At 68.3% G+C, this 55,400-nt stretch carries 58 protein-coding genes and 2 pseudogenes; 37 read left to right on the top strand and 23 right to left on the bottom strand.

Annotated elements, in window-relative coordinates; translation table 11 throughout:
* Window positions 1-40: 40 nt before the first annotated feature.
* Both ACFVVM_RS16050 and ACFVVM_RS16045 read left to right on the top strand, forming a co-directional pair.
* Entirely contained in the window at window positions 41-670 is a 630-nt protein-coding gene (locus tag ACFVVM_RS16050; RefSeq protein WP_387619240.1) for a DJ-1/PfpI family protein, read from the top strand.
* A complete protein-coding gene (locus ACFVVM_RS16045) occupies window positions 667-1,122 on the top strand; it encodes a MarR family winged helix-turn-helix transcriptional regulator (RefSeq protein WP_387618134.1) in 456 nt (151 codons plus the stop codon). The genes ACFVVM_RS16050 and ACFVVM_RS16045 overlap by 4 nt, the downstream gene beginning before the upstream one ends.
* 93 nt (window positions 1,123-1,215) lie before the next feature.
* Here ACFVVM_RS16045 and ACFVVM_RS16040 read toward each other — a convergent pair whose 3' ends face one another.
* A complete protein-coding gene (locus tag ACFVVM_RS16040; RefSeq protein WP_387619238.1) occupies window positions 1,216-1,974 on the bottom strand; it encodes an HAD-IIA family hydrolase in 759 nt (252 codons plus the stop codon).
* A gap of 183 nt (window positions 1,975-2,157) precedes the next feature.
* On the opposite strand from ACFVVM_RS16040, the gene fgd reads away from it, so the two are divergent.
* A complete protein-coding gene (fgd, locus tag ACFVVM_RS16035) occupies window positions 2,158-3,168 on the top strand; it encodes a glucose-6-phosphate dehydrogenase (coenzyme-F420) (RefSeq protein WP_387618132.1) in 1,011 nt (336 codons plus the stop codon).
* A gap of 290 nt (window positions 3,169-3,458) precedes the next feature.
* Here fgd and ACFVVM_RS16030 read toward each other — a convergent pair whose 3' ends face one another.
* The 7 genes from ACFVVM_RS16030 to ACFVVM_RS16000 all read right to left on the bottom strand — a co-directional run bounded on the left by ACFVVM_RS16030 (window position 3,459) and on the right by ACFVVM_RS16000 (window position 6,830).
* A complete protein-coding gene (locus ACFVVM_RS16030; protein WP_387618129.1) occupies window positions 3,459-3,926 on the bottom strand; it encodes a hypothetical protein in 468 nt (155 codons plus the stop codon).
* Between the two features lie 82 nt (window positions 3,927-4,008).
* The gene (locus ACFVVM_RS16025) at window positions 4,009-4,797 is read right to left on the bottom strand and encodes a hypothetical protein (RefSeq protein WP_387618126.1); all 789 of its coding nucleotides are present in this window, start codon (window positions 4,795-4,797) and stop codon (window positions 4,009-4,011) included.
* Between the two features lie 8 nt (window positions 4,798-4,805).
* Window positions 4,806-5,138, bottom strand: a complete 333-nt coding sequence (locus ACFVVM_RS16020; RefSeq protein WP_387618124.1) for a hypothetical protein — start codon at window positions 5,136-5,138, stop codon at window positions 4,806-4,808.
* Window positions 5,138-5,896, bottom strand: coding sequence for a hypothetical protein (locus ACFVVM_RS16015; protein WP_387618121.1), 759 nt, complete (start codon window positions 5,894-5,896; stop codon window positions 5,138-5,140). The genes ACFVVM_RS16020 and ACFVVM_RS16015 overlap by 1 nt, the downstream gene beginning before the upstream one ends.
* An 85-nt stretch (window positions 5,897-5,981) precedes the next feature.
* Window positions 5,982-6,221 carry a hypothetical protein gene (locus ACFVVM_RS16010; RefSeq protein WP_387618119.1) on the bottom strand — a complete coding sequence of 80 codons (240 nt, stop codon included), beginning with the start codon at window positions 6,219-6,221 and terminating at the stop codon, window positions 5,982-5,984.
* A gap of 28 nt (window positions 6,222-6,249) precedes the next feature.
* Complete coding sequence (locus ACFVVM_RS16005; RefSeq protein ID WP_387618116.1) at window positions 6,250-6,534, bottom strand: DUF3558 family protein; 285 nt, start codon at window positions 6,532-6,534, stop codon at window positions 6,250-6,252.
* The gene (locus ACFVVM_RS16000; RefSeq protein WP_387618115.1) at window positions 6,531-6,830 is read right to left on the bottom strand and encodes a hypothetical protein; all 300 of its coding nucleotides are present in this window, start codon (window positions 6,828-6,830) and stop codon (window positions 6,531-6,533) included. Before ACFVVM_RS16000 ends, ACFVVM_RS16005 begins: the two co-directional genes overlap by 4 nt.
* A 202-nt stretch (window positions 6,831-7,032) precedes the next feature.
* Here ACFVVM_RS16000 and ACFVVM_RS15995 point away from each other — a divergent pair.
* The 3 genes and pseudogenes from ACFVVM_RS15995 to ACFVVM_RS15985 all read left to right on the top strand — a co-directional run.
* Window positions 7,033-7,181 (top strand): annotated as a pseudogene (locus ACFVVM_RS15995) (type II toxin-antitoxin system Phd/YefM family antitoxin); the annotation flags it as partial.
* 98 nt (window positions 7,182-7,279) lie between these two features.
* A complete protein-coding gene (locus tag ACFVVM_RS15990; RefSeq protein WP_387618112.1) occupies window positions 7,280-7,519 on the top strand; it encodes a hypothetical protein in 240 nt (79 codons plus the stop codon).
* Between the two features lie 143 nt (window positions 7,520-7,662).
* Window positions 7,663-8,190 (top strand): helix-turn-helix domain-containing protein, encoded by a 528-nt coding sequence (locus ACFVVM_RS15985; protein ID WP_387618110.1) that lies wholly within the window; start codon window positions 7,663-7,665, stop codon window positions 8,188-8,190.
* A 30-nt stretch (window positions 8,191-8,220) separates the two neighbouring features.
* Here ACFVVM_RS15985 and ACFVVM_RS15980 read toward each other — a convergent pair whose 3' ends face one another.
* Window positions 8,221-8,727: a nitroreductase/quinone reductase family protein gene (locus ACFVVM_RS15980; protein ID WP_387618107.1), complete on the bottom strand. Its 507-nt coding sequence runs from the start codon at window positions 8,725-8,727 to the stop codon at window positions 8,221-8,223.
* Window positions 8,728-8,801: 74 nt separating this feature from the next.
* Here ACFVVM_RS15980 and pta point away from each other — a divergent pair, with 74 nt between their 5' ends.
* Together pta and ACFVVM_RS15970 are read left to right on the top strand one after the other, a co-directional pair.
* The gene (gene pta / locus ACFVVM_RS15975) at window positions 8,802-10,880 is read left to right on the top strand and encodes a phosphate acetyltransferase (RefSeq protein ID WP_387618105.1); all 2,079 of its coding nucleotides are present in this window, start codon (window positions 8,802-8,804) and stop codon (window positions 10,878-10,880) included.
* A complete protein-coding gene (locus ACFVVM_RS15970; protein ID WP_387618103.1) occupies window positions 10,877-12,076 on the top strand; it encodes an acetate kinase in 1,200 nt (399 codons plus the stop codon). Before pta ends, ACFVVM_RS15970 begins: the two co-directional genes overlap by 4 nt.
* Window positions 12,077-12,172: 96 nt before the next feature.
* On the opposite strand, the gene ACFVVM_RS15965 is transcribed toward ACFVVM_RS15970, so the two are convergent.
* The 3 genes from ACFVVM_RS15965 to ACFVVM_RS15955 are packed head-to-tail and all read right to left on the bottom strand — an operon-like array spanning window position 12,173 to window position 17,510.
* The gene (locus tag ACFVVM_RS15965; RefSeq protein ID WP_387618100.1) at window positions 12,173-15,064 is read right to left on the bottom strand and encodes a tetratricopeptide repeat protein; all 2,892 of its coding nucleotides are present in this window, start codon (window positions 15,062-15,064) and stop codon (window positions 12,173-12,175) included.
* Window positions 15,065-15,069: 5 nt separating this feature from the next.
* Window positions 15,070-16,032, bottom strand: a complete 963-nt coding sequence (locus ACFVVM_RS15960) for a glutamate ABC transporter substrate-binding protein (protein ID WP_387618097.1) — start codon at window positions 16,030-16,032, stop codon at window positions 15,070-15,072.
* Window positions 16,029-17,510, bottom strand: a complete 1,482-nt coding sequence (locus ACFVVM_RS15955) for a hypothetical protein (protein WP_387618095.1) — start codon at window positions 17,508-17,510, stop codon at window positions 16,029-16,031. The genes ACFVVM_RS15960 and ACFVVM_RS15955 overlap by 4 nt, the downstream gene beginning before the upstream one ends.
* A gap of 128 nt (window positions 17,511-17,638) precedes the next feature.
* On the opposite strand from ACFVVM_RS15955, the gene ACFVVM_RS15950 reads away from it, so the two are divergent.
* On the top strand, window positions 17,639-18,280 hold the full coding sequence (locus tag ACFVVM_RS15950; protein WP_387618092.1) for an NUDIX domain-containing protein: 642 nt from the start codon (window positions 17,639-17,641) through the stop codon (window positions 18,278-18,280).
* A gap of 116 nt (window positions 18,281-18,396) precedes the next feature.
* Here ACFVVM_RS15950 and thiE read toward each other — a convergent pair whose 3' ends face one another.
* Window positions 18,397-19,104 (bottom strand): thiamine phosphate synthase, encoded by a 708-nt coding sequence (gene thiE, locus ACFVVM_RS15945; RefSeq protein WP_387618090.1) that lies wholly within the window; start codon window positions 19,102-19,104, stop codon window positions 18,397-18,399.
* 79 nt (window positions 19,105-19,183) lie between these two features.
* Between thiE and thiO the strand changes: the two genes are divergently transcribed.
* From thiO to ACFVVM_RS15915, 6 genes are all read left to right on the top strand, one after another.
* Window positions 19,184-20,272: a glycine oxidase ThiO gene (gene thiO / locus ACFVVM_RS15940; protein WP_387618088.1), complete on the top strand. Its 1,089-nt coding sequence runs from the start codon at window positions 19,184-19,186 to the stop codon at window positions 20,270-20,272.
* Window positions 20,269-20,484 carry a sulfur carrier protein ThiS gene (gene thiS, locus ACFVVM_RS15935; RefSeq protein ID WP_387618085.1) on the top strand — a complete coding sequence of 72 codons (216 nt, stop codon included), beginning with the start codon at window positions 20,269-20,271 and terminating at the stop codon, window positions 20,482-20,484. The genes thiO and thiS overlap by 4 nt, the downstream gene beginning before the upstream one ends.
* A complete protein-coding gene (locus tag ACFVVM_RS15930; protein ID WP_387618083.1) occupies window positions 20,477-21,232 on the top strand; it encodes a thiazole synthase in 756 nt (251 codons plus the stop codon). The genes thiS and ACFVVM_RS15930 overlap by 8 nt, the downstream gene beginning before the upstream one ends.
* Before the next feature lie 94 nt (window positions 21,233-21,326).
* Entirely contained in the window at window positions 21,327-22,259 is a 933-nt protein-coding gene (locus ACFVVM_RS15925; protein WP_387618081.1) for an ATP-binding cassette domain-containing protein, read from the top strand.
* A complete protein-coding gene (locus ACFVVM_RS15920) occupies window positions 22,259-23,014 on the top strand; it encodes an ABC transporter permease (protein WP_387618080.1) in 756 nt (251 codons plus the stop codon). The genes ACFVVM_RS15925 and ACFVVM_RS15920 overlap by 1 nt, the downstream gene beginning before the upstream one ends.
* A 242-nt stretch (window positions 23,015-23,256) precedes the next feature.
* Window positions 23,257-24,120, top strand: a complete 864-nt coding sequence (locus ACFVVM_RS15915; RefSeq protein ID WP_387619235.1) for an adenylate/guanylate cyclase domain-containing protein — start codon at window positions 23,257-23,259, stop codon at window positions 24,118-24,120.
* On the opposite strand, the gene ACFVVM_RS15910 is transcribed toward ACFVVM_RS15915, so the two are convergent.
* Window positions 24,121-24,276, bottom strand: a complete 156-nt coding sequence (locus ACFVVM_RS15910; protein WP_387618078.1) for a hypothetical protein — start codon at window positions 24,274-24,276, stop codon at window positions 24,121-24,123.
* A 121-nt stretch (window positions 24,277-24,397) separates the two neighbouring features.
* Between ACFVVM_RS15910 and ACFVVM_RS15905 the strand changes: the two genes are divergently transcribed.
* The 10 genes from ACFVVM_RS15905 to ACFVVM_RS15860 all read left to right on the top strand — a co-directional run bounded on the left by ACFVVM_RS15905 (window position 24,398) and on the right by ACFVVM_RS15860 (window position 34,814).
* Window positions 24,398-24,964, top strand: coding sequence for a carboxymuconolactone decarboxylase family protein (locus ACFVVM_RS15905; protein ID WP_387618077.1), 567 nt, complete (start codon window positions 24,398-24,400; stop codon window positions 24,962-24,964).
* Window positions 24,965-25,033: 69 nt separating this feature from the next.
* A complete protein-coding gene (locus ACFVVM_RS15900) occupies window positions 25,034-26,749 on the top strand; it encodes an acyclic terpene utilization AtuA family protein (protein WP_387618075.1) in 1,716 nt (571 codons plus the stop codon).
* Complete coding sequence (locus ACFVVM_RS15895) at window positions 26,746-27,897, top strand: acyl-CoA dehydrogenase family protein (protein WP_387618073.1); 1,152 nt, start codon at window positions 26,746-26,748, stop codon at window positions 27,895-27,897. Before ACFVVM_RS15900 ends, ACFVVM_RS15895 begins: the two co-directional genes overlap by 4 nt.
* Window positions 27,894-29,492, top strand: coding sequence for an acyl-CoA carboxylase subunit beta (locus ACFVVM_RS15890; protein WP_387618071.1), 1,599 nt, complete (start codon window positions 27,894-27,896; stop codon window positions 29,490-29,492). The genes ACFVVM_RS15895 and ACFVVM_RS15890 overlap by 4 nt, the downstream gene beginning before the upstream one ends.
* An 11-nt stretch (window positions 29,493-29,503) precedes the next feature.
* Window positions 29,504-31,498 carry an acetyl/propionyl/methylcrotonyl-CoA carboxylase subunit alpha gene (locus ACFVVM_RS15885; RefSeq protein ID WP_387618069.1) on the top strand — a complete coding sequence of 665 codons (1,995 nt, stop codon included), beginning with the start codon at window positions 29,504-29,506 and terminating at the stop codon, window positions 31,496-31,498.
* On the top strand, window positions 31,495-32,655 hold the full coding sequence (locus ACFVVM_RS15880; RefSeq protein WP_387618067.1) for an acyl-CoA dehydrogenase family protein: 1,161 nt from the start codon (window positions 31,495-31,497) through the stop codon (window positions 32,653-32,655). The genes ACFVVM_RS15885 and ACFVVM_RS15880 overlap by 4 nt, the downstream gene beginning before the upstream one ends.
* A gap of 60 nt (window positions 32,656-32,715) precedes the next feature.
* Complete coding sequence (locus ACFVVM_RS15875; protein WP_387618065.1) at window positions 32,716-33,498, top strand: enoyl-CoA hydratase family protein; 783 nt, start codon at window positions 32,716-32,718, stop codon at window positions 33,496-33,498.
* Window positions 33,499-33,502: 4 nt separating this feature from the next.
* On the top strand, window positions 33,503-34,117 hold the full coding sequence (locus tag ACFVVM_RS15870; protein ID WP_387618063.1) for a TetR/AcrR family transcriptional regulator: 615 nt from the start codon (window positions 33,503-33,505) through the stop codon (window positions 34,115-34,117).
* Window positions 34,118-34,185: 68 nt separating this feature from the next.
* Entirely contained in the window at window positions 34,186-34,386 is a 201-nt protein-coding gene (locus ACFVVM_RS15865; protein ID WP_387618061.1) for a DUF2191 domain-containing protein, read from the top strand.
* A complete protein-coding gene (locus ACFVVM_RS15860; protein ID WP_387618059.1) occupies window positions 34,383-34,814 on the top strand; it encodes a VapC toxin family PIN domain ribonuclease in 432 nt (143 codons plus the stop codon). Before ACFVVM_RS15865 ends, ACFVVM_RS15860 begins: the two co-directional genes overlap by 4 nt.
* 83 nt (window positions 34,815-34,897) lie before the next feature.
* On the opposite strand, the gene ACFVVM_RS15855 is transcribed toward ACFVVM_RS15860, so the two are convergent.
* On the bottom strand, window positions 34,898-36,937 hold the full coding sequence (locus tag ACFVVM_RS15855) for a glycosyltransferase family 39 protein (RefSeq protein ID WP_387618057.1): 2,040 nt from the start codon (window positions 36,935-36,937) through the stop codon (window positions 34,898-34,900).
* 263 nt (window positions 36,938-37,200) lie between these two features.
* Window positions 37,201-38,403 (bottom strand): annotated as a pseudogene (locus ACFVVM_RS15850) (glycosyltransferase); the annotation flags it as partial.
* A gap of 139 nt (window positions 38,404-38,542) precedes the next feature.
* Between ACFVVM_RS15850 and ACFVVM_RS15845 the strand changes: the two are divergent.
* Window positions 38,543-39,046, top strand: coding sequence for a DUF6790 family protein (locus tag ACFVVM_RS15845; RefSeq protein WP_387618055.1), 504 nt, complete (start codon window positions 38,543-38,545; stop codon window positions 39,044-39,046).
* Window positions 39,047-39,049: 3 nt separating this feature from the next.
* On the opposite strand, the gene ACFVVM_RS15840 is transcribed toward ACFVVM_RS15845, so the two are convergent.
* Complete coding sequence (locus ACFVVM_RS15840; protein ID WP_387618053.1) at window positions 39,050-39,679, bottom strand: class I SAM-dependent methyltransferase; 630 nt, start codon at window positions 39,677-39,679, stop codon at window positions 39,050-39,052.
* A gap of 190 nt (window positions 39,680-39,869) precedes the next feature.
* Between ACFVVM_RS15840 and ACFVVM_RS15835 the strand changes: the two genes are divergently transcribed.
* Window positions 39,870-40,595: a TetR/AcrR family transcriptional regulator gene (locus ACFVVM_RS15835; protein ID WP_387618051.1), complete on the top strand. Its 726-nt coding sequence runs from the start codon at window positions 39,870-39,872 to the stop codon at window positions 40,593-40,595.
* Window positions 40,596-40,707: 112 nt separating this feature from the next.
* Here ACFVVM_RS15835 and thiD read toward each other — a convergent pair whose 3' ends face one another.
* A complete protein-coding gene (thiD, locus tag ACFVVM_RS15830) occupies window positions 40,708-41,556 on the bottom strand; it encodes a bifunctional hydroxymethylpyrimidine kinase/phosphomethylpyrimidine kinase (protein ID WP_387618049.1) in 849 nt (282 codons plus the stop codon).
* A 77-nt stretch (window positions 41,557-41,633) separates the two neighbouring features.
* On the opposite strand from thiD, the gene ACFVVM_RS15825 reads away from it, so the two are divergent.
* A complete protein-coding gene (locus ACFVVM_RS15825; RefSeq protein ID WP_387618047.1) occupies window positions 41,634-42,782 on the top strand; it encodes a GTP-binding protein in 1,149 nt (382 codons plus the stop codon).
* Window positions 42,783-42,882: 100 nt separating this feature from the next.
* Here the strand turns inward: ACFVVM_RS15825 and ACFVVM_RS15820 are convergent, their stop codons facing one another.
* Window positions 42,883-44,028, bottom strand: coding sequence for an epoxide hydrolase family protein (locus ACFVVM_RS15820; RefSeq protein WP_387618045.1), 1,146 nt, complete (start codon window positions 44,026-44,028; stop codon window positions 42,883-42,885).
* An 89-nt stretch (window positions 44,029-44,117) separates the two neighbouring features.
* On the opposite strand from ACFVVM_RS15820, the gene ACFVVM_RS15815 reads away from it, so the two are divergent.
* From ACFVVM_RS15815 to ACFVVM_RS15795, 5 genes are all read left to right on the top strand, one after another.
* Window positions 44,118-44,765, top strand: a complete 648-nt coding sequence (locus ACFVVM_RS15815) for a TetR/AcrR family transcriptional regulator (protein ID WP_387618043.1) — start codon at window positions 44,118-44,120, stop codon at window positions 44,763-44,765.
* 49 nt (window positions 44,766-44,814) lie between these two features.
* Complete coding sequence (locus ACFVVM_RS15810) at window positions 44,815-45,237, top strand: VOC family protein (RefSeq protein ID WP_387618041.1); 423 nt, start codon at window positions 44,815-44,817, stop codon at window positions 45,235-45,237.
* Between the two features lie 45 nt (window positions 45,238-45,282).
* Window positions 45,283-46,089 carry an ABC transporter permease gene (locus ACFVVM_RS15805; RefSeq protein WP_387618039.1) on the top strand — a complete coding sequence of 269 codons (807 nt, stop codon included), beginning with the start codon at window positions 45,283-45,285 and terminating at the stop codon, window positions 46,087-46,089.
* A gap of 88 nt (window positions 46,090-46,177) precedes the next feature.
* Window positions 46,178-46,933, top strand: coding sequence for an ABC transporter ATP-binding protein (locus ACFVVM_RS15800; protein WP_387618037.1), 756 nt, complete (start codon window positions 46,178-46,180; stop codon window positions 46,931-46,933).
* Window positions 46,934-46,965: 32 nt separating this feature from the next.
* Entirely contained in the window at window positions 46,966-47,961 is a 996-nt protein-coding gene (locus ACFVVM_RS15795) for an ABC transporter substrate-binding protein (RefSeq protein ID WP_387618035.1), read from the top strand.
* Window position 47,962: 1 nt separating this feature from the next.
* Here the strand turns inward: ACFVVM_RS15795 and ACFVVM_RS15790 are convergent, their stop codons facing one another.
* Window positions 47,963-49,201 (bottom strand): KasA/KasB family beta-ketoacyl-ACP synthase, encoded by a 1,239-nt coding sequence (locus ACFVVM_RS15790; protein ID WP_387618033.1) that lies wholly within the window; start codon window positions 49,199-49,201, stop codon window positions 47,963-47,965.
* 39 nt (window positions 49,202-49,240) lie between these two features.
* On the opposite strand from ACFVVM_RS15790, the gene ACFVVM_RS15785 reads away from it, so the two are divergent.
* The 4 genes from ACFVVM_RS15785 to ACFVVM_RS15770 all read left to right on the top strand — a co-directional run bounded on the left by ACFVVM_RS15785 (window position 49,241) and on the right by ACFVVM_RS15770 (window position 52,248).
* Window positions 49,241-49,807 (top strand): TetR family transcriptional regulator, encoded by a 567-nt coding sequence (locus tag ACFVVM_RS15785; RefSeq protein WP_387618031.1) that lies wholly within the window; start codon window positions 49,241-49,243, stop codon window positions 49,805-49,807.
* 103 nt (window positions 49,808-49,910) lie between these two features.
* Window positions 49,911-51,428 carry an MFS transporter gene (locus ACFVVM_RS15780; RefSeq protein ID WP_387618029.1) on the top strand — a complete coding sequence of 506 codons (1,518 nt, stop codon included), beginning with the start codon at window positions 49,911-49,913 and terminating at the stop codon, window positions 51,426-51,428.
* Window positions 51,429-51,497: 69 nt separating this feature from the next.
* Window positions 51,498-51,929 (top strand): SRPBCC domain-containing protein, encoded by a 432-nt coding sequence (locus tag ACFVVM_RS15775; protein WP_387618027.1) that lies wholly within the window; start codon window positions 51,498-51,500, stop codon window positions 51,927-51,929.
* A complete protein-coding gene (locus ACFVVM_RS15770; protein WP_387618025.1) occupies window positions 51,919-52,248 on the top strand; it encodes an ArsR/SmtB family transcription factor in 330 nt (109 codons plus the stop codon). The genes ACFVVM_RS15775 and ACFVVM_RS15770 overlap by 11 nt, the downstream gene beginning before the upstream one ends.
* A 2-nt stretch (window positions 52,249-52,250) precedes the next feature.
* Here the strand turns inward: ACFVVM_RS15770 and ACFVVM_RS15765 are convergent, their stop codons facing one another.
* The 3 genes from ACFVVM_RS15765 to ACFVVM_RS15755 form a co-directional block, all read right to left on the bottom strand.
* Window positions 52,251-53,045, bottom strand: coding sequence for a thioesterase family protein (locus tag ACFVVM_RS15765; RefSeq protein ID WP_387618023.1), 795 nt, complete (start codon window positions 53,043-53,045; stop codon window positions 52,251-52,253).
* A gap of 277 nt (window positions 53,046-53,322) precedes the next feature.
* The gene (locus ACFVVM_RS15760; protein WP_387618021.1) at window positions 53,323-53,973 is read right to left on the bottom strand and encodes a response regulator; all 651 of its coding nucleotides are present in this window, start codon (window positions 53,971-53,973) and stop codon (window positions 53,323-53,325) included.
* Window positions 53,970-55,400: sensor histidine kinase (locus ACFVVM_RS15755; RefSeq protein WP_387618018.1), on the bottom strand; the 1,431-nt coding region annotated here is incomplete at its 5' end. The genes ACFVVM_RS15755 and ACFVVM_RS15760, both read right to left, overlap by 4 nt.

The following is a 55,400-nucleotide window of genomic DNA, read 5'->3' as shown; positions in this document are numbered from 1 at the left end:
ATTGACAGCATGTTGTCAATTATGACAGCATGTTGTCATGATGAAGAAGACAGTCCACGTAGCCGTCTACGACACCCTCGCCGATTGGGAGGTGGGCGCCGCCACCGCGCACATCGCCAACCCCGACTTCCAGCGCGAACCCGGCCGCTTCGAGGTGCGCAACGTCGGGCTGAGCACCGAGCCGATCACCACGATCGGTCGCATGACGGTGACGCCCGATCTGGCCCTGGCCGACATCGACCCGGCGGATTCGGCCATGCTCATCCTGCCCGGCGCCGACCTGTGGGAAGGCGACGATCTGATTCCCTTCGCCGACAAGGCGAGGCAGTTCGTCGAAGCCGGTGTGCCGGTCGCCGCGATCTGCGGTGCCACCTTCGGTCTGGCTCGCGCGGGTCTGCTCGACGACCGCGCGCACACCAGCAATGCCGCCGAATTCCTTGTCTACAGCGGATATTCGGGTGCCGAGCACTACGTGGAAGCGCCCGCTGTCACCGATCGCGATGTGATCACCGCGGATTCCATGTCGCCCTTCGAATTCGCCCGCGAGATCTTCGCCCGCCTCGATCTCTACGAGCCGCACGTCCTCGACGCCTGGTACCGGCTCTTCGCGCAGAAGGATCCCGCCGGATACGCCGCCCTCGCCGAATACGCGGGGAGCCAAGGAGCTTGAACGAAGAACAAGACCTGCTCGACGCCGCCGCCCTCACCGTCTTCCGGCTCAACGGCCAATTCCTCACCGTCGGTGACGGCCTGTCCTCGCCGGTCGGCATCTCGGTCGCCTGGTGGCAGGTGATGGCCGCCATCCAGGAGCAACCGCAATCGGTCGCCGGGATCGCCCGCGCGATGGGCATCACCCGTCAGAGCGTCCAGCGCATCGCCGATCTCCTCGTCGCCAAGGGCATGTGCGAATACCGCCCCAACCCCGCGCACAAACGAGCCAAACTCGTCGCGATGACCGAAGAAGGCCACGCCGCCATCCGCCGCATCAACCCCCAGCACGCCGCCATGGCCCACCGCCTCGCCGAAGCCCTCGGCCCCACCGAATTCGCCGCCACCGTCGCGACCCTCACCCGCCTGTCCACGGCCCTGGAATCCATCATCACCGAGGACAGCACCCCCTAGCTCGACCTGGACTGTTGATCACCACGCTCTGGTGGCGCCCGCTTCTCGGCCGATGCTCACCGGAGAGCGTGGTGATCAACAGTCCAATTGGGCTCAGTCGGCGAAGGGGTGGCGGGTGCGGCCGATGAGGTCGGCTACCGAGTCGACCACGAGGGTGGGGCGGAAGGGGTAGGCCTCCACGGAGGACTTCGTGGAGATGCCGGAGGTGACCAGGATGGTGCGTAGGCCGGCTTCCAGGCCGGCGATGACGTCGGTGTCCATGCGGTCGCCGATCATCAGGGTGGATTGGGAGTGGGCGCCGATGCGGCGCAGGGCCGAGCGCATCATCAGGGGGTTGGGTTTGCCGACGTAGTAGGGCTCCTTGCCGGTGGCCCTGGTGATCAGGGCGGCGACCGAGCCGGTGGCGGGCAGGACGCCGTCGCGGGAGGGGCCGGTGGCGTCGGGGTTGGTGGCGATGAACTTGGCGCCGCGGTCGACCAGGCGGATCGCCGTGGTGATCGCCTCGAAGGAGTAGGTGCGGGTCTCACCGAGGACGACGTAGTCGGGATTGCTGTCGGTGAGCACGTAGCCGATCTCGTGCAGGGCGGTGGTGAGCCCGGATTCGCCGACGACGTAGGCGGTGCCGCCCGGGCGCTGGTCGTCGAGGAAGGTCGCGGTGGCCAGCGCGGAGGTCCAGATCGATTCCTCGGGGATGTCGAGGCCGGTGTGGCGCAGGCGGGCCTGGAGGTCGCGCGGGGTGCGGATCGAGTTGTTGGTCAGGACCAGGAACGGGATCTCGTTGGCGCGGAGTTCGGCGAGGAACTCGTCGGCGCCGGGGATCAGCTGATCCTCGTGCACCAGTACGCCGTCCATGTCGGTCAGGTACGACAGGATCTGCTCGTCTTTGGCGGTCACCAGCTAATCATCCGCTAAAAATCGGGCCACGAAAAGCCGACCGGTCAGTGGGAAACGAGGATGACGGACAGGGGCCGACGTGTTGGCTAGTGTCGAGTGGCGCGACGCCGCACGACGAAGCAGACGACAGGAGTGGCTGGGATGGTTGAGCTCAAGCTCGGGTACAAGGCATCGGCGGAACAGTTCGGACCGCGGGAGCTCGTCGAGCTGGCCGTGGCCGCCGAACAGCACGGTCTCGACAGCGCGACCGTGAGCGACCACTTCCAGCCGTGGCGCCACAACGGCGGTCACGCCCCGTTCTCGCTGGCCTGGCTGGCCGCGGTCGGCGAGCGCACCGAGCGCATCCAGCTCGGCACCTCCGTGCTCACCCCCACCTTCCGCTACAACCCGGCGGTGATCGCGCAGTCCTTCGCCACCATGGGCTGCCTGTACCCGGGCAGGGTGATGCTCGGTGTCGGCACCGGCGAGGCGCTCAACGAAATCGCCACCGGGTACAAGGGCGAATGGCCCGACTTCAAGGAGCGCTTCGCCCGCCTGCGCGAGGCCGTGCGGCTGATGCGTGAACTGTGGACCGGCGACCGCGTCGACTTCGACGGCGAGTACTACCACACCGTCGGCGCCTCCATCTACGACGTCCCCAAGGGCGGCATCCCCGTCTACATCGCCGCGGGCGGCCCGGTCGTGGCCCGCTACGCCGGTCGCGCGGGCGACGGTTTCATCTGCACCTCGGGCAAGGGCATGGACCTCTACACCGAGAAGCTGCTGCCCGCCGTCGCCGAGGGCGCGGCCAAGGCCGAACGCGACGCCGCCGGGATCGACAAAATGATCGAGATCAAGATCTCCTACGACACCGATCCCGAACTCGCACTGCAGAACACCCGCTTCTGGGCCCCCCTCTCGCTCACCCCCCAGCAGAAGCACGACATCACCGACCCGATCGAAATGGAAGCCGCCGCCGACGCCCTCCCCATCGAGCAGGTCGCCAAGCGCTGGATCGTGGCCAGCGACCCCGACGAGGCCGTCGCCCAGATCAAGCCCTACCTCGACGCGGGCCTCAACCACCTGGTCTTCCACGCCCCCGGCCACGACCAGCTCCGCTTCCTCGACCTGTTCAAGCGCGACCTGGCCCCGCGCCTGCGCGCGCTGGGCTGAGACTCGACAGTTTCGCGCCGGGCTCGAATGTCCTGCGCCAGAAGGCGGTTGCCGCGCCGATCCGACGTGGCAACCGCTTCGCTGCTGTCATTTCCTGCAGCACAGCGTCTTTCATCTCCACGCGTGCCCCAGGTGCAGACCAGGCTGTTGAACAGAGTTTCGCCCTGCCCCACCAATACCGCCGCTTGGCATCCGTTGGGAGCGTCACACCGAAATTCCCTATGGATTCTTGATATTGTTGCGGCACTGATCTGTTGGCGACTACTTCGATTTCAGCGATGATAACTCGATCACTTGGCGATATGGACCCGCCAGATTTGCAATTCGGCGTCCCGTGGCAATGAGCCATCCCACGAGTTTTCCTGGAAATTGTCATCCACCAGATAATCTTCATATCTGATCTTTCCAGGAATACGATCACCCCAGTTGGTCACTGCGAGATCGGCGGTCCGGCGTGATACTTCAGATTTCTTCACCAGGTGCGCGATATCGGTGGCAACTGGGCGGAGGTCATCAGGCCCAGTTGATGACTTGACGATCAGGTTCACCTGGATGCCCACCATCCCTGGCATTTCCGCGACATCTGCCGCATGGACGCCAGACAGGCAGGTTCCAACAGGAAGGTCCATCTGAATGATCTGCTCCGAAAGGAGCTTTTCGTCGTCGTCCTGATGTTCCGAAGCTGGAAAACTGACGCAATCACTGACAGCCGAAGGTGTAGTAGATGGTGCGCTCAATGGCTGCGCCTCGCCTTCCAACGGCCGATCTTGGCCGCATGCGCCGAGAACCAGAACAGTCGAGACAAGAGCGACCGACCACCCACTCCTCGACTTCACCGTGCTAATCCTGGCCATCCAATTCCCATCCATCTTCTTTGTTATCGTACTCGGTCGAATTCGGTGTCGGCCAAACGCTTGACCCACCTGCGCTAATTGCTAGCCCCTGCGGGCTGACAATCATGTTCTGGAGCTCGTTGGAAGCTATCCACACCTTCGTCTGAACTTCGGCGAAGTTGGTGATGTATTCGACTGCAAGCTCAACGGCACCTGCGACCGCGGCGTTGCAGGTTGGAAGAGTGAAGGGCACCATCGTTCCGGCTGACGCCGCAGATTCTGACGCGAATGTCACGATATTAGTGATGACCGTCGCGAGCTTGTCGATGAGCGCCTTGTACAGGCTCCTGCCTTCTTCGGCGATGGCAAGCAGCTGGTCGTGAACTTTGTTGCACAGGTCCGCGACTGTAGTCATCGCGGTAGCCTGATATCCCTTCGAAGTGTTGTAGGACTTGTAGGCGCTCCCATCCCAGTCCCCCTCTAGATTGTACTTTTCGTTATTCTGAATACCGTATGCTTTTGAAACGGCGTTGCCCACCTGTTGCCACTTCGACGCATAATCGACGAAGAGCCAAGGTGCGAACATGCCTTCAACGGCGTCTTTGATTTTCTCAACGAGCTTCTTCAGGGCAGCCTGGATCTCATCTCGCATCCCTGACAGTGAGTGATAGGCAACGTAGTTAACCCACTTGAGGCGGTCGTATCCCTCATTGAGCAAATCTGGAAGTTCATCCAGCTTCTTAACTTTGTTGTCGAACTCCGTTCTGATCGACGTCAGGGATTCTTCCGTCAACATTGGGTAGCTCATTTTGTCGTCGCCCCGATCTCTTCGGTAAGCCTATTAGTGCCTTTCACTTGCCTCTCTTGTTGCTCGCCGAAGCCCGTAACTGCAGAATTCAAGGCGTGGCCAATCTGCTCCGATGCTGGACCTGCCTCATTCAAGCGGTCTTGAATGAACTGCGCGGTCTTCGAATACGAACTCCACGCGGCGATGAAGAGTGGGCCGAATTCCACTTGTGTGTATTTGAGGTTGTCGATAGAGGATGCGGCTGATCTGAGCTCAGGTGCCACTTCGTGGACCCATGATTTCGCAACGGTGGTCAGCTTGTCGAGGTTTACCTTCAGGTCGCCGCCCATTATATTTCCCCCTCCATCAAGAGCTTTTCATGCCGCACCAACCGTGCGGCTATGGATTGATCGGATTCGCCATCGTATATGTCAGCAGTATCGAATTGCAAGCTCAGCTCTCGAATACTGTTGCAGCAACCGACTATGTCCTCTGCGACGATCCAGGGTGCGGTATCCCATGCCCAGCTCGGATCGATCGCAACGGAAATCAGTCTGGATCTGGTCGCTGTCACGGTCACGCCCGGCTGTCCGTAGTCGTTGTACCCTGGTCCGGAAATGGTAGTGGGGTTCGACGAGAATATCGCACTGTACAGCTTTGTATACTCGGCATATGATCTGGTTCTCAGCAGAATTGGTGCGGCCTTGCGGAGGGTTGGCACAGTGGGTGCTGGTAGAATCGAAGATTCTGTAAAGGACGCAGCGAGCTCGAAAAGATGGTAGCGGTAGGCGTCCATTATCGACTGCCCATATCGGGAAGGGTCAAAAGATGACTTCCATGTATCCCGCAACCGGATTGTCTTCGGAAGTCCGTCCTGTCCCAGCTCCATATCGATCAGTGCCGATTTTTGATAAGGATTCCGAGCGGGTCCAGCAGTACTTGGCTTTCCGTCGATGGTGGTTGGTGTCGAAATCGCTATCGCTGGTGTCTTCTCAGGTTCCGGTAACAGTGTGGGAGAGGAGGTATGCTGATCCGTTTCGATCGGCTCGTCCCAGTATTCGTCATCTGGATCATCGTAGTGATTGTAGGGGTCCTGGACGTATTTCACAGGTTGGTCTCTACCCTTCTTTGATCGACCTGCATCGGTTTGTGGATCTTGGTTATCCGCATCCCATTGAACGGGCGCAGTTTTTTCAGCCCGGAGCCCGTTCTCGACGTTTTTCGGGATACTCTCGCAAGGCCACTTCTATCCAGTGGGCCAGAGATTGGTCGAGGTCGGAATTTCCGCCGGGACAGACGCGGATGCGGTCCGGCGAGCGATAGTGGAGGTAGCGGCCGTCGTTTGGATAGTCGAGCCATTCGATGACTCGTCGTGGGGTGGTGCGGGTGTGGAAGTTGCCTGTGTGCAGGGCTGCCGCGCCGGAGCCGATCACTGTTCCCCTCCTTGACAGTGCTGGTGGATCAGAGCGTTCCGGGGATCGACGGCGCCACCTTCTCGGTGAACGACCGGGCGATCTCGCACGAGTCCAAGTGGCCAGTATCGCGCCCGGAGGGCGGGTTGACCACGGTGAACTCCACGCTCCCGTCGCGAATCGCGACGTTGGTGGTGCAGACGCCGGTGATGTTCGGTCCCTCAAACTGTCGTGTCGCGATGGCCTCGCATCCGGCGACGGCGAAGTCGGTGGCTTCCGGGAAGTTACGGTCGCGCACCATCGGGACGGTGAGGTTGGTCATTCGGACGCTCATCGTGTAGCCACCGCGCCGCGATAGGTCCACCGGCAGCCCTGCCAGGTCACTCCGCCGGGCGCCTCGGTGATGGTCGGCTCCTTACGGCTGAGGTTGTCCTCGGTGAGGGCCTGTTCGGGGATGTCGACGCACGGGTCGAATCCCGAGGGCGCGGCTTCGGCGAGGGGATGGCCGTTGACCGACTGTGTCGAGGTCGGTGTGGAGCCACCGTTCTCGGAGGTGCCGCAGCCGAGTAGGGGCGTTGCGAGAGCGGCAACCGCGATGGCGAGACACGTGTCTCGTGTCGAGTAATTCACGCTGGCCTCCCCCTGGCATAGGTCGGCTGGCAGCATATTCCCGGGAGGGGGGTCTGTCAATCTTCGATGAAATCTATTGTGCTGCAAATAACTACATTCATCGCCACTTTTTTGGCACGGCGCTCGTTGGCGGCGTGGAACGCTGGGATATGTCCCGCCGACAATGTAGACATTGATAGACAATTGCGCGCACGCTGGAGATATGAAGTCGATCAGTGTCGGTGAGTTGCGGCAGGACCCCTCGGCCATGGTTGCTGACGTGGAGTCGGTGAGGTCTACGAGCTCACCCGGCACAACCATCGGGCGGGCTGTATCGTCCCTGCTGTCACGTCGACCCAGATCATCCGGCGAGCGGTCGAGGGTGGAGCACACACGAGTGCCATCGTTCGGCACGAACCCCGCAGCGCCGCGTCCATCAACGAACTTCTCGATTCCGAGAAGGGCGAGTGGTGAGGGCCTACTACCTCGATATCTCGGTCGCGATCCGAATCATGCTGGGGCACTCCAACTCCGCCGCGAAGTGGTTCGACGAAACCATCGCCGATCGAAACAGCAGGATCGTCTCCTCGCGATTGCTGCGCACCGAGATCATCCGGGTGCTGCGCAAGCAGGGGCTCGGGACCCTCGATCATCCACCTGGCATCCGCCCAGCGCAGCGGGCTGGAGGATCTGACCGTGGTCACCCATGACAAGACGATGGCCACCGTCGCCGGCCATCTCGGATTCGCGGTCTACGACCCGGTCCGCTGAAACCCGGTTACGCCCGGCGCGATGATGTCGCCGGTGAATACCACCCCTGGGATCTAGACCCTAGGGGTGGTATTCTGGATCTGTGGGATGGAGCATCTTTCTCACCAAGCAGGTCCTGAACTGGGTCGGCAGCTTGGATGATGTCATGTTCGACCACTACGAAGCCGCGCGTCAAGAATTGGAGGCACGGGGACCGGGACTTGGCCGACCATGGGTCGACTCACTCAGGGCATCGAGACAATCGAACATGAAGGAGCTTCGAATCCCTGGGGCGAATGCACATAGGAGGACTGGACTGATGGAGCTATACGAGACCAGCCAGTCGGTGCACCCGCGCGGCGGGTACGACAAATCGCGTGTTGCGGCGGTGCGGAAGAAGATGCGTTCGGTTGAGCGTGCCTACCGGCTGGCCGAACTACGCGAGGCTCAGCAGCTCAATCAGACCGAGCTGGGCAACAAGATCGGCATCGGGCAGCGAACCGTCTCGAAGATCGAGCACGGCGAGATCGAACGTTCGCGGATCGAGACGATTCGCAAGTACGTCGAAGCGCTCGGTGGCGAGATCCAGGTGGTCGCGCGCTTCGGTGACGAGGCGTACACGATCGCGTGACGGAGCCCGAACGAGGGCGGTAGGGGCCTGCTATGCCCGCTTCAGGGCGAAGATGCGGAGGTTGCGGGTGGTGCGGTCTCGGTAGGCGGCGTAGGCGCCGGTGATTTCTATGAAGCGGGCGTAGAGGGCGTCTTTGTCGGCGTCGGGGACCGGGGTGGCGGTGACGGGGATGCGTTCGCCGGCGATGGCGACGGTGGCCGCGGGGTCGGCGAGGAGGTTGGCGGTCCAGGCGGGGTGGTGGGCCTGGCCGAAGTTGGAGCCGACCACGTAGAGGGTGTCGCCGTCGTGGACGTAGAGCAGGGGCTGGGTGCGGGGGATGCCGGATTTGCGGCCGGTGGTGGTCAGGAGGATGACCGGGGCGCCGATCGGGCCGAGCACGGTGTACTTGGCGTCGGTGCGTTCCAGCAGGGCGCGGTCGAGCGGGGTCACCGTGCGGATCAGCCAGGAGCCCGGCTTGGTCGCGGCGAAACGGTTGGCTGCGCGCGAGAGCGGGTTGGTGCGTGAGCCCCACTGCCGGTCCGGGAACTGCGGTGTCATGGGCGGGACTATAACGCGATCGATCACGCCACTCCGAACCACTGAATCGCCACGGATTCACTAAGCTCGCGGGCATGGTCGAACAAGCGCCGTCCACCGTGTACATCGCGTCGCCGGAGGGGGACACCGGAAAATCTACGGTGGCACTCGGTGTCTTGCAGATGCTGTGCGCGACCACAGCCCGGGTCGGTGTGTTCCGCCCGATCACCCGTTCCGCCGGAGAACCCGACTACATCCTCGAACTTCTGCTCGAGCACAGCACCGCCGATATCAGCTATGAGCAGGCACTCGGTGTCACCTACGAGGATGTGCACCGCGACCCCGACGCCGCGATCAGCGAGATCGTGATGCGCTTCCACGACGTGGCCAAGGCCTGTGACGCGGTGGTGATCGTCGGCAGCGACTACACCGATGTCGGCAGTCCCAGCGAGCTTCGCTACAACGCGCGCATCGCGGTGAACCTCGGCGCCCCGGTGTTACTCGTGGTGCGCGGCGCCGACCGCGCACCGGGTGAGGTGAAGCAACTGGTGGAGCTGTGTGCCACCGAACTCGCGGCCGAGCACGCGCAGCTGGTCGCCGTCGTCGCCAACCGCTGTGTGCCCGCGGAGATCGACGAGATCGGCACCGAACTGGCCGCCTTCGACGTGCCGTCCTGGACGCTGCCCGAAGTGCCGCTGCTGATGGCACCGACCATGGGCGAGCTGTGCGAGGCCATCGACGGCGAGATCTACAGCGGCGATCCGGAACTGCTCCAGCGCGAGGCGTTGAAGATCATGGTCGGCGGCATGACCGCCGAGCACATTCTCGAGCGCCTCTCCGACGGCGTCGTCGTCATCGCGCCGGGCGACCGCTCCGACGTGCTGCTCGGTGTGGTCAATGCCCATGAGGCGGCGGGCTTTCCGTCGCTGTCGGGAATCATCATGAACGGTGGCATCCGCCCGCACCCGGCGATCGCGCGCCTGATGGAGGGCCTGCATCCCAAGCTGCCGATCCTCACCACCGAACTCGGCACCTACGACACCGCCCGCGCCGTGCACCGCACCCGCGGCCGGATGTGGGCGGGCAGCCCGCTCAAGGTCGACACCGCGCTGGCGCTGATGGAACAGCGGGTCGACGCGCCGGAGCTGCTCAAACGCATCCAGGTGCCGCCGTCGAGCGTGGTGACCCCGCAGATGTTCGAGTACCAGCTGATCGAACGTGCCCGCGGTGACCGCAAGCGCATCGTGCTGCCCGAGGGCGACGACGACCGCATCCTGCGCGCGGCGGGCCGGGTGTTGCAGCGCAAGATCGCCGACCTCACCATCCTCGGCGACGAGACCTCGGTGCGAGCGCGCGCGGCCGAACTCGGCGTCGACATCGGCGCCGCGCAGGTGCTCGACCCGCGCACTTCCGGCTACCTCGACGAGTTCGCCGCCGAGTACACCGAATTGCGCAAGCACAAGGGCATGACGGTCGAGCGGGCGCGCGAAACCATGTCCGACATCTCGTATTTCGGCACCATGATGGTCTACAAGGGCATCGCCGACGGCATGGTCTCCGGCGCCGCGCACACCACCGCGCACACCATCCGGCCCTCGTTCGAGATCATCAAGACCGTGCCGGGCGTCTCGACGGTGTCGAGCGTGTTCCTGATGTGCCTGGCCGACCGGGTGCTCGCCTACGGCGACTGCGCGGTGGTGCCCGATCCGAGTTCGGAGCAGCTGGCTGATATCGCGGTGTCCTCGGCGGGCACCGCGGCCCGCTTCGGCATCGACCCGAAGGTGGCGATGCTGTCGTACTCGACCGGCGCGTCCGGCACCGGCGCCGATGTGGACAAGGTGCGCACTGCCACCGACCTCGTGCGCGAGCGCGCGCCGGAGCTTCCGGTGGAGGGTCCGATCCAGTACGACGCGGCGATCGAACCCACCGTCGCCAGCGCGAAACTGCCCGATTCGCTGGTGGCCGGGCGCGCGACGGTCTTCATCTTCCCCGACCTCAACACCGGCAACAACACCTACAAGGCGGTGCAGCGCAGCGCGGGCGCGGTGGCGATCGGCCCGGTGCTGCAGGGTCTGCGCAAGCCGGTCAACGACCTGTCCCGCGGCGCGCTGGTCGCCGACATCGTGAACACCGTGGCGATCACCGCCATCCAGGCGCAGGGAGACGACAAGTGAGTGACCTGGTCCTGGTGCTGAACAGCGGCTCCTCGTCGATCAAATACCAACTGCTGCATGCCGATACGGCCGAGGTGGTGGCCTCCGGTCTCGTCGAGAAGATCGGTGAGACCCAGGGCGGGCGGATCGTGCACGAATGTGGCGACCGCAAACTCGTGCACGACGGGCCGATCCCGGATCACCGCGCCGGGCTGCGCCAGGCCTTCGAGATGTTCCGCGAGACCGGCCTCGACCTGACCACGGTCGGTGTCGGCGCGGTCGGGCACCGGGTGGTGCACGGCGGCGAGGTGTTCTGGGAGCCCACGCTGATCACCGATGAGGTCGTGCGCACGATCCGCGAGCTGTCGGTGCTCGCGCCGCTGCACAATCCGGCCAATGTGATCGGCATCGAGTCCACCAGAGAGCTGCTGCCCGGCATCCCGCAGGTGGCGGTGTTCGACACCGGGTTCTTCCACAGCCTGCCCGAAGCCGCGCGGACCTATGCGATCGACGCGAAAGTCGCTGCCGCGCACGGTATTCGCAAGTACGGCTTCCATGGCACCTCGCATCAGTACGTCTCGGAGAAGGCCGCGGAGTTCCTCGGCAGGCCGAGCAGCGAGCTGAACCAGATCGTCTTCCACCTGGGCAACGGCGCCTCGGCCTCGGCCATCGCCGGTGGCCGCGCCATCGACACCACCATGGGTCTGACCCCGCTGGAGGGTCTGGTGATGGGGACCAGGCCCGGCGATCTCGACCCGGGGATCATCCCGCACCTCATCCATGTCGCCGGGCTCGACCTCGAGCAGGTCGAGCGGCTGCTCAATCGCGATTCCGGGATCAAGGGGCTGTCCGGGGTGAACGATTTCCGCGAGTTGCAGCAGCTCATCGACGGTGGTGACGCGGCGGCCAAGCTGGCCTACGACGTCTACATCCACCGGCTGCGCCGCTACCTCGGCGCCTACCTGGTGGAGCTCGGTGCCGTCGACGACATCGTGTTCACCGCCGGTGTCGGCGAGAACAGTGCCGCTGTGCGCGCTGACGCCCTCGCCGGGCTGAGCGGCTTCGGCATCGAGATCGATCCGGAGCGCAACGAGACCAGGGCTCCCGGCGTCCGCCGCATCTCGCCGGACGACGCGCGGGTCTCCGTCCTGGTCGTCCCGACCAACGAGGAACTCGCCATCGCCAGGGCCGCACACGAATTGGTCGCCACCAGCTGACGTCTCCCGTGTTGGACGGTTGATCACCAGGCACTCAGGTAAGCATCGGCCGAGAGGCGAACGCCACCAGTGCCTGGTGATCGGCTGACCAGGTCGCTAGAACCAGGACTGGGGGCGTAGGGAGTTGGCGAGGTCGACGAGGGCGTAGCGGTGGGCTCGGTCGGGGGCGTTGCGGGCGAGGGTGCGCAGGCCGGATTCGGTGCCTTCGCGGAGGTCACGTTCGTCGAAGGGGCGTCCGAACAGCTTGGCGTCCTTGCGTTTCGGGGTGTTCCCGGCCTGCGTCCAGGCCAGGGCCGTGCCCTGGACGAGCGTGCGCATGAGGATGGCGCGGTTCTCGCCGCGTGGGATGGATTGGGCGCGGGAGGCGGCGAGGCGGATGACCTGCTCGTCCAGCTCGCCGACCGGAGCGCTGGTGAGCAGCAGCAGGATCGCCGTGGTCTGGGCGGTGGTGAAGTGCCGGGACGCGGCGGGGACGTCGTCGAGCGCGTGCACCGCCTCGCTGACACGACCCGCGACGGCCAGCTGCCTGGCGAGTCCGAACGCCGCGCTCACCACTGCGCGGTCGGTGCGCCAGACGGTGTCGTAGTAGCGCTCGGCGAAAGCGCGCCACTGTTCGGGCTCGTCGGTGTCCCAGTGCTGCAGGATCAGTTCCGCGGTGGCGGCCAGCGCCAGCTTGGGCGCGATCTCACCGGGTAACACCCGCAGCACCGCTTCGAAGGCACCGAAGGCCGCTTCGTAGTCGAGTTCGAGCAGGGACGCCTGGCCGGCGAACCAGTCGGTGCGCCAGTCGGATTCGGTGGGCGCGCGGTCGAGCAGGTGCAGTACCGCGGCCGATTCGCCCAGCTCCAGCCGGGCGCGCGCCTCGGCGAAGAGCAGTTCGCCCGCCAGTGTCTCCGGTGCGTTGTCGGGGTCGGCCTCGGCGCGTTCGCGGGCGTCGTGCAGCGCCTCGAGCACGCGCTCCGGTTCGGGGTTGGCGGTGGCGGCCAGCAGGGGCGCGGAGGGGTCGGCCGGATCGATCAGCGGCAGCGGCAGGGCGGCGACGACGGTGGCCGGGTCGAGCAGGGGGGAGCGGCCGATGCCGTCGCGATAGGCGTCGGTCTGGCCGATCAGTTCCTCGGTGCCGAAGCTGGTGCGCTGTGGACTGAACACTGTGGACAGCTGGGGATGTTCGGTGCCGGTGTCGTCGGCCAGGATCTCGCGCAGCACGCCTGCCAGCTGGGCCGACATGGCGCGGGCCGTCGGAAAGCGCAGGGCCGGATCGTGTTCGGTGGCGGTGAGCAGGAAGCGGTGGAAGAACTCGTAGCGGGCCAGCAGCGGTTCGTCGGCGGGGTCGGGGATGCCGTCGAGGTAGCGGCCGTGCTTACTGGGCAGGTGCAGGGTGAGCGCCGCCAGCGTCCGGCCGACGGTGTAGATGTCCGAGGCGGGGGTCGGGCCGGTTTTGGCGATCTCCGGCGCTTGGAAACCCTTGGTGCCGTACAGGTTTCCGTACGCCTCGATGGTGGCGACCGCGCCCAGGTCGATCAGCTTCACCTGGTCCTCGGTGACCATCACGTTGTCGGGCTTGAGGTCGTTGTAGGTGAGGCCGATCGAGTGCAGGTGGTCGAGCGCGGGCAGGATCTCGAGCACGTAGGCGATGGCCTCGGCCAACGGCATCCGCTCACCGCGCGGCCTGGCGTCGAGGATGTCGCGCAGCGAATGGCCGCCGACGTATTCCATGACGATGTAGCCGATGCTCGACCCTTCGCCCGCCGCGTGCTCGACGAAGTTGTGGATCTTGACGATGCTGGGGTGAGCCACCTCGGCCAGGAACTGCCGCTCGGCCACCGCCACAGCCTGCGCTTCGGCGTCACCGGCGTGCAGCAGGCCCTTGAGCACCACCCACCGGTCGCTGACATTGCGGTCGATGGCCAGGTAGATCCAGCCGAGGCCGCCGTGGGCGATGCAACCCTGGATCTCGTACTGCCCCGCGACCATGTCACCCTCGTGCAGCGAGGGCCGGAAATCATAGGCGGCGCCACAGGTTTCGCATTCGCCCGCGGTCGCCGCGATGCGCGCGGGGGTCGACCGGCCGACGGGATTGCTGCAACGCCAACAGAAGCGCTTGCCCTCCGAGACCACCGGGTCCGTCAGCACCGCCGCCCGCGGATCGGCGGGCGCGACCGTGGGAATCGGCACGAGACCGGCGCCCAGCCTGCGGGTGGGCCGCGACCGGGCAGTGCGCACGCTGCGTCCGGACCGCACGGTACCCGCGCTGGTCTGCGATGCGGAATGCCAAGTGTTCCCGGTCGATTCGGAGTCGGCGGGCGTCGCCTGGGTGCCCGGCGGCTCGTCGGGGCGAAGAGCTGCCTCGGTGGGCGCGAACGCGGCGGGGTTCACGCCGGGTGGGTTCGCGCGCTCGGTGGCGGGGTGTTCGTCGGCTCGGTGGCTGAGTTCGGTGGCGGGGTATTCGTCGGTGGTTTCGGCGGAGGGGTCGCCGAGTTGGGTGGCGTGGTGGTCGTCGGTGGGGCCTCGACCTACCTGGGAAGCCGCCTGTGCCGCCGGTGGGAGCTGACCGTGATCGGTGCGCCGGTCGGGAGATGGTCGGTCGGCGCGTTGGGTCGCCGCGTGGTCCGCGGCGGGCGGAATGCTCGCCGGGTCGGGGGCGGCGGGGGGTGTGCGTGCCGCGATCTCGGCGGCGGTGAGTTTGGGGAGCGGGCGGGTTTCGTCGTCGGCGGGGGTGGGCGGCAGGGTCCAGCCGCCCGGCAGCGTCCCGGGTTTCGGGCGCTGGGTCACGGTCGTCGGTTCGCGCCGAACCGGTTCGGGCTGTGCGGGATCCGAGCGTTCGGGGTGGCGCCCGGGTTCCGGCTGTGCGGGGGCGGGCCCGGTGGGGTCGGGTCGTGCCGGCCGACGCTGCGTCGGGGCCGGGTCGGGGCGGAGGCCGGGGGAGCGGTCCTCGTTGGACGGATCGCGCTGCGCTGGTTCACCGTTGGGTGGTTGCGTCGTCGGCATGGCGGTCAGTCCTGGTACTTCGGTGCGGGTGGGGTCGGCGTCGGGTCGAGGGTGGACAGCCAGCGATTGTGGATGCGGACCCAGGTGCCGTCGGTGCGGATGCGATCCAGGGTGGCGTTGACGAAGCGGACCAGGTCGTCGTCGCCCTTGGGGATGCCGATGCCGTAGGGCTCGGAGCTGATGCTCTCGCCGACCACCTCGGTGTAGGGGTCCTGGGCGGCCAGACCGGCCAGGATCGAGTCGTCGGTGCTCACCGCGTCGACCTGCCGTTGCTGCAGCACCACCAGGCAGTCCGCCCAGGTCGGCACGGTCAGGATGGTGGCGGCGGGCTGGTCGCGGCGGATGTGGTCGAGCGAGGTGGTGCCGCGCACCACGCACACCCGCTTGCCCGCCAGATCGGCCAGGCCATCGATGCCGGAGTCCTTCATCGCCAGCACCCGCTGATCGGCCCGCAGGTAGACGGTGGAGAACGCGACCCGCTCGCGTCGCTCGCAGGTGATCGTCATGGTCTTGGCGATCAGGTCGACGGTGTGGTCCATCAACGCGGGCTCGCGCTCTTCCGAAGCGAGACTGCGGTATTCGATCAGATCGGGGTCACCGAGGAGATCGCGGGCGATCTCCCTGGCGATGTCGGCGTCGAAGCCGACGATGCGCCCGGTGAGCGGGTCGCGGAAGCTGAACAGGTTGCTGCCCGCGTCGAGCCCGACGATCAGCCTGCCGCGCGCGCGGATCGCCTCGACGGTCGGCCCGCCGGAGGTGCTCGGCCGCAGGCTGGCCGTTGGATCGCCGCACTGCCGGTCGTCGGCGACCGGCACGGGAGTGTCGGTGCCGATCGGAATCGCCTTGGCGGGCAACGGCGGTTCGGAATAGATACCGCGCTGGGTGGGCGCGGTCGTGCTGTCGGAGCAGCCGCCGAGCAGTCCGGCGCCGACCAGCAGCAGCGCCCCGAGGACGCGCCCGCGCCTCACCGGTACTCCCGCAGCCGCGGCCACAGTCCGAGCCCGACGCAGACGGCCGCCGCGATGCCGAGCACGAAGGCGCCCGGCGCGAGGAAGGCCAGGACATCGATGGCCTGGGAGACCTTGGACCGCAACGTGTTCCGCGTCGCCGCGCCTGCCTCGTCGAGTGCCCGGTCCAGCGCGGTGACCTGGGCGGCGGAATCGGCCGCGCCGGGTCCGGTGGCGACGGCGGCCGCGCCGGTGAAATCACCGTGAGCCAGGGTGTCGTTCATCCGCTGATGCGCCGACTGCCAGCGGGTGAGCGCGGCGCGGGCCGCGGCGACCTCGTCGCGCGCCGGTGCGTTGCCGGGGTAGCCGTCGAGCAGTTCGGTGAGCCGGGTGGCGTTCATGTCGAAGGTGCGGTCGTAGTCACCGGAGGCGTCGCGGCGCACCAGTTTCACCATCTCCGCCGACCTGGCCTGCTGCACCAGGATGCGGCTCTCGGCCAGCCGGGCGGCGGGGACCACGCCTTGATCGCGGCCGCGGATCATCGACATCGCCGACACCGAACCCGCCGCCACCGTCCACAGCAGGGTCAGCGCCAGCGCGGTGGTACCGAGCAGCAGGCCCATGTTGAACACCCGCCGCGATCGGCGCGCCAGCTCCACCTGCACCCAGATCAGCGCCGCCAGCGCCAGGACCAGCAGCACGATCGCGGTCCACGGTGGCTGCACGTGCCGGTGCTGGGCCGCGGTGACCGCGTCGAACCGGTGGTTCTCCAGTTCCTCGGCCATCGGCAGCAGGGAGGTCTGCATCTGATGCGAGGCCTCGCTGAGATAGGCCGCGCCGACCGGGTAGCCGTTGCGATTGTTGGCGCGCGCGGTCTCGATCAGCCCGGTGTAGACGGGCAGGCCGGTGGCGATGCCGGTGCGCAGCGCACGATCGGTGCCCGCGGGGTCGCCGGCCTCCTCGGCGGAGATGTGACCAGCCTGGGTCACCAGTTCGGCCGCGGCCTCGCCGATCGCCTGGGTGTAGCGGTCGCGCACGGCGGCGGGTTCGAGGCCACCCGCGATGAAGGCGGTGCCCGCGGCGGCGTCGGCGATGGACAGCGAGGTGTAGAGGTGGTTGGCCGAGTGCGCGTCGGGTTCGGTGTCGTCGAGCAGTACGCCGAGAGCTTGCTGGCGATCGCTGACGGTCGTCGAAGTCACCGCGCCCGCGGCCACACACAGCGCCATGAGCACCAGTCCGGCGGCGACCAGACGGCCTGGCGACGAGTGCGCGAACCCGCGCAACCGGGCCGGGGCGAACTGGGCGCGCAACGCTTTGACGTCGGGAGCGGGCGGTCGGTCGACGACGATGGCCGGTCGACGCAAGGGCATTCGACGCCCGGTCAACGGCTTGGACGCGGCCGGATCGGTGCCCTCCGCACCCGTCCTGGCCTGCGACGACGGGCGCGGACGCACGGCAGCCACCTCGGTCGAGGCGTCGCGGTTTCCCGGTTCGCCCATTGTTCACCTCCCCGTGCTGTCCGCGCACCCGTACTGGTGCGGAGTTTATTGTGGTCCTACCGGTGGCGCAGCCCCTCAGACACCCCCGAGACGGTTGCTGCTCGGCTGCTCGGAGGAAAGAGTATTGGATGCGCGGTGACGGAGACGGGTGGTCGAAGAGCCCGGACGGTGTTCGGCACTGGGGCAGGTTCGGTGCGGCGGGGCTGTTGCTGCGCGCGCCGCTGCCCAGCGGTGGGTCCGCGGTGCTGTTGCAGCACCGGGCGCTGTGGAGTCATCAGGGTGGAACCTGGGCCCTGCCCGGTGGCGCCAGGGACTCGCACGAGACGGCCGAGCACGCTGCGGTCAGGGAGGCCGAGGAGGAGGCGGGCATCACCGCCGCCGCCCTGCGCGTGCGCGCCCAACGGCTGACGATGACCGCGCCCAGCGGCTGGACCTACACCACGGTCGTGGCCGACGCCGAGCACCCGCTGGCGACGGTCGCGAACAAGGAGAGCTGCGAGCTGGCCTGGGTGCCCGAGGACGAGGTCGCCGACCTGCCGCTGCACCCGGGGTTCGCGCAGTCGTGGGTCGGCCTGCGCGCGGTGCCGCTGCGCGTGCGCCTCGAAGCCGACCACGAGGAGCTCGCCGCGGCACTGCCACGCACCGTCGACCTCGCCGACCAGGGGTTCTACTGGTTGCACACCCTGGCGACCGGGCCCGGCGCCGAGGTGGTCGTCGACACTGAGACGCCCGACGGGCTCAGCGTGCGGCGAGCCGATCTGCTGGCCTGAACGTCCGCATCGAGCCGTCGGCTGCCGACATCTGCCCGCACCCCGCCGGGCGGCTGCCTCGGGCCGACGCGGTCCGCACCGCGCCTGGCTACCCGACCCGAAGAGCCGGGCCGAGGTCAGCGCGGTTCGGCACCGGCGAGCAGGGCCTCTTTGAGCTCGCGCGCCGCGGCCTCGGGGTCGGCGGCGTCGGTGATCGCACGCACCACCACGACGCGGCGCGCACCCGCGGCGAGGACCTCGGGGAGGCGTTCGGTGTCGATCCCGCCGATGGCGAACCACGGCAGGGTCGGGTGGGCGTCGGCGGTGGAGCGGATCAGGTCGACGCCCGCGGCCTGGCGGCCCGGCTTGGTCGGGGTGGTCCAGATCGGGCCGGTGCAGAAGTAGTCGAGGTGGCCGTCGATGGCGGCCAGACCGGCCTGGTTGCGGTTGTGGGTCGAGCGGCCGATCACCACGTCGGGGCCGAGGATGCGCCGCGCGTAGGCGGGCGGCAGGTCACCCTGGCCGAGGTGCAGGACGTCGGCGCCCGCGGCCAGCGCGATGTCGGCGCGGTCGTTCACCGCGAGGAGCGCGCCGTGCCTGCGGGTCGCGGCCTTGATCTCGGCCAGCGCGCCGAGCTCGGCCTTCGCCTCGAGCGGGCCGAACTCGGCCTCGCCGGGCGAACCCTTGTCACGGAGCTGGACGATGTCGACGCCACCCGCGAGCGCGGCATCGACGAACCTGGCCAGATCGCCCTTGTCCCGGCGCGCGTCGGTGCACAGATACAGCAGTGCGGTCGACAGGCGCTCCCTGGGCGGGACGGATCGATTCGGATGGGAGGGCTGCACGGTGTCGACGGTAGTCGCGCTACCGTGGAGACGCGAACGCCGTGGCGCTCGACAGGCGGAAAAAGACAGGTGGAACGTGATGCGAACTCTGGCGGTCGTTGGCGGCGGCGCCGTCGGACTCGCCGTCGCGTGGCGCGCCGCCGAGGCGGGCTGGACGGTCACCGTGTTCGATCCGGCGCCCGGTTCCGGCGCGTCCTTCGTCGCCGGTGGCATGCTCGCGCCGCTGTCGGAGGGCTGGCCCGGTGAGGACCGGGTGCTCGCCTTCGGCGCGGCCGCGCTCGCCGAGTGGCCCGCCTTCGCCGAACGGCTGCGCGCGATATCGGGCGAATCGGTGTTCGTCGCCGAGCAGACCCTGACCGTCGCGCTCGACGGCGCCGATGCCGCCGATCTGCGCACGGTCGCGGACTGGCTGGCCGGGTTCGGCCACGATCTGTCGGTGCTCGATCGCGCCGGGGTGCGCGCGCTGGAACCCACGCTGGCCCGCACCGTGCGCGCCGGCCTGCTCGCCACCACCGAACCGGCGATCGACAACCGGCGGGTGCTGCGCGCCCTCGAAGCCGCCTGCGCCGCGACGGGTGTCGAGATTCGCGCCGAAGCTGTTGCCGCACTGGATGATCTGCCGCACGATCGCGTCGTGCTCGCCGCGGGCGCCCGCTCCGCCGAGCTGTGGCCTGGCCTGCCGGTGCGGCCGGTGAAGGGCGAGATCCTCCGGCTGCGGCACCGGCCGGGCGTGAGCGCGCCGCCGAGCCGGGTGATCCGCGCGCGGGTGCACGGCAGGCAGGTGTACCTGGTGCCGCGCGCGGACGGAATCGTCATCGGCGCAACACAATACGAGGCCGGGTTCGACACCACGGTCACCGTCGGCGGGGTCCGCGACCTGATCGCCGACGCCGAGACCGTGCTGCCCGGCATCGGCGAATACGAACTGGCCGAGGCGGGCGCGGGCTCGCGGCCCGGCACCCCCGACAACCTGCCGCTGCTCGGCGCACTCGACGACCGGGTCGTCGCGGCCACCGGCCACGGCCGCAACGGCATGCTGACCCTCGCGCTCACCGCCGTCACCGTCCCGCGGCTGCTCGACGGCGAGGTTCCCGAGTACGCCGAAGCGGCCTCGCCCCAACGTTTTTCGACGTCTGTGCTGTCGTCATCCCCAGGAGGAGTCCGATGACCTCGACCATTCCGATCGGCGTCACCGTCAACGGTGTCGACCACGAGTTCGCCGAGCCGCTCAGTGTTCGTGACCTGCTGACCAGGCTCGAACTGCCGTGCCAGGGGGTGGCCCTGGCGATCGACGGCGCGGTCTTCCCGAAATCGCGCTGGGACGAGCCCGTCGCGCGCGGCTGGACCATCGAGGTGCTGACGGCGGTCCAGGGTGGCTGAGCCGCTGCGCATCGCGGACAAGGAGTTCGGCTCGCGCCTGATCATGGGCACCGGCGGCGCCGAGAATCTCGCCGTGCTCGAACAGGCGCTCATCGCCTCGGGCACCGAGCTGACCACGGTCGCGATGCGCCGGGTCGACGCGGCGGGCGGCACCGGCGTGCTCGATCTGCTCAAGCGGCTCGACATCACCCCGCTGCCCAACACCGCGGGCTGTCGCACCGCCGCCGAAGCGGTGCTCACCGCGCGCCTGGCCCGCGAGGCGCTGGACACGCACTGGGTCAAGCTCGAGGTCGTCGCCGACGAGCGCACCCTGCTGCCCGATCCGATCGAGCTGCTCGACGCCGCCGAACAGCTCGTCGACGACGGTTTCGTCGTCCTGCCCTACACCAACGACGACCCCGTGCTGGCCCGTCGGCTCGAAGACGCGGGCTGCGCCGCGGTCATGCCGCTCGGCGCGCCCATCGGCACCGGCCTCGGGATCGGCAACCCGCACAACATCGAGATGATCGTGGCCGAGGCAGGCGTCCCGGTGATCCTCGACGCCGGCATCGGCACCGCGAGCGACGCCGCCCTTGCCATGGAACTCGGCTGCTCGGCAGTCCTGCTGGCTACCGCGGTGACCAGGGCCCGCGAACCCGAGCTCATGGCCGAGTCGATGGCCGCCGCCGTGCGGGCCGGATACCTGGCCAGGCGGGCCGGGCGCATCCCCAAGCGCTTCTGGGCTCAGGCTTCGTCCCCAGGCCGCTAGTCCCGTCTCGGGGTCGGGGTCATCCTCGAGGATGACCCAACTCGCTACCTCACGGCGACGCGTCCGTGACCGATCATGCGGCAAGCTGGGACGCATGATCGAGCTGAAGGGCCTGACGAAGCAATTCGGCCAGACCGTCGCGGTGCAGGACCTCTCGTTCACCGTCCATCCAGGACAGGTGACCGGGTTCCTCGGCCCCAACGGTGCGGGCAAATCCACCACCATGCGGATGATCCTCGGATTGGATCAGCCCACCTCGGGCACCGCGCTGATCGACGGCAAGCGCTACCAGGATCTGGAGCGCCCGCTGACCGAGGTCGGCGCGCTGCTCGACGCCAAGTGGGTGCATCCGAACCGATCGGCGCGCGCCCACCTGGAATGGCTGGCCGTGTCCAACGACCTGCCCAAGTCCCGGGTCGACGAGGTGTTGCGCCTGGTCGGTCTGTCGGAGGTGGCCGGCAAGAACGCGGGCGGCTTCTCCCTCGGCATGTCCCAGCGGCTCGGCCTGGCCGGTGCGCTGCTCGGTGACCCGAAGGTGCTGCTGTTCGACGAGCCGGTCAACGGCCTCGATCCCGAGGGCATCCTCTGGATCCGCCGCTTCATGCAGCGGCTGGCCGCCGAGGGCCGCACGGTGCTCGTGTCGAGCCACCTGCTCTCGGAGATGGCCCAGACCGCCGAGCATCTGATCGTGATCGGCCGGGGTCAGCTCATCGCCGACACCACCACCAAGGACTTCATCGACCGCGCGTCCGAGCAGTCGGTCCGCGTCCGCAGTCCCCAGCTCGACCAGCTGCGCAGTCTGCTCACCTCGCACGGCATGACCGTGCGCGAAGAGGGCGATTCCGCGCTGATCGTGGCCGGCGTGACCAGCGACGAGGTCGGCAAGGTGGCCGGGACGAACAGCGTCACGCTCTACGAGCTGGCGCCACAGCAGGCCTCCCTCGAAGAGGCGTTCATGCGAATGACCGGCGGCGCGGTGGAGTACCACGGCGCGGGCTTCGACCAGGTGATGGGAGGTGCGCTCTGATGGGAGTGCTCGCCGCGGAACGAATCAAACTCACCTCGACCCGCTCACCCTGGTGGTGCTCGGCGGTCGTGATCGCGCTCAGCATCGGCCTGGCCGTGCTGATGTCGCTGATCACCAACATCGACGCCGAGCCGGGACAGGGGCCGCCGCCGCTGACCCCCGGCGTGGCCGCCTCCGGCGTGACCGCGTTCGGCGTGATGGTCCTGATGATCATGGCCGCGCTCACGGTGACCAGCGAATATCGCTTCGGCGTCATCCGGGCCAGCTTCCTCGCGGTGCCGAAGCGGTCGAAGGTGGTCGTCTCCAAGGCCGGTCTGGTCGGCGTGTACGCCGCGCTGCTGACGGGTGTGCTGGCGCTGGTCGCCTTCGTGGTGGCCAAGCTGATCGTCGGTGACGACGCCCCCGGCCTGGTGCTCGAGGGCAACTGGCGCGAGATCTACAGCATTCCGATCTACGCCCTGCTCGGTGTGGTGCTGGCGATCGGTGTCGGTGTGCTGGTCCGGCAGTCGGCCGCGGCCATTTCGCTGATCGTGCTGTGGCCGCTGGTCATCGAGAGCCTGCTCGGCGCGTTCGGCAGCTTCGGCCGGGCGGTCACCCCGTTCCTGCCGTTCGCCAACATGAACCGCTTCCTGACCGTCGACGAGGTGTCCGGCAACTGGCACTGGGGCGTGTGGGGCAGCCTGATCTACTTCGCCGCCTTCGTGGCGATCGTGTTCGCCGGTGCGCTCGTGGTGGTCAACCGCCGCGACGCCTGACAACTGCTTGCCCGGGTTGCCCTCGCAAGAGCCCGGGTTGCCAGGGTCGGCGACCTTGTCGGGAGGTCGCCTGATCCGCCCCTTCGGCTTCCGCTGCCCGGTAGCCGAAGGTAACGACCGCCGGTCCGCTGCTCGTGACGCAGCGGACCGGCGGTCGTCGTTGGGTGAGATAGTCTCGGGGCGTGAGTGATACGCCTTCTGGCGGGAGCGATCCGCGGCGGCGCGATGCCGCGGCGGAGGTGGTGATCCCGTTGGAGCCGATCGTTGGTGAACAGGACGACCGCGCGTCCGGTGATGCCGATGCGCGCCCCGGTCGTCGGCGCGTTCAGTTCTCCTCGAAACTGCAGGCGGCCAACCGGCGTGCCGACGTGATCGGCGCCCTGCGCAAGGCCCGCCAGCAGCTGCCCGGTGACCCGGCCTTCGGCGATCCGCTGTCGGTCTCCGGCCCCGGTGGCGCTCGCGCGGTGGCCAGGGCGGCGGACAAGTTCGCCGGTGGCACGCCCAGCGCGGCCAGGGAGATCGGTTTCGGCGCGTTGCAGGTCTGGCAGGCGGCGCTGGAGCGGATCGGGCGCGTGCGCGGTACCGAGCCGGTGACCATCGTGTTCACCGATCTGGTGGCGTTCTCGAGCTGGTCGCTCGCGGCGGGCGACGAGCGCACCCTGAACCTGCTGCGGCAGGTCGCCAAGGCCATCGAGCCGCCGATCGCCGAGCGGGGCGGTCAGGTGGTCAAACGGATGGGCGACGGCCTGATGGCGGTGTTCTCCTCGCCGGATCGCGCCGTGCGCGCCGCGCTGGCGGCCCGCCGCAACCTCGCCGAGGTGGAGGTCGACGGCTATCGCCCGCGCATGCGCGTGGGCCTGCACACCGGCACCCCGCGCGAGATCGGTGGCGACTGGCTCGGCGTCGACGTCAACATCGCCGCCAGGATGATGGAGGCAGGCGGCAACGGCAACACGATGCTGTCGAGCACCACCCTGGCCGCCCTGCGCCCGGAGACACTCGAGGAACTCGGCGTCACCGTCAAGCCGTACAAACGCAACTTCTGGGCGGCACCCCTCAACGGCGTCCCCGAGGACGTCCGGATCTACAAGCTCAGCACCAGCTGACTACTGCAGCCAGAGCACCGCACCGAGGGCGGCGAGCCCGGCGGCGACGAGCAGGGCGATCGACATCTGCCGATTGTTCTTCCAGGTCGTGAAGGCCCCGCCCAACAGGAACCCGGTGAGGGCGAACATCAGGATCACGGCGGTCGAGGACGACATTGTGGCTTCACTTTCGTTGCGGGCGCGGGTCGGTTCCATGCTGTCATGGCGATTTGTCACAGATCGCGGCTGGTCGGCGTCTACATGGTGAAACCATCCGACACCACTCCCAGGAGGAGCCATGACCACCCGAATTCCCCCGGCCCGGATCGACGGCCTGTTCGGCGCCATCGTGAAGAAGATGAGTGCGCGCATGTTCGGCAAGGTGCCGGAGTCGTTGGGCGTGATGTGGCACAACCAGCCGGTGCTGAAGGCCTCGATGGGCTACGGCCGCAAGGTGCAGAAGTGGGACAGCTGCGACGAGGCGCTGAAGTCGTATGCCCACATGGCGGTCGCGTCGCTGATCGGCTGCTCGTGGTGTCTCGACTTCAACTACTTCATGGCCTTCAACCGAGGTCTCGACATGGACAAGGCGCAGCAGATCCCGCGCTGGCGCGAGTCCGAGGTGTTCACACCGCTCGAGCGTGATGTCCTCGAATTCGCCGAGGCGATGAGTCAGACCCCTCTGACGGTCACCGACGAGCTGGTCGCCCGTCTGCGCGACCAGCTGGGCGCCGCCGCGGTGATCGAGCTGAGCAGTGTGATCGGGTTCGCGAACCTGACCACCCGCGGCAATGTCGCGCTCGGCATCGAGTCGGAGGGCTTCGCCGACACGTGTGGCCTGCGGCCGATGGCGCAGCGGTCGTAGTAGCCGTCGAGGGCGATTAACAAGCACGCATGCTTGCTTTTTTTCTGAAGCGGTGTGATCCTGGGTCGCATGAGTGCACTCTCCGCTGATCCGGACCTGATCAGGATCGGCAACTGTTCCGGGTTCTACGGTGACCGGCTGAGCGCGATGCGCGAGATGCTCGAGGGTGGGCAGCTCGACGTGCTCACCGGTGACTACCTCGCCGAGCTGACCATGCTGATCCTGGGCCGCGACCGGATGAAGGACCCCAGCCTCGGCTACGCCAAGACGTTCGTGAAGCAGATCGAGGACTGTCTCGGTCTCGCGCTCGAGCGGAACGTGCAGATCGTCACCAATGCGGGTGGGCTCAATCCGGCCGGGCTGGCCGAGCGGCTGCGCAAGGTGGCCGCCGATCTCGGTCTGGACGCCAAGATCGCCCATGTCGAGGGTGACGACCTGGTCGGCCGGGCCGCCGAGCTCGACCTCGGCCAGCCGCTCACCGCCAATGCCTACCTGGGCGCGTGGGGCATCGTCGAGTGCCTGAACTCCGGCGCCGACATCGTCGTCACCGGCCGGGTCACCGACGCCTCGGTGATCGTCGGCCCCGCCGCCGCCCACTTCGGTTGGGCGCGAACCGATTACGACGCGCTCGCCGGAGCCGTGGTCGCCGGGCACGTGATCGAGTGCAGCACCCAGGCCACCGGCGGCAACTTCGCCTTCTTCACCGAACTCGGCGACATCGGTCGCCCCGGCTTCCCGATCGCCGAGATCCGCCGCGACGGGTCCAGCGTCATCACCAAGCACGACGGCACCGGCGGCACGGTCACCGTGGACACGGTCGAAGCCCAGCTCATGTACGAGATCCAGGGCGCGCGCTACGCCGGACCCGATGTCACCACCCGCCTCGACAGCATCGCCGTCAGCCAGGAGGGTAGGGACCGGGTGCTGATCAGCGGTGTGACCGGGGAGGCCCCGCCGCCGCAGCTCAAGGTCTCGCTCAACACCCTCGGCGGTTTCCGCAACGAGATGGAATTCATCCTCACCGGCCTCGACATCGAGGCCAAGGCCGCGCTGGCCCAGCGTCAGCTGGAAGCGTGGCTGACCGTCAAGCCCGCCGAACTCAGCTGGACGCTGGCGCGCCTCGACCGTCCCGACGCCGACACCGAGGAGCAGGCCAGCGCGCTGCTGCGCTGTGTGGTGCGCGATCCCGATCCGAACAAGGTCGGCCGCGGATTCTCCAGTGTCGCCGTGGAACTCGCGCTGGCCAGCTACCCGGGCGCGAGCTTCACCACGCTGCCCGGCAACGGCGCGCCCTACGGTGTGTTCACCCCCGGCTTCGTCGACGCGCACGAGGTGCCGCACGTCGCCGTGCTGGCCGACGGCACCCGCGTCGACATCGCGCCCGCCACGGAAACCGTTGTGCTCGAACCGGTCTCCGAACCGGAGCTGCCCGCGGCCCCGCCGCCTTCCGAGACCCGCCGAGTCCCGCTCGGCTCGATCGCTCTTGCCCGCAGCGGCGACAAGGGCGGGGACGCCAATATCGGCGTCTGGGTGCGCACCGACCAGCAATGGCGGTGGTTGGTGCACACCCTCACGGTCGAGAAGCTCCAGGAACTCCTGCCCGAGACGGCCGAACTCACCGTCACCCGCCACGTGCTGCCCAATCTGCGCGCGGTCAACTTCATCATCTCCGGCCTGCTCGGCAAGGGCGTCGCCTACCAGGCACGTTTCGACCCGCAGGCCAAGGGGCTCGGCGAATGGCTGCGCTCCCGCCACCTCGATCTGCCGACGGAGCTGCTCGCATGACGTCTGTTTGGGAAACACCGGAGCGAAAAGAGCTGCGCGCCACCGTGCGCGGGTTCGTCGAGCGGGAGATCCTGCCCGATCTCGACAGCTGGGAGCGTGAGGGCCTGATCCCGCGTGAACTGCACAAGAAGGCGGGCGAACTCGGCCTGCTCGGCATCGAGTACCCCGAATTCGCCGGTGGCGAAGGCGGTTCGCCGATCGACGGTGTGGTGCTCAGCGAGGAGCTGCACTACGCGGGCGCCTCCGGCGGCCTGTGGGCTTCGCTGTTCACCTGCGGAATCTCGTTGCCGCACATCATCGCCTCGGGCAATCAGGAACAGATCGAGAAGTGGGTCAAGCCCACCCTGGCCGGTGACCTGATCGGCTCGCTGGCCATCACCGAGCCCGGCGGCGGCTCCGATGTCGGTCACCTCACCACCTCGGCGGTGCGCGACGGCGACGACTTCATCATCAACGGCGCCAAGACCTTCATCACCTCGGCCTGCCGCGCGGACTTCATCGTCACCGCGGTGCGCACCGGCGGGCCCGGCGCGGCCGGTGTCTCGCTGATCATCGTGCCCACCGACACTCCGGGTTTCGAGGTGACTCGCAAGCTGGAGAAGATGGGCTGGCTGGCCTCGGACACCGGTGAGCTGTCGTTCACCGATGTGCGGGTGCCTGTTTCGAACCTGGTCGGCGCGGAGAATTCCGGCTTCGCCCAGATCGCCAACGCGTTCGTCAGCGAGCGGGTCGGCCTCGCCGTGCAGGCGTACTCGATGGCCCAGCGCGCCCTCGACCTCACCCTCGAGTGGACCCGCAACCGCGAGACCTTCGGCCGCCCGCTGATCAGCCGCCAGTCGGTGCAGATGACGCTCACCGAGATGGCCCGCCGTATCGACCTGTCCCGGGTGTACACCCGCTCGCTGGTCGAGCGCGTGGAGAACGGCGAGCAGGGCCTGATCGCCGAGGTCTGCTTCGCCAAGAACACCGCCGTCGAAACCGTGGAATGGGTTGCCAACCAGGCGGTTCAGCTGCACGGCGGGATGGGTTACATGCGCGAGTCCGAGGTGGAGCGCATCTACCGCGACATCCGCATCATCGGCATCGGTGGCGGCACCAACGAGATCCTGACCATGCTGGCGTCGAAAGTATTGGGGTACCAGTCGTGACGACCTTCCGTTCCACGCTCGACACCGCCTCGCCCGAGTACGGTGCGGCCGCCGAAGCCATGTCGACCAAGCTCGCCGAGATCGAGGGCGAATTCGCCAAGGCCATCGCCGGTGGCGGGCCCGAGAAAGTGGCCCGGCATCACAAGCGGGGCAAGCTGACCGCGCGAGAGCGCATCGAACTGCTGCTGGATGAGGACTCGCCGTTCCTGGAGCTGTGCCCGCTCGCGGCCTGGGGCAGTGACTTCCATGTCGGTGCGTCGACCATCGCCGGGATCGGCATCGTCGAGGGTGTCGAGTGCATGATCGTCGCGCCGGATCCCACCGTGCGTGGTGGCACTTCCAACCCGTGGACGCTGCGGAAGACGTTGCGGATCAACGACATCGTGCGGGAGAACCGCTTGCCGGTGATCTCGCTGGTCGAGTCCGGTGGCGCCGATCTGCCCACGCAGAAGGAAGTGTTCATCCCGGGTGGCGCGATGTTCCGCGACCTCACCCAGGCTTCGGCTGCCGGAATCCCCACCATCTCACTGGTTTTCGGCAACTCGACGGCCGGTGGTGCCTACATCCCCGGCATGTCGGACTACGTGGTGATGGTCAAGGAGGGCGCGAAGGTCTTCCTGGCCGGCCCGCCGCTGGTGAAGATGGCCACCGGTGAGGACTCCGACGACGAGACCCTCGGTGGCGCCGAGATGCACGCGCGCACTTCGGGTCTGGCCGACTACATGGCCGCCGACGAGCAGGACGCCATCCGCATCGGCCGCGGCATCGTGCGCCGCCTGAACTGGAAGAAGCAGGGCCCCGAGCCGCGCGCCGAGGTCATCTCGCCGCTCTACGATCCCGAGGAACTGCTCGGCATCGTGCCCTCGGACCTGAAGATCCCGTTCGACCCGCGCGAGGTGATCGCCCGCGTCGTCGACGGTTCGGACTTCGACGAGTTCAAGCCGCTCTACGGCTCGAGCCTGGTCACCGGCTGGGCCGAGATCAACGGCTTCCCGATCGGCATCCTGGCGAACGCGCGCGGCGTGCTGTTCTCCGAGGAATCGCAGAAGGCCACCCAGTTCATCCAGCTGGCCAACAAGAAGAACACCCCACTGCTGTTCCTGCACAACACCACCGGCTACATGGTCGGCAAGGAGTACGAGCACGGCGGCATCATCAAGCACGGCGCGATGATGATCAACGCGGTCGCCAACTCCAAGGTGCCGCACATCTCGCTGCTGGTCGGCGCCTCCTACGGCGCCGGGCACTACGGCATGTGTGGGCGCGCGTTCAATCCGCGGTTCCTGTTCGCCTGGCCGAGCGCGAAATCCGCCGTGATGGGCGGCGCGCAGCTGGGCGGCGTGCTCACCATCGTGCAGCGCGGCGCGGCCGAGGCGAAGGGTCTGCCCTTCGACGAAGAGGCGGCAGCCGGACTGGCGGCGATGGTCGAAGCGCAGATCGAGGCCGAGGCCATGCCGATGTTCCTGTCGGGCAGGCTCTTCGACGACGGCATCATCGACCCCCGTGACACCCGCACCGTGCTGGGAATGGCCCTGTCGGCCATCCACAACGCACCGATCCAGGGCGCCGAGGGCTTCGGCGTCTTCCGAATGTGAGGCGCGACAACATGGCCATTACGAATGTTCTTGTCGCCAACCGCGGTGAGATCGCGCGGCGCGTGTTCGCCACCTGTCGTCGGATGGGTATCGGCACGACGGCCGTCTACTCGGACGCAGATGCTTCGGCACCGCACGTGTCCGAGGCCGACGCGGCCATCCGCCTGCCAGGCAACACCCCCGCCGAGACCTACCTGCGCGGTGAGCTGATCATCGAGGCGGCGCTGGCCGCCGGTGCCGACGCGATCCACCCGGGCTACGGATTCCTCTCCGAGAACGCCGAATTCGCGCGTTCCGTGCTCGACGCCGGTCTGGTGTGGATCGGTCCGCCGGTCGCGGCGATCGAGCAGATGGGCTCCAAGGTCGAGTCCAAGAAGATGATGGATGCCGCCGGTGTGCCCGTGCTCGCCGAGCTCGATCCGGCCGAGGTCACCGAAGCGCACCTGCCCGTGCTCATCAAGGCCTCCGCCGGTGGTGGCGGTCGCGGCATGCGCGTCGTGCGCGAGCTCGGTGAGCTGCAGGACCAGATCGCGGCGGCCCGGCGCGAGGCCGAGTCGGCCTTCGGCGATCCGACCGTGTTCTGTGAGCGCTACCTCGAGACCGGGCGCCACATCGAAGTGCAGGTCATGTCGGACACCTTCGGCAAGACCTGGGCGGTCGGCGAGCGTGAGTGCTCGATTCAGCGCAGGCATCAGAAGGTCGTCGAGGAAGCGCCCTCGCCGCTGGTCGAGAAGATCGACGGCATGCGCGACCGCCTGTTCGAGGCGGCTCGCCTGGCCGCCGAGGCGATCGGCTACGAGGGTGCGGGCACGGTCGAGTTCCTGGCCGACGAGAAGGGTGAGTTCTTCTTCCTGGAGATGAACACCCGCCTGCAGGTGGAACATCCGGTCACCGAGCAGACCACCGGCCTCGACCTGGTCCGCCTGCAGTTGCAGGTGGCTTCCGGCCTGCCGCTGCCCGCGACCCAGCCCGCGCTGCGCGGTCATTCGATCGAGGTCCGCCTCTACGCCGAGGACCCGTCCCACGACTGGCAGCCGCAGAGCGGACCGGTACACAAGATCGAGATCCCGTTCACCACCGGTGAATTCACCGTGCTCGATCAGCCCGGCGTGCGCCTCGACACCGGCGTCGTCGACGATTCGGTGGTCGGCGTGCACTACGACCCGATGCTGGCCAAGGTCATCTCCTACGCCGAAACCCGTGCCGAGGCAGCGCATCTGCTCGCCACCGCGCTGCAGCGGGCCAAGATCCACGGCCTGGTGACCAACCGCGACCTGCTGGTGCGCGTGCTGCGCCATCCGGCCTTCCTGGCCGGTGACACCGACACCGCCTTCTTCGTCACCCACGACCTGGCCGCGCTCTCGGCGCCGCTGGCTTCGGAATCCGACGAGGCACTGTCGATTGTCGCTGCCGCACTGGCCGATTCGGCCGCCAACCACGCCGCCAGCCGGTTCACCCGCCTGGCGCCCAACGGCTGGCGCAACCTGGCCTCGCTGCCGCAGACCAAGTCCTACGAGAGTCGGACCTCCGGCACCCACGAGGTGCGCTATCGCCACACCCGCTCCGGCGTGACGGTGGAGGGCCACGACGGGCTCGAGCTGATCTCGGCGGCGCCCGATCGCGTCGTCCTCGCGGTGCCGGGTGAACGCGGCCCGGTGCGCAGGCAGTTCGAGATCGCCCGCTACGGCGACCTCGTCGCGGTCGACTCCCCGCTCGGCCCGGTGGCCGTGCGCCGGTTGCCGCGTTTCACCGACCCGTCCGAGCAGGTCGCGGCCGGTTCGCTGCTCGCACCGATGCCCGGCAGCGTCATCCGCCTCGGTGCCGCCGAAGGCGACCAGGTCAAGCAGGGTCAGCCCATTCTGTGGCTGGAGGCGATGAAGATGGAGCACACCATCGCCGCGCCGGCCACCGGCATTCTCAGCGCCTTGAACGTGACCGTCGGCCAGCAGGTCGAGGTCGGAACCGTCCTCGCCGTGGTCGAGGAAGAAGAGCAGGAGCAGGCATGAGCTTCATAGAAACCGAAGAGCAGAAGGCGTTGCGGGCGGCGGTCGCTTCGCTGGCCGCCAAGTACAACTACCGCGACTACGTGCTGCCGCTCTCGCGCAAGAACGAGCCGCTCACCGAACTGTGGGACGAGGCGGGCAAGCTCGGCTTCCTCGGCGTGAACCTGCCCGAGGAGTACGGCGGCGGTGGCGCGGGCATGTACGAGCTGGCGCTGGTGATGGAGGAGCTCTCCGCCCAGGGCGCGGGCCTGCTGCTGATGGTGGTCTCGCCGGCCATCTGCGGCACCATCATCACCAAGTACGGCACCGACGCGCAGAAGCAGTCCTGGCTGCCCAGGCTCTCCGACGGCTCGGCCAAGATGGTCTTCGGCATCACCGAGCCCGACGCGGGCTCCAACTCGCACCAGATCACCACCACGGCCCGCCGCGACGGTGGCGACTGGATACTCAACGGCCGCAAGATCTTCATCTCCGGCGTCGATCAGGCCGAGGCGATCCTGGTGGTCTCGCGCACCGAGGACCACAAGACCGGCAAGCTCAAGCCCGCCCTGTTCATCGTGCCGACCGACGCGCCCGGACTGGTGAAGAACGTCCAGGAGATGGACATCGTCGAGCCGGACAACCAGTTCACGCTGTTCTTCGACGATGTGCGCCTGCCCGCCGACGCCCTCGTCGGCTCCGAGGACGCGGCGCTGGCCCAGCTGTTCGCCGGCCTGAACCCCGAGCGCATCATGGGCTCGGCCATGGCGGTCGGCCTCGGCCGCTACGCCATCGACCGCGCCGTCGAGTACGCCAAGGAGCGCACCGTCTGGAAGACGCCGATCGGTGCGCACCAGGGCATTTCGCATCCACTCGCGCAGGTCAAGATCGAGCTGGAACTGGCCAAGCTGATGATGCAGAAGGCCGCGACCCTCTACGACACCGGCGACGAATTCGGTGCCGCCGAGGCCGCGAACATGGCCAAGTACGCGGCCGCCGAGGCCAGCATCAAGGCGCTCGACCAGTCGATCCAGACCCACGGTGGTTCGGGCCTGACCCGCGAGGTCGGCCTGGCGGCCATGCTGCAGGCCGCCCGCATCGCGCGCATCGCCCCGGTGAGTCGCGAGATGATCCTGAACTTCGTGGCCCAGCATTCGCTCGGCCTGCCCCGCTCGTACTAGGACACCGGTGGTCGCCTCGACGTCGGGGCGACCACCTCTATCGGATGAACAGGAGTCCCGATGAGTGACGTGACGGAAGCACCGTTCGTCCGCTACGAGGTCGTCGACGGGTTCGCCACGCTGACCTTCGATTCCCCGCACAACCGTAATGCCCTCTCGTCCAAGCTCGTTCGCGAGCTGCTCGCCGGATTGGACGCGGCGGCAACTGATCCCGCCGTGCGCGGCATCGTGCTCACCCACACCGGTGACACCTTCTGCGCGGGCGCCGATCTCAAGGAGGCCAGCCACGCCGATCCCGCGGTGGCCGCCGACGAGCGCACCCGCGTGATGATCGACGTGCTGCGCGGCATCCTCACCTCGCCCAAACCGGTCATCGCCCAGATCGACGGCAATGTGCGTGCCGGTGGCATGGGCATCATCGGTGCCTGCGATCTCGTCGTGGCCGGGCCGGGGAGCAGTTTCGCGCTCACCGAGGTGCGGATCGGGATGGCGCCGTTCATGATCTCGCTCACGCTGGTGCCGCGCCTGGACCAGCGCGCGGCGAGTCGCTACTTCCTGACCGGCGAGAAGTTCGACGCCGCGACCGCGCGGGAGATCGGGCTGGTCACCGTGGCGGCCGCCGATGCCGCCGCCGAGGTCAAACGCCTTGCGGGAGAACTGCGCAAGGGTTCGCCGCAGGGGCTGGCCGAGTCCAAGAAGCTGGTCAACGCGACCCTGTTGGCCACCTTCGACGCCGAGGCCGAGGCGCTCGCGCGGCGTTCCGCTGGCTTCTTCGGCACCCCCGAGGTGATCGAGGGCATGACGGCCTTCTTCCAGAAGCGCCCGCCCAGCTGGGCACAATAGGGCAATGGCGACACCCCACGAACCCAAGCAGGACCGCAGCCGGGCCACCCGGCAGCGGCTGCTGGAGGCGACCATCGACTGCCTGGCCGAGACCGGCTGGGCAGCCGCCACCGTGTCGGTGGTCGCCGAACGGGCCGGGGTGTCGCGCGGGGCCGCCCAGCACCATTTCCCCACCCGCGAGGACCTGATCACCGGCGCGCTCGAGTACATGTTCGACACCCGCATGGACCAGTCCACCGCGGAGGCCGCCACGATCAGCGAGGTCGCCGAAGGGGAGGGGCGCACCCGCGCCGTCGTCTCGGGCCTGGTCGAGTCGTACACCTCGCCGCTGTTCAAGGCGGCCCTCCAGGTGTGGACGCACGCCGCCGCCGACCCCGCCCTGCGCGAGCGCATCGTCCCCCTCGAGGCCCGCTTCGGCCGCATCGCCCACCGCCGCGCGGTCGAGGCGCTCGGTGTCGACGACTCCAACCCGGTCAACCACCATCTGGTCCAGGCGACCCTCGACCTGGCCCGCGGTCTCGGCCTCGCCGACGTCCTCACCGACGATTCTGCGCGTCGCAAACTGATCGTCGACCAGTGGGCATCGACCCTGCACAACGCGCTCGACATCGCGCACTGAGTCGTGGTGACCTGCCCATTCGTGCGTATATAGTTCTCGATTCGGGAATATATGTCGAAGGGTGGGGTATGACCAAGCGACTGATCGAGATCGAGGACGATCTGCTCGAGTCCGCACAGGAAGCGCTCGGAACAACGGGTGTCTCCGACACGGTGCGTGCCGCACTGCGCTCGGCGGCGCTGGCCGGAGCGCGTGCCCGACATATCGAGTGGCTGGTCAACGGCGGTATGGCCGAGATGGCCGACAAAGATCGGCGCGACGCGGTATGACCAGGAAGGCGTCTGTCCTCATCGACACCAGCGCACTCGCGTGGATGCGGCATCCTGTCGTCGCCGAGTTGCTGGCGCCGCGGATCACCGTTGGCATGGTGGCCACCTGTGCGTCGCTCGATGCGGCAGCGCTCCGGCGCACTCGTGATACCGCCGAATACGAACAGTTGCGCGCAGACCTCCGCGATCTCTACGAATACGTGCCCACCAACGAACAGCACTGGCAGAACGCGTTCACCATCCAGCGAGAACTCGCGCGGTCGGGCCGTCATCGCGCAGTCGGCTTCGGTAGTTTGCTCGCCTCGGTCGTCGCGGTCGAACACGGGCTGGTCCTGTTCCACTACGACGCCGACTTCGAAACAGTCGCCTCGGTCGTCGACCTCAACCACCGCTGGGTCGCACCACGCGGGAGTCTCGAAACTTCCTGACCGGCGGGCCACCACTCCGCACAAGCGCGTGCCCGGTGGATCGGAGGATCGACCGGGCACGACATCCTGTGTGTGGCAGGCCCTTACGTCGTGGGCTGGGTCAGGTCGTAGAGCGTGACACCGTCCACCTCCTCGGACCGATAGTGCTCGGCGACCCAGGCGGCGATGGCTGAGCTGGTCGAGGTGCTGTCGCCGCCGGGGCCGCCGCGTCCACCGGCGATGAAGTAGTGGATACGTCCTTCGGCGACGTACTGCTGGAACTGCTCCAGGGTGGGGGAGGGGTCGCTGCCGTTGAAGCCACCGACGGGCATGACCGGGAGCTCGGTGGCGAGTTGGTATCCGGCGGCACTGTTGGAGCCGACGGTGGCGGCGACCCAGGTGTAGTCGGCGCCGTCCTGTTCGAGCATCGTGGTGATCCGGTCGCTCGGGCGCGATCCGCCGAGCAACCCACCGGGCCCACCCATCGCCTGGCCGCGCTGTCCGGCGTCACTCTGCACACCGCCGCCCTGCGTGGCCGTACCCGGCGGACCGTCTGCCCGCTGCCCGTCGGGTTGGGTCGGGAACGCGCCGTCGGTACCGCCGGCGATCCCGCGGCCTGCGGTCGCCCGGCCGTCACCGCCGGGGCGCATGCCGGGACCACCCATGCCGTGCATTCCGCCGGCGCTGGGTCCGGCAGTCGGGATCGCGCCGGAGTGGGCGGAGGTGAGGGTGTCGACGGAGTAGGCGACCGGGCCCGACAAGCCGACGAAGGCGGCGAGCACCGCGACGAGAACGGTGTGCTTGCGCGCCACCGGGAAAGCGATCGCGATCGTGACCAGCACGCCGAACACGAGGACCGCCCAGCGCAGCCACAGTAGGAAGGATGCGCTGCGCGACAACAGCATCCACGTTGTCGCGGTGGTGAGTCCGAGGGCGAGCGCGGCTGTACAGCGCACCCACCATCGATCCCGGGCGCCCCAGAGTTGCACCGCGCCGATCCCCACCAGCGCCGCGACGGCGGGAGCCAGCGCCACGGTGTAGTACTGGTGGAAGATTCCGGCCATATAGCTGAACACCAGCCCGGTGACGAGAAGCCAACCGCCCCAGAGGATCAGCGCGGCCCGCTTCCGATCGATGCGCGGCGCCCGGCCGCGCAGAACGAGCCCGGCGACCAGGGCGACCAGTGCGGCGGGAATCAGCCACGCGATCTGCCCACCCTGGGCGGCGTCGAACATCCGGGTGATCCCGGTGCTGCCCCACATACCGTTCCCGCCGGGCGGGAGTTCGCCGCCGGGTCCGACGCTGCCGCGCTCGTTGCCGTTCAACCGGCCGAGACCGTTGTAGCCGAGGGTGAGTTCGATGATCGAATTGTCGTGCGACCCACCGATCCACGGCCGCTGATCGGCAGGCCACAGCTCGACCGTCAGCAACCACCAGCCCGCGGCGGCGACCATGGCCGCGCCCGCCGCGAACAGCTGCGCGATCCGCTTGCCCAGCTTCGGCGGACCCGCCACCAGATAGGTCAGCGCCAGCGCGGGCACCACCAGCAGCACCTGCAACTGCTTGGCCAGGAACCCGAATCCGATCAGCCCGCCGGTGAGCAGCAGCCACCGCCACCGTCCGTCGGCGACCGCGCGGGTCATCGCCCAGGCGGCGCCCGTCATCAACAGCACGAGCAGCGCGTCGGGATTGTTGAACCGGAACATCAGCACCGCGACGGGAGTCACCGCGAGCACAGCGCCCGCGATCAGCCCCGCCACCGGTCCGAACGACCGTCGCACCGTCGCCCACAGCGCCGCCACCGTCCCCACCCCGAGCACCACCTGCGGGACCAGCATGGCCCAACTGTTGAGCCCGAACAGCCGCACCGACAGCCCCATCACCCACAGCGACGCGGGCGGTTTGTCCACCGTGATCGAGTTGGCCGCATCGGAGGACCCGAAGAAGAACGCCTTCCAGGATTGCGAACCCGCCTGCACGGCAGCGGCATAGAAGTCATTGGCCCACCCGTTGGCGCTCAGATTGCAGAGGTAGGCGATGGCAGTGCCGATCAGCAGTACCGCCAATGCCGGGTACTCCCAACGGGGTCGGCGCTCAACAGCATCTGCGATGTGCGCCGGGGAGGTAGTCAGAACCGCGGTCATCGAATCGCCCCCGACCCCACCGCGCCCGCGCCCGCGCCCGTGCTCGCACCTGCGCCCGTGCTCGCACCTGCGCCCGTGCTCGCACCTGCACCCGCGCCCCCACCTGCACCCGCGCCCGCACCTGTGCCCGCACTCGTGCTCACGCTCGTGCGTGCGCTGCATTGGGGTGCTGAGTATTCGGGACTCTTGCCAGCCGAGCGACCATCATCCTGAGCCGCTGGACGGTCAGTGTTCCGACCCACTTGATGACTGATGTTGCGACCTGCCGAGCGGAAGACCCACCGCAGCCCGACGAATCGGGCGAGTGTCGCCAGAAGGTTCGCCAGGACCAGCACGGCGAGCTCCACCGCGACGGCCGCGTCGGGGGCCCAACGGTGCAGGGCGAACAGTGACCCGCTGGTGATCGCCAGGCCGAAGGCGAAGATCAGCAGTCCTTGGAACTGATGCGATACCGCGTCGGCCCGCCCGCGAACCCCGAAGGTGAAGGCGCGGTTGGCGGCGGTGTTGCCCACGGCGGTGATCAGCAAGGCGATCAGGTTGGCTCCCTGGCCGCCCATCAGTGGTTGCAGCAGCAGGTACAGCGCGATGTAGGCCAGCGTCGAACCCACGCCGACGATCGCGAACCGCACCAGCTGCCCGACCATGCCCAGCGGCACCCCGGCGACCAGCGGTTCCCGGCCGACGGCGGCGCGCAGTTCCTCGATCGGCAGCGATCCGGAGCCCAGTGCCCGGCCGAGCCGCCAGATCCCGCGCAGATCCTTGCGCGCGGTATCGATGATGTCGACCCGGCTGTCGGGATCGTCGATCCAGTCGACCGGCACCTCGTGAATCCGCAACCCGGCGCGCTCGGCAACCACCAGCAGTTCGGTGTCGAAGAACCACTCCCCGTCGTGCACCAGTGGCAGCAGCTCGCGCGCCACCTCGGCGCGCACCGCCTTGAATCCGCACTGCGCGTCCGAGAAGTGCGCGCGCAGTGTGGTTTTCAGCAGCAGGTTGTAGCAGCGGGAGATGATCTCGCGTTTTGGTCCGCGCACCACCCTGGCGGCGGCGTCGAGGCGGGTGCCGATCGCGAGATCGGAGTGTCCGGAGACCAGGGGCGCCACCAGGGGCAGCAGCGCGTCGAGATCGGTCGACAGGTCGACGTCCATGTAGGCGACCACCGCCGCGTCCGAACCGTCCCACGCGGTCCGCAGCGCACGGCCGCGGCCCTTGGCGTCCAGGTGCAGCACCCGCACCCCGTCGAGTTCGTCGGCGAGCAACCGCGCCACCTCGAGCGTGGCATCGGTGCTGGCGTTGTCGGCGATCGTGATGCGCGCGGTGAACGGGAACCCGTCGCGCAGGTGGGCGTGCAGCCTGCGCACGCACACGCCGAGATCGGCTTCTTCGTTGTAGACGGGGATCACCACGTCGAGCACCGGCGCACGGGTGCTCGACGCGGGCTGCGGTGGGGCCTCGGTCTGGTTCATGGCACCCACCCTCGACGGCCACGCTGCCACCGAGCTGGGACCGAGCTGGGAGGTTCCTGCGGATGCCGGGCAGGCATAAACTGGGAGGGTTCGACGACATGCTGGATCAGTGTTCGACTGGACGCATGGAGGCTCTCCGATGCCCACCGTCATCGCAGTGCTGGTCGCCCTCATCGGCGCGTTCATACAGATCCGACGGCACCCGGACCGGCCTGCGGCCGACATCCACCTGGTGTGGTGGCTGGTGGCCGTGGTCGGCGTCGCGTCCGTGCTCGGCGCGGCTTCCCACATCTTCGACGGCGCGAATGTCGCCGAGCAGATCGGCTACACCCGCGGCGACGGCGGCTTCCAATGGGAGAACGCGATGGGTGATCTGGCCATCGGCGTCGTCGGCATCATGGCCTACTGGTTCCGCGGCCATTTCTGGTTGTGCGTGATCGTGGTCCTGAGCATTCAGTACTGGGGTGACGCGGCCGGGCACATCTACTTCTGGGTGGCCGAGGACAACACCAAGCCGTACAACATCGGGATCCCACTGTGGACCGACCTCCTGCTACCGATCGTCATGTGGGTGCTCTACCTGCTGTCCTGGCGGCGCAACGGTGACGCCGTGCCGAAAGCCGCGGTGAGCACCAGCGGCTGAACCTCAGACGCGATGGATGCGCAGCACGCTGTCGGCGCGCTCGCCCACCTCGCCTTCGGGGCTGACGGCTTCGCTGTGGACGAGTTCGGCGGTCGCCACCTGCCACCGACCCGGCGCGAGCTCCAGCTGTTCGAGCACCTGCTCGATGGTCGGGAACGCGTAGTCGTGCAGCGGGGTGCCCGCCCAGCTCGGCCAACCGGCGTGTCCGCCGACGACCAGCGTGCCGCCCGGCGCCACCGCCGCCGCGGCCCTGCGCAGGATCCCGGCGCGCTCGTCGGGCTGCTCCACCGGCGAGTGCAGGAACTGCGCCGAGACCAGGTCGAAGGAACCGGCCGGGAAGGTGGCCTGCAGGTCGTGCCGTTCCCAGGCGATGGTCAGCCCGGCCGCCGCCGCGCGCTGTTCGCCGCGGTCCATGGCCGTGGCGGAGACGTCGACCGCGGTGACCCGCCAGCCCCGCTCGGCCAGCCAGATCGCATCGGCCCCCTCCCCGCACCCGAGATCGAGCGCGGTCCCGGTCGCCAGACCGTCCACCTCGCGGACGAGAAGCGGATTGGGGTTGCCGGTCCAGACCTGTTCGCGCTCGCGATAGAAGTCCTCCCAGTACTGCTCAGCGGTGGGTACGGTCTCGGCCATGGGGTGCTCCATCCCTGGTCAGTGCAATGAACGAGTCGACCCGATAGTGCGGGCACCCCACGTTCCCAGGCAACAAACTTTGCCATTCCAGCAACTATGCCTCCGGCCACACTCCTGACCTGGACTGTTGATCACCAGGCTCTGGTGGGGGCCTCGGACAGGCGGGGGTCGCCGCCGATAGCATTGCGTCGTGGCGCGCGGGTACCGGATGGCAGAGGAGTCGCCGGTTCGTCGCGTCGACGCGCGGACCGAGCGGTGGCGCGAGCATCGCGTGCGGGTGCGGATCGAGTTCGTCGACGCCGCGTTCCGGGCGCTGGATCGCTACGGCCCCGATGTGAGCATGGGCGATATCGCCAAGGAGGCGGGCGCGGCCAAGCCGAAGCTGTATCGCCATTTCGAGGACAAGACCGACCTCTACAACGCGATCGTCGACCGGCTGCGCGACACCCTCTGGGAGCGGATGCTCAGCGGCGTGAACCTGACCGACGATTCGATCGCCGAACTGGTGCATCGCGCGGCCGCCGAGTACGTGGCGGTGGTGACCGAGCATCCGAACGTCTTCCGGTTCATGCTGCACAGCCATTTCAGCCAGCAGGCCCGCGAAACCGAACGGGCGCTGGTCGCCGCCCGGCAATCCGCCCGGCGCGCCGCCGAGTTCTTCGCCGGTCTGTTGCCGACGGAATCGATCGACGTGGCCGGGATCGAACTGGTGAACTACTCGATCTTCGGCGCGGTGGCCTCGGCCACGGACTGGTGGCTCGGCGCGAATCAGCGCGAGGTGTCGGTGATGCCGGTGGAGCGTTTCATCGATTATCTGGCCGAGAGCATCTCGGCGCTGGCCATGGCGCACGCCCGCTTCAACGGCATCAGGATCGATCCCGCGCAGCCACTGCGCGACGCCTTCGTTCTCGACTGAACTGCCGCGCCCGGCACGAACTCCGTTGTTCTCGCCGGTCACGCCGTTGGAACCGGTGGGGGTGCGACGAATTCAGTATGAACCTGCCCACCGACAAGTTCGCGACGCCACGCTAGGCGTCGGCGCGCAGTCTCCACAGCGGTGACACGGGTCCGTGACCTGCGCCGAGATCGTAGGACGCGGCCAGGCAGCGGTAGGTCCATTCCTTGGCGAACTCCACCGCGTCTGGCACCGAGTAACCGTTGGCGAGCGCGCTGGCGATGGCCGCGGCCAGGGTGTCGCCGCCGCCGTGATCGTTGCCGGTGGCGATGCGCGGCGCGGTGAACTCGCGGAAGGTGTCGCCGTCGTAGAGCAGGTCGGTGCTCACCGACGAGGAGCGCAGGTGCCCGCCCTTCACGATGGACCACTGCGCGCCCAGCCCGTGCAATGCCTCGGCGGCCTTGCGCGCGGTGGCGTCGTCGACCACCTCGATGCCGGTGATCAGCCGGACCTCGTCGAGGTTCGGGGTGACCACGGTGGCCAGCGGGATCAGGGTGTTGCGGACCGCGTCGAGCGCCTCGGCGTGCAGCAGCGGGTCGCCGTGCATGGAGGCGGCGACCGGGTCGACCACCAGCGGGATGTCACCGTCGCGGCCGATGCCGAGTTCGCGGCACACCCCGGCGACGGCCTCGATGATGGCGGTCGAGGCGAGCATGCCGGTCTTGGCCGCGCCGATGCCGATGTCGCGCACCACAACGCGCACCTGATCGGCGACGACATTCGGCGGGATCTCGTGAAAACCGCTGACGCCCAGCGTGTTCTGCACCGTCACCGCGGCCACCGCGACACAGGCGTGCACCCCGCACAGCGCCATGGTCCGGGAATCGGCCTGGATTCCGGCGCCGCCACCGGAGTCGGTACCCGCGATGGTGAGCGCGCGAACAGGGGTCTGGCCATCGGGGGTCAGCGGCAACATCTTCACGCCCCAACCCTACGACCGCGTGTCCGATTTCGAGACCCCACCCGCCAATAGCAAATGAAAACCATTATCATTAAGTCGTGACCATCTCCCCGACCCCCACATCCCTGCCCGTCACCGTGCTGTCCGGTTTCCTCGGCGCGGGTAAGACCACCCTGCTCAACCACATCCTCGCCAACCGCGACGGGCGCCGGGTCGCGGTGATCGTCAACGACATGAGCGAGGTCAACATCGACGCCGCGCTGGTCGCGGGCCAGGGCCACCTCGACCGGACCGAGGAGAAACTGGTCGAGCTCACCAACGGCTGCATCTGCTGCACCCTGCGCGAGGACCTGATCGAGGCCGTCGCCCGGCTGGCCCGCGCGGGCCGCTTCGACCAGCTGGTGATCGAGTCGACCGGCATCTCCGAACCCATGCCGGTGGCGGCCACCTTCGATTGGGAATTCGAGGACGGCTTCCGCCTCGGCGTGATCGCCCGCCTGGACACCATGGTGACCGTCGTCGACGCCTCGACCTTCCTGGCCGAACTGGTCCGCGGTGAGGCACTGGCCGAACGGAGTCTCGAAGCGGGCGAGGGGGATTCGCGCACGATCGCGGATCTGCTCGTCGACCAGGTCGAGTTCGCCGACGTCCTGTTGATCAACAAGACCGATCTGGTGAGCGCGAACGCCGCTGCCACCGTCGAGGCCACCGTGCGCAGGCTCAACCCGCGAGCGCACATCCTGCGCACCGAGAAGGGCGCGGTCGACCTGGCCGAGGTGCTCGGCACCGGGCGCTACAACCCGGCGGTGGCCGCCGAGGCCGAGGGCTGGGCGGAGGAACTGGCGGGCGGGCACACGCCGGAGACCGAGGAGTACGGCATCAGCAGCCTGACCTTCACCGCTGACCGGCCGTTCCATCCCCAGCGCCTCGCCGACGCGCTGGAACGGATGCGCGGAATGCTGCGCAGCAAGGGCTTCTGCTGGATCGCCAGCCGCCCCGAGCTGGCCGCGATCTGGTCGCAGGCCGGGCCGAACCTGACCTTCGAACCCGGCGCGTGGTGGTCGGCGCTCGAGGTGCCCGCCGGGCAGGAGATCGTGTTCATCGGCGTTCGCCTCGACGCGGCGGCACTGCGCCGAGAACTCGAGACCGCCCTGCTCACCGACCTGGAGTTCGCCGCGGGCGCGGGCGCGTGGGCCGCGTATCCCGATCCGTTTCCCGCCTGGGGTGAGTTGCACATGCATCACTGATCGAGATCATTGGTGGGCGTATCGCCCTGTGCTGGTGCATGATTCGAAGGGGCCGCGACCCACGCGCCGATGAGGGGAGCGTGGGCCGCGGCACCGGAGATCAGGCGAGCTCGGCGAAGAACCGGCGAATGTCGCCGACCAGCACCTCGGTGGCCTCGTGCGCGGCGTAGTGCCCGGCCGCGTCGTTGGGGCCGCCGCCCTCGGCGCGGACGTCGTAGGAGTTCCAGCTGACGATGTTGCGATGATCGCGCTCGGCGAAGCGTCGGATCGACTGGAAATCGCCCGCGAACATGGCCAGCCCGGTCGGCACCGTGGTCGGCTCGCTCGGATGCTCGGCGGTGTGGGCGTCCTCGTAGTAGAAGCGCAGCGAGGAGCCCGCCGTTCCGGTGAGCCAGTACAGCGCCACGTTTCCGATCACGAACCGCGCGTCGAGCGATTCGCCGAACAGCTGCGCGTTCCAGCCGAGCAGCCCGATGGGGGAGTCGGCGAGCGCGTAGGCCAGGGTCTGCGGCTGCTGGCTGTGCAGGGTGTTGAACGACATCTTGTTCTCGTGGAACCACTGAAGATGTTGCAGCGCGGCCATATCCGCCTCGGACAGGCCCTCGAACTCGGCCGGGTCGCCGGACGGGAACGAGAACAGCTGGGTGACGTGCACGCCGATCACCTTCTCCGGCGCGAGCCGGCCGATCTCGGGCGAGACCATCGAGCCGCCGTCGTTGCCGATGGCGCCGTAGCGCTCGTAGCCGAGCCGGGCCATCAGTTCGGCCCAGGCGCGGGCGGTGCGGTAGCGGTTCCAGCCGGTGCTGCGGGTGGGTCCGGAGAAGCCGAAGCCGGGCAGCGACGGGATGACCAGGTGGAAGGCGGGATCGGCGGCCCATTCCGGGTCGGTGAGCGGGGCGATGAGGTCGAGGAATTCCAGGATCGAGCCCGGCCAGCCGTGGGTGAGGATCACCGGTGTGGCATCGGGGCGCGCGGAGCGGATGTGCAGGAAGTGGATGGTCTCGCCGTCGATCTCGGTGGTGAACTGCGGGTGGGCGTTGAGCTCGGATTCCAGTGCGCGCCAGTCGAACTCTTCGAGCCAGTACTGCGCGAGGGTGCGGACCCGATCGCCGGGCACGCCGTAGGCGTCGCCGACGCCGGGCAGCTCGTGTGGGTACAGCGCGCGGCGCAGGCGGTCGGTGAGGTCGTCGAGGCGGGCCTGGGGGACGTCGATGCGGAACGGGGTGATGGTGGCCGTGCTGGTCATGTCGACTCCTCTTTGCGAAACGGAATGCTTCGTTCTGTTCCAAACGTAGCAGAACGGATCATTCCGTTTCAAGTGGTAGCCTGATATTCATGGCACAGCAGACCGAACCCGCAGATCAGCCCCGCCTGTCCGGCCGCAAGGCGCAGGCCGCGCGCAACAACGAGCTGATCCTCGATGCCGCCAGGGCGGTGTTCCTCGACGATCCGACCGCGCCGATCGCGGCCGTGGCCGAGCGCGCGGGCGTCGGGATCAGCGCGCTCTATCGCCGCTATCCGAGCAAGGAAGTGCTGCTGCGCACGCTCTGTCTCGAAGGGCTGCGCCAGTACAACGCCGAAGCCGATGCGGCACTGTCGGATTCGGATGGCTGGCGCGGGCTGGTCGGGTTCCTGGAACGGGTGGTCGAGGCCGACGTGCACTCGCTCGCAGTGCACCTGGCCGGCACCTTCACCCCGGACGAATCGCTCCTGCCGGAAGTGATCCACTCGGGCGAGGCCGCCGGGGAACTGATCCGCCGCGCGCATGCCACCGGCAGGCTGCGCGCCGACTTCACCGCGCTGGACCTCGCGCTCGTACTCGACGCGTGCGCCGCCGTCGGCGTGCCCGATCCCGTGCGGACCGCGCAACTGCGCAAACGCCTGCTCGCCGTGCTCGTCGACGGCATGAGCGCCACGGGCGAGCTACCCGGCCCGGCACCCGCCGAGGGCGAATTCGCCTGGCGCTGGGAACGGCGGGCCTGACGGTGGCAGACTGGATCGCGGTACCGGACCACTCCTCGGGAGGCATGTCGTGCACTGGACTCTGGAAGTCGTGATCGTCCCCGTCTCCGACATCGACCGGGCCAAGGAGTTCTACGCCGGGCAGCTCGGCTTCGTCGTCGATCACGACACGGTGGTCGGCGAGGACATCCGCATCGTGCAACTCACCCCGCCCGGCTCCGGCTGTTCCATCGTGATCGGCAAGGGCGCGGTGCCCGAGATGCCGCCCGGCTCGCTCAAGGGGCTGCAGCTCGTCGTGCCCGATATCGAGCAGGCGCACGCGGAGTTGGTGGCGCGCGGCGTCGAGGTCACCGACGTACAGGTGCTCGGTCAGAACCCAGCCGGAACGCCGCATCCGCTCGACAATGTCGGCTTCGTCTTCTTCAGCGATCCCGACGGCAACGGCTGGGCTGTGCAGCAGATCTCCAGCCGAGCGGAGAAATCCTCGAGCTGATTCGAACCCTGTCGGCACACCCCTGGCGCCGGGCACCATGCACGAATGCTGTTGGAGAAGCGCGCCGAAACCGACGAGCGACGGATTCCGCTGTACCGCCGCCCCGGGTTTCTGCGTGCCCTCTCGCCGGTCGTGTTGTTGCTCGTCTGGCAGGTCGGCAGCACCAGCGGCTGGATTCCGGCCAAGAAGCTGCCCGCCCCGTCGGCGGTGTTCGACGCGGGTCTGGAGACCTACCGGTCCGGCCAGCTCGGTGACGCCCTGCTGGTCTCCGGCCAGCGCGCGCTCTACGGCTTCGTCCTCGGCGCGGTGCTCGCCCTGTTCCTCGGCGTACTCGCCGGGCTGAGCAAGATCGGCGAGTACGCGGTCGACCCGCCGCTGCAGATGATCCGCACCATCCCGCTGTTCGGCCTGATCCCGCTGTTCATCATCTGGTTCGGCATCGGCGAGGAACCGAAGGTCTATCTGATCGCGCTCGGCGTGTTCTTCCCGCTCTATCTCAATACCTTCGCCGGCATCCGCCAGCTCGACCCGAAGCTGCTCGAGCTGGGCAGCGCCTTGCGGCTCGGGCTCGGCGAGCGGCTGCGGCTGCTGATCCTGCCCGGCGCCTTGCCGCAGATCCTGGTCGGCGTGCGGCAGAGCCTCGGCATCGCGTGGCTGTCGCTCGTTGTCGCCGAGCAGATCAATGCCAGTGCGGGCCTGGGTTTCGTCGTCAACAACGCCCGCGAATTCCTGCGCACCGACATCGTCGTGTTCGGCCTGGTGATCTACAGCCTGCTCGGCCTGGCCACCGACTCCATCGTGCGCATTCTCGAACGCCGCGCCCTGCGCTGGCGCCCGGCGGTGAACCGCTGATGTCCCCACTGCACGCCGATGGTCCGACCCACCCCCGTCGGACCATCGGCAGGACCGCTATCCGCCGCCCGATCGCGAGGACCACGTCATGACCGCTGCCGCATCCGTCACCGCCCTGTCCCCGAAGAAGTCCACCGGTGCGCCCGCCGCGCGAATCAGCAACCTGGTCAAGCGTTTCGGTGAGCGCACCGTTCTCGACGGCATCGATCTCGAGATCGGCGCGGGCGAGATCGTCGCGCTGGTCGGCCGCAGTGGGTCGGGCAAGTCGACCCTGCTGCGCATCCTCGGCGACCTCGATTCCGCCAGTCGCGGTGAGGTTTCCGTCGCGGGCAGGCCGACGATCGTGTTCCAGGAGGCGCGGCTGATTCCGTGGCAGCCCGTGGTGCGCAATGTCGCCCTCGGCAGGCCGAAACCGCGCAGCCGCCGCGCCGACGAGAAGGCCGCGCGTGAGCTGCTCGCCGAGGTCGGTCTGGCCGGTCGCGCCGATGCCTGGCCGCTCACGCTCTCGGGCGGGGAGGCGCAGCGCGCGGCACTGGCGCGGGCGCTGGTCGCCGAGCCGACCCTGCTGCTGCTCGACGAGCCCTTCGGCGCCCTCGACGCGCTCACTCGCCTGACCATGCACGAGCTGCTGCTCGGCCTGCACGCCCAGCGCGAATTCGGGGTGCTGCTGGTGACACACGATGTGCTGGAAGCGATCACGCTGGCCGACCGGGTGCTCGTCCTCGACGAGGGCCGCATCGCCGCCGACGTGTCCATCGACCTGCCGCGGCCCCGCACCGCCGCCGCGCCGGAGGTCGCCGAGTACGCCGCGCGACTGCTGGCGCTGCTCGGCGTCACCCACTGAACTTCAGTATCCAACGCACGAAAGTAGTTCCCGTGAAACGCACTCCGAAGTCCCGCCTGGCCGGACTCGCCCTCGCCGTCGTCGCCGCGCTGTCGCTCAGCGCCTGCGGTGACGACGCGGCCACCGATGCCGCGCCGTCGGGTCCGGTGGACCTGAGCACCGTCACGCTGAAAGTCGGTGACCAGAAGGCGATCTCGATCGAGGTGCTGCTCAAGGCGTCGGGTCAGTTGGAGAACCTGCCGTACAAGATCGAGTTCTCCACCTTCACCGCGGGCCCGCCGCTGGTCGAGGCGGCCAGCGCGGGCGGCATCGACCTCGCGCAGGTCGGCAACACCCCGGTGATCTTCGGCGCGGCCGCCAATGCCGACATCAAGATCGTCGGCGCGCTCGCGGCCACCGGCAAGGGTGACGCCATCCTGGTCGGCAAGGATTCCGCCATCGGCTCGGTCGCGGACCTGAAGGGCAAGAAGGTCGCGGTCACCAAGGGCAGCTCCGCCAACGCCAACCTGCTGCTGCAGCTGCAGAAGGCGGGCCTGTCGCTCGACGATGTGGAGCCGGTCTACCTGGCCCCCGCCGACGGCTACGCCTCGCTCACCCGCGGCGACGTCGACGCCTGGGCCGTGTGGGACCCCTACACCGCCATCGCCGAGAAGGAGGTCGGCGCCAAGACCATCGCCACCGCCGACCAGGCCGCCAACGGCTACAACTTCTGGGTCGCGGGCAACAAGGCCGTCGAGGACGCGGGCAAGTCCGCCGCGATCGCCGACTTCTTCCAGCGCTACGCCGCCGCCACCAAGTGGTCCTCGGACAACCTCGACACCTGGTCCACCAGCTACGCCGAGCTGACCCAGATCAGCGTCGACGCCTCGCGCACCACCTGGACCCGCTCGATCAAGGAGCCGATCAAGCTCTCCGACGAGGTCATCGCCTCCGAGCAGGAAATCGCCGACGCCTTCACCGACGCCAAGGCCATCCCTGGCAAGGTCGATTTCGAGTCCTTCGTCGACACCCGCTTCGACAAGGACTGATTCAGGCCCGGCCGAAGGCGAGCGCCACATTGTGCCCGCCGAAGCCGAAGGAGTTGTTGATCGCGTAGTCGATCCGCTGCCGCCGCGCCGACCCGGCCACGACATCCATGTCGATCGCCGGGTCGGCGTTGTCGTAGTTGAGGGTCGGCGGCACGATCTGCTCGCGCAGACTCAGCACGGTCAGCACCGATTCGAGCGCCCCGACCGCGCCGATCGAGTGTCCGAGCGCCGATTTCGGGGCGTAGACCGAGGCGCCCGGGGTCACCGCGGTGATGGCGGCGGCCTCGGAGGCGTCACCGATCGGCGTCGAGGTGGCGTGCGCGTTCACGTGGTCGATGTCGCTGTCCCGAAGTCCCGCTGTGCGAACGGCTTTGCGCATCGCGCGGGCGGCGCCGACACCGGCCGGATCGGAGGCGACGATGTGGAAGGCGTCGGAGGTGATGCCCGCGCCGAGCACCCGCGCGTGGATCTCGGCGCCGCGCGCCCTCGCATGGCGTTCGGATTCGAGGACGAGCAGCGCGCCCGCCTCGCCGAAGACGAAGCCGTCGCGATCGCGCTCGAACGGCCTTGACGCACGGGCGGGTTCGTCATTGCGGGTGCTCATCGCCCGCATCATCGCGAATCCGGCGATCGGCACCGCGTGGATGTGTCCCTCCACGCCACCCGCCACCACCACATCGGCCTCGCCGGTGCTGATCAGCCGCCAGGCGTGCGCGATGGCCTCCGAACCCGACGAGCACGCCGACACCGGCGCGAAAACCCCGGCCTGCGCGCCGATTTCGAGTCCGATCGTCGCGGCCGCGCCATTGGGCATCACCATCGGGACGGCCAGCGGAGACACTTTGCGGTAGCCGCCCGCGCGCATCGCGTCCACGGCGTCGATGAGCGCGTCACCGCCGCCGAGCCCGGTGCCGACCGCGACGGCGAGCCGTTCGCCTTCCACGTCCGGCGCACCCGCCGCCTGCCACACCCGCCTGCCCAGGACGAGCGCGAGGCGTTCTACGTAGGAGTGCCTGCGCTGTTCGATGCGGGTCAGCTGGGCATCCGGTGACGCGGTGAGCGGACCGCCGATGCGGACCGGCAGATCGTGCTCGGCGAGGAGTTCGTCCGGCAGCGCGCGGATGCCGCTCTCGCCGCGCAGCAGCCGGGACCAGGTCTCGTCCATGGTGTCGGCCAGCGCGGTGGTCGCCGCGTAGGCGGTCACCACGACGCCGGTTTCTGAAGCGATCGGTACAGTCACGATGTCATGGATACCTGTAGCACTCGCTACAGTCAACCCATGGCCCGTCCTCTCGACCACCGCAAACGCGCCGAACTGCTCGCCGGCGTCGTGGCATACATCGCCGCCCACGGCTTGGCGGAGCTTTCGCTGCGCCCGTTGGCGGCCGCGCTCGGCACCAGTTCGCGGATGCTCATCTACTACTTCGAGACCAAGGAGGAACTGCTGGTCCAGGCGCTGGCCACGCAGCGGCCCGACCTCGCGGCACTGTTCGCCGACGTGACGGACTCCGGTCAGGTGCGCGAACGGTTGATCGGCTTCTTCGACCTGAATTCCACTGGGGCGGAGGGTGACAGCGTGCGGGTGCTGTTGCAGGTGCTCGGTGCGGCGTGCGCGCCGGATTCGCCGTATCAGGACTACGCGAATGCCGCGATCGCCACGTTCGTCACCGAGCTCGCGGCCGCGCTGCGGCGGACCGGCCTGGCCGAGGACGCCGAGGTGGTGGCGACCCTGCTCGTGTCCGGGTTGCGCGGGATCATCCAGGATCGGGTGATCACCGGCGACCGGGAGCGCACGGGACGGGCCGCGCGCGCCCTCATCGACGCGGTATTGCCTGAAGTGCGCTGAACGTTGACCGTGTCCGCGGATCGGCTCCGATCGGAACGTGTCATCACTGGGTAGGTTGCGAGTCGCGTGGGGGCGTGACCAGGAATGGGTGGTGAGGTGGCGGGTGGACGAGGCGACGAAGACCTACGGCTCGGTGCGCTGGGTGATGCTCGGTGTGTTGTGTGCCAGCCTGTTGCTGGTGGCGATGGATGCCACGATTCTCAATGTCGCCCTGCCTTCGCTGATCGAGGATCTGCATGTCGGACCGCTCGAGCAGCTGTGGATCATCGACATCTATGGGCTCGTTCTCGGTGGGCTGCTGATCACGACCGGCGCCATCGGTGATCGGGTGGGGCGGAAGTTGTTGTTCCTCAGTGGATTCGTGCTGTTCGGGCTCGCCTCGGTGGTCGCGGCGACGGCGGACAGCGCGGCCCAGCTGATCGGTGGGCGGGTGCTGCTCGGGATCGGCGGGGCGATGGTGATGCCGTCGACGCTGTCGCTGATCCGCACCATCTTCACCGACGTGCGCGAGCGGACCATGGCCATCGGCATCTGGGCGGCCGTGGCGGGGGTCGGCGCGACCGTGGGGCCGATCATCGGTGGGTTCCTGGTCGAGCACTTCGGGTGGGCGTCGGCGTTCTGGCTGAATGTGCCGGTGGTCGTGGTGACCGTGGCGGTCGGGCTGTGGGTGCTGCCGGAATACCGTGCGCCGCAGGCGGGTCGGCTGGATTGGTTCGCGGCGGCACTGTCGATCACCGGCATCGTGTGTCTGGCCTGGGGGATCAAGCACCTCGCGAAAGGTGAAGCGAGCGTGGTGGACTGGGCGATGCTGGTCGCCGGGCTCGGCGCGCTGGCCTGGTTCGTCCGCCGTCAGCTCACCGCCGATGATCCGCTGCTGGATGTGCGGCTGTTCCGCAACGGCGCGTTCACCGCCGCCGCCGTGGCGACGCTGGTGGCCATGATGGCCATCGGCGCGGCCATGTTCCTGATCTCGCTGTGGTTGCAGTACGTGCACGAGTACAGCCCGTCGCAGGCGGGTGTGCGGATGTTGCCCGCCGCGCTCACCCTGCTCACCGCCTCCCTGCTCACGCCGGGTCTGATGCACCGGTTCGGGGTGCGCGCGGTGCTCGGGATCGGGCTCGGAGCGGTCGCCCTCGGGTTCCTGCTGCTGGCGGTGAGTCCGGAGCCGACGACGTACCCGGTGATCGCGCTGGTGCTGGTGTCCTTCGGGATCGGCGACGGGATGGCGGTGACCGCGGCCGCCGCGGTGCTCGTCGCGGCGGTGCCTGCCGATCGGGCTGGTCAGGCCGGGGCGGTCGAGGAGACCAACTACGAGGTCGGCGTGGGGCTCGGGGTCGCGCTGCTCGGCAGTCTGCACGCGCGGATCTTCAGTCAGCACATGGTCGGGTTGTCCGTGCCCGCCGACAAGCTGGATCAGGCGAGCGGTTCGGTCGGCGGTGCCGCCGAGGTCGGCAAGAGCCTGCCCGAACCGGCGCACACTCAGCTCTCCGATGCCGCGAATCATGCCTTCGATGTCGCGCTGACCAGCACGTCCGCGATCTCGGCCGTCGTGGTGGCGCTGGTCGCCGTCGGGGCGGTGCTGCTGGTACCGCGAGGCTTCCGCGTGACGGGTAGCCACTGACCCATTGACGCAACCCAAAGGTTGCAATACATTGGATGGCAACCAACTGGTTGCTACTGAGGAGGCATCATGGGATTCCCTGATCAGATCGTGCGGACCGTCGAACTCGCCCATCCGCCCGCCAAGGTGTGGGCCGCGATCACCACCGCCGAAGGGCTGGGCACCTGGTTCGGCAACACGGCCACCATCGACCTGCGGCCCGGCGGCGCGGCGCAGATGAAATGGGACGCCGGGGACACGGCGAACATGCGGGTGGAGCGCGTCGAGGAGCCGAGCGTGTTCGGGTTCACCTGGCACATCTACGGCCTGCCCGAGGACGACCCGCGCCGCACCTACGTGGAGTTCACCCTCGAACCGGTCGACAGCGGAACGCGGCTCACGGTCGTGGAGACCGGCTTCGCCCAGCTGGCCGGGGACGAATTCCAGGCGGCGTTCGGCGGCAACACCGAGGGCTGGAAGAGTGAACTGGGTGAACTGGTCGAATACCTCGATGCGGCCTGAGCTCGAGGCGACCGCCGAACGGGTCTTCGTTGCCCTGGCCGACCCGAGCCGTCGCGCGGTGCTCGCTGCGCTCGCCGCCGACGGCCCCGCCACCGCGACCGACCTCGCCGATCGCCTGCCCATCACCCGGCAGGCGATCGCGAAACATCTTGTCCTGCTGTCGGATGCGGGCCTGGTGATCGCCGAGCCGGGGGAGCGGCGTCGCGTGCGTTACCGTCTCGATTCGGCGCCCATGCAGGTGGCACAACAATTCTTGGCCGCCATGGCGCGGGACTGGGACGGATCGCTCGACGCGCTGCGCAAACACCTGGACGGCTGAGTTCAGCCTCGCGGTGCCACCAGCAGCGTCTGGGTGCTGCGGCCCAGCGGCCCTGTCTCGTCGAACAGCGCGGATTCGGCCATCCCGATGCCGTGTGGCTGGGGATGGGTGACCGCGTCGAGGCAGACCCATTCGCCGACCGGCTGGCGGTGCAGGGTGACGGTGAGGTCGGTGTTGATGAACAGGTACTTCGACCAGTCGAGGACCGCGCTCACACCATTGCCCGAATCGGCGGCGGCCAGGGTGCGTTCCAGCGGGCTCGGCGTGGTGCCTGCGACGATCGGATACTTCAATCGAATCCAGCAGACCGCCGGCCCCGGTTCGCTGAAAGAGCCGGTGAGGAAACGGTATTCGATGCCGGTGTGGAATCCGATCTTCTGCGTGGACGGGAACACCGCCGGTTCGGTCGCCACGGGCAGTGCGCGGTGGCCGGTCGGCAGGAACTCCAGCGGCAGATCCAGCGCGGGCTCGGCCAGCTTGAGCCGCCACGCATTGGCCTGCATCACCGGCCCGCGCTCCGAGGACAACGTCGCCTCGATCAACTCCACACTCCGCCCCGACCGCACGACCTTGGCCTGCGCGGTCAACGGCTCCAACGGCACCGGCCCGAGAATCTCCACCGCGACCCGTCCGACCTGGAAACCCTCGCGCGGCTCGCACCGCTCGATCACGTGCCCGAGCAGGGCCGAGGGCGGTCCGGCGTGCTGGGCGTCCGGCGACCAGGGTCCACGCGTCAGTTCGGTCGAGACGAACCGATTCGGGTCCGCCGGGTCGGGGAGATAGAAGGCATCGGCCACCTCGCCGACGCTACCCTCCCCGGTCCGGGGCCAGCCAGGGGCGGGATCACCCAGCAGGCGATCCGCCGGTCCAGCAGGTGATCCGCCGGTCCAGCAGGTGATCCGCCGGTCCAGCTGTCGTGACGGCAGGACCGGCGAGACATCGTCGACGGGTGACTGTCGGACAGTTGATCACCACGCTCTCAGGTGAGTATCGGCCGAGTGGCGCCGCCACTGGAGCGTGGTGATCAACGGTCCAGGTCGGGCTGGTGCTCGGGCGACCCGGTGCCGGTGCGCGCTACGACTCCGAGAGGCCTGCTTCGTGGGCGAGGATGGCGGCTTGGACGCGGTTGCGGAGGTTCAGGCGGCGCAGGATGGTGCTGACGTGGGCCTTCACTGTGGCCTCGGCGAGGAAGAGTTCGGTGGCGATGTCCTGGTTGGACAGACCGCGGCCGACGCGGGCGAGGACGGCGAGTTCGCGTTCGGTGAGGTCGGCGAGCTGCGCGCGGGCGGTGGAGGTGCGGGCCGTGCCGCCGTTCCACTGGGTGATCACCTTGCGGGCGATGCGGGGCGACAGGTACGCGGCACCGTCGGCGACCGCGTGCACGCCGAGCAGCAGCTCACGCGGGTCGGACGCCTTGAGCAGGAAACCCGCCGCGCCCGCGTCGAGGGCGCGGGTGACGTACTCGTCCTCGTCGAAGGTGGTGAGCACGACGACGGCGATTTCCGGTGCGGCCGTGCGTAATTCGGCTGCGGCTGCGAGGCCGTCCAGGCGGGGCATGCGCACATCCATCAGTACGACATCAGGTCGGTGTGCCAGCGCCGACTCCACCGCCGCGTGCCCGTCAGCCGCCTCGGCGACGACGTCGATCGCCGGATCGGTGGTGAGGATGGCGCGAATCCCCGCTCGGATCATGGCCTCGTCATCGGCGATCAGCACCCGAATCATCGCCGAACCTCCTCCGCCGGGAACCGTGCGCGCACAACGAATCCGCCCTCCTCGAACCCCGCCGAAAAGCTGCCACCTACGAGCCTCGCCTGTTCACGCAACCCCGCCAGCCCACTGCCGTCGGCGCTGCCGGACGCACCCGGCGTTGGGTTGCTGCGCCACGCCGATGGGGGTGCCGGAGTGATCGGCGCGGGTCGGAACAGCTCGCCGCGCGTCGGCTCGGTATCACGCACCGAACGAAGTCGGCCCTGATCGGCGTTGTCGCTCAGCTCGTCAGGACTGGCCCCTGCCGGTCCGGCCGGGGCGCTGCCCCAGGCCAGTTCGGTGGTGCTGACCACGGTGGACGCGTTGTGGAATCCAGCAGTGCCAGGATCTGCGTCGCCGGGGCGTGGTGGGGGATTGGTAACGATGACACTGGTTCCCGAGGGAGTTTGTGCGAGGGCGACAGTGACCGGTGTTCCCGGCGCGTGCCGGGCCGCGTTGGTGAGTGATTCCTGGACTGTTCGGTAGATCGCGCGATCGACCAAGGGCGGCAATGGTTTCCATGGCTGGGGATGCTCGAGATGTACGGTCATGCCCGCGGCTGTCGCGCGGTCGACCAAGGTGGTCACCGATTCGTCGCGTGGCCGGTCGGGTGCGGTTCCGTTGTCGCGCAGGACTGCCACGGTGTCGCGGAGGCGATCCGTTGCCGTCACCGCGGATTCACGAAGTCGTCGCGCGGCATCCTGATACGTGCTGGGGAGATCTGTGGATAGTTCGAGAGCCCCGGCCTGCAAGGCGATGAGCGCCAGTTCGTGGCCGAGGGAATCGTGCATCTCGGCGGCGATGCGCGCCCGTTCGCGCAGCGTGACCCGTTCCGCGATCAACGCCTGCTCCTGCTCGAGCTGGGCGACGCGCTCCCGGCCCGCGACGATCAGCGCGGCCTGCTGACGCCGGAATCGCCCCGCCAGCCACGGCAGCACGAAAAACACCAGCAGGCACAGCAGTGCACCGAACCCCACCGAGAAGTCCACCAGGCAGTAGCCGAGGGCGGGCAGCGCGACGACGAGCAGCACCGGCCACCCCCGCGTCAGCGGCACCCGCCGCCCGTGCAGGTAGGCGAGCACGGCCACCGCGGCGAACACCAGCTGCCGCTCGAGCGGCAGCGCGTCGAGAAAGAACCCGTTGGCCACGCACGCCCCCGCGACCAGCGCCAGCGTCACGGCGCCGAGCAGATGCGTGCTGCCGAGGTGCGCGCTGCTGCGGTTCACGCTGCGCGCGGCGGGCATCCCTGCGCGGTCGAGTGCGGGATTCGTGGCAGAGGTCGCGGTCTCGATGTCTCTGGGATCGGTGGCGGGGTTCGCGATGCCGACGTCTTCGGTGTCGGCGGTGGGGGTCGCGGTGCTGATGTCTCCGGTGTCGGCGGCGGGGTTCGCGGTGCTCACGTC

Source organism: Nocardia sp. NPDC058176, from assembly GCF_042883805.1.
Lineage (GTDB): Bacteria > Actinomycetota > Actinomycetes > Mycobacteriales > Mycobacteriaceae > Nocardia.
The sequence above is the reverse complement of the archived record's forward strand: the minus strand, read 5'-3'. Positions and strand labels throughout refer to the sequence as shown.

Bases quoted from the DNA above. Each gene is read 5' to 3' on its own strand.
- ACFVVM_RS16050 (WP_387619240.1), top strand. From the start codon at position 41: ATGAAGAAGACAGTCCACGTAGCCGTCTACGACACCCTCGCCGATTGG.
- ACFVVM_RS16040 (WP_387619238.1), bottom strand. From the start codon at position 1,974: ATGGACGGCGTACTGGTGCACGAGGATCAGCTGATCCCCGGCGCCGAC.
- fgd (WP_387618132.1), top strand. From the start codon at position 2,158: ATGGTTGAGCTCAAGCTCGGGTACAAGGCATCGGCGGAACAGTTCGGA.
- ACFVVM_RS16025 (WP_387618126.1), bottom strand. From the start codon at position 4,797: ATGTTGACGGAAGAATCCCTGACGTCGATCAGAACGGAGTTCGACAAC.
- ACFVVM_RS16020 (WP_387618124.1), bottom strand. From the start codon at position 5,138: ATGGGCGGCGACCTGAAGGTAAACCTCGACAAGCTGACCACCGTTGCG.
- ACFVVM_RS16005 (WP_387618116.1), bottom strand. From the start codon at position 6,534: ATGAGCGTCCGAATGACCAACCTCACCGTCCCGATGGTGCGCGACCGT.
- ACFVVM_RS15980 (WP_387618107.1), bottom strand. From the start codon at position 8,727: ATGACACCGCAGTTCCCGGACCGGCAGTGGGGCTCACGCACCAACCCG.
- pta (WP_387618105.1), top strand. From the start codon at position 8,802: ATGGTCGAACAAGCGCCGTCCACCGTGTACATCGCGTCGCCGGAGGGG.
- ACFVVM_RS15965 (WP_387618100.1), bottom strand. From the start codon at position 15,064: ATGCCGACGACGCAACCACCCAACGGTGAACCAGCGCAGCGCGATCCG.
- ACFVVM_RS15955 (WP_387618095.1), bottom strand. From the start codon at position 17,510: ATGGGCGAACCGGGAAACCGCGACGCCTCGACCGAGGTGGCTGCCGTG.
- ACFVVM_RS15950 (WP_387618092.1), top strand. From the start codon at position 17,639: ATGCGCGGTGACGGAGACGGGTGGTCGAAGAGCCCGGACGGTGTTCGG.
- thiO (WP_387618088.1), top strand. From the start codon at position 19,184: ATGCGAACTCTGGCGGTCGTTGGCGGCGGCGCCGTCGGACTCGCCGTC.
- thiS (WP_387618085.1), top strand. From the start codon at position 20,269: ATGACCTCGACCATTCCGATCGGCGTCACCGTCAACGGTGTCGACCAC.
- ACFVVM_RS15925 (WP_387618081.1), top strand. From the start codon at position 21,327: ATGATCGAGCTGAAGGGCCTGACGAAGCAATTCGGCCAGACCGTCGCG.
- ACFVVM_RS15920 (WP_387618080.1), top strand. From the start codon at position 22,259: ATGGGAGTGCTCGCCGCGGAACGAATCAAACTCACCTCGACCCGCTCA.
- ACFVVM_RS15910 (WP_387618078.1), bottom strand. From the start codon at position 24,276: ATGTCGTCCTCGACCGCCGTGATCCTGATGTTCGCCCTCACCGGGTTC.
- ACFVVM_RS15905 (WP_387618077.1), top strand. From the start codon at position 24,398: ATGACCACCCGAATTCCCCCGGCCCGGATCGACGGCCTGTTCGGCGCC.
- ACFVVM_RS15900 (WP_387618075.1), top strand. From the start codon at position 25,034: ATGAGTGCACTCTCCGCTGATCCGGACCTGATCAGGATCGGCAACTGT.
- ACFVVM_RS15895 (WP_387618073.1), top strand. From the start codon at position 26,746: ATGACGTCTGTTTGGGAAACACCGGAGCGAAAAGAGCTGCGCGCCACC.
- ACFVVM_RS15885 (WP_387618069.1), top strand. From the start codon at position 29,504: ATGGCCATTACGAATGTTCTTGTCGCCAACCGCGGTGAGATCGCGCGG.
- ACFVVM_RS15880 (WP_387618067.1), top strand. From the start codon at position 31,495: ATGAGCTTCATAGAAACCGAAGAGCAGAAGGCGTTGCGGGCGGCGGTC.
- ACFVVM_RS15875 (WP_387618065.1), top strand. From the start codon at position 32,716: ATGAGTGACGTGACGGAAGCACCGTTCGTCCGCTACGAGGTCGTCGAC.
- ACFVVM_RS15870 (WP_387618063.1), top strand. From the start codon at position 33,503: ATGGCGACACCCCACGAACCCAAGCAGGACCGCAGCCGGGCCACCCGG.
- ACFVVM_RS15865 (WP_387618061.1), top strand. From the start codon at position 34,186: ATGACCAAGCGACTGATCGAGATCGAGGACGATCTGCTCGAGTCCGCA.
- ACFVVM_RS15860 (WP_387618059.1), top strand. From the start codon at position 34,383: ATGACCAGGAAGGCGTCTGTCCTCATCGACACCAGCGCACTCGCGTGG.
- ACFVVM_RS15855 (WP_387618057.1), bottom strand. From the start codon at position 36,937: ATGACCGCGGTTCTGACTACCTCCCCGGCGCACATCGCAGATGCTGTT.
- ACFVVM_RS15845 (WP_387618055.1), top strand. From the start codon at position 38,543: ATGCCCACCGTCATCGCAGTGCTGGTCGCCCTCATCGGCGCGTTCATA.
- ACFVVM_RS15840 (WP_387618053.1), bottom strand. From the start codon at position 39,679: ATGGCCGAGACCGTACCCACCGCTGAGCAGTACTGGGAGGACTTCTAT.
- ACFVVM_RS15820 (WP_387618045.1), bottom strand. From the start codon at position 44,028: ATGACCAGCACGGCCACCATCACCCCGTTCCGCATCGACGTCCCCCAG.
- ACFVVM_RS15815 (WP_387618043.1), top strand. From the start codon at position 44,118: ATGGCACAGCAGACCGAACCCGCAGATCAGCCCCGCCTGTCCGGCCGC.
- ACFVVM_RS15805 (WP_387618039.1), top strand. From the start codon at position 45,283: ATGCTGTTGGAGAAGCGCGCCGAAACCGACGAGCGACGGATTCCGCTG.
- ACFVVM_RS15800 (WP_387618037.1), top strand. From the start codon at position 46,178: ATGACCGCTGCCGCATCCGTCACCGCCCTGTCCCCGAAGAAGTCCACC.
- ACFVVM_RS15785 (WP_387618031.1), top strand. From the start codon at position 49,241: ATGGCCCGTCCTCTCGACCACCGCAAACGCGCCGAACTGCTCGCCGGC.
- ACFVVM_RS15775 (WP_387618027.1), top strand. From the start codon at position 51,498: ATGGGATTCCCTGATCAGATCGTGCGGACCGTCGAACTCGCCCATCCG.
- ACFVVM_RS15770 (WP_387618025.1), top strand. From the start codon at position 51,919: ATGCGGCCTGAGCTCGAGGCGACCGCCGAACGGGTCTTCGTTGCCCTG.
- ACFVVM_RS15760 (WP_387618021.1), bottom strand. From the start codon at position 53,973: ATGATTCGGGTGCTGATCGCCGATGACGAGGCCATGATCCGAGCGGGG.